The organism is Paenibacillus sp. 1001270B_150601_E10 (genome assembly GCF_015558675.1).
Classification (GTDB): Bacteria; Bacillota; Bacilli; order Paenibacillales; family Paenibacillaceae; genus Paenibacillus_B.
In genome coordinates this window covers 37337-95007 of record NZ_JADMOL010000013.1, presented here as the reverse complement: position 1 = coordinate 95007, position 57671 = coordinate 37337, and the positions used below count along the sequence as shown (strand labels likewise).

The following is a 57671-nucleotide window of genomic DNA, read 5'->3' as shown; positions in this document are numbered from 1 at the left end:
GGCAATCGCCTTGGCGATGTGGCACATGCGATTCAAGCCCACGCTGAAGCTGCAGGCTTCTCCGTCGTTCGTGAGTTTGTCGGCCACGGCATCGGCCAGGATATGCATGAAGATCCGCAAGTGCTGCACTATGGACCAGCAGGCAAAGGCACTCGCTTGAAGGAAGGCATGGTCATTACGATTGAGCCGATGCTGAATACAGGCGTATGGCAAAGCAAGCGTGACCCAGATGGCTGGACCGCGCGCACGAAGGATGGCGGATTGTCCGCTCAATACGAGCATACGCTCGCGATTACGGCGGATGGCCCGATGATCCTGACGAAGCTGGATCCTGCTTAAGATAAGCAATCGTTAACGACATGATGGGCGTTTCACATTTGCAATAATGTGAGACGCAGTAAACATACGAAAGAGCTGATTGACTGCAGTTGCAGCGATCAGCTCTTTTTTTGTTTTTTAAGCACGTGAGAACTAGAACTTTTTTATATTCAGCCCTTGAAATGATAATGGTAGGCTTACAGTTATACTTGTTTCATAACATTCCGGATAGAATCATCATCACAGAAGCTTATAAATATTTTTAATGTTTAAATATTTGAAGTTGAGACTTGTTTTATTTTGATTAAAAGCGTTTAATTAATAAAAGGATTAAATTTTTTTTGTTTTAATTTCAGCGAATTCCTTTGGTTTGTACAGGCAATTTCACCTTACACTACAAGTCATTCAGGAGGATTGATGATGATGTCAGAAGCAGCACAGATCGCAGTAGTTACTGGAGCAGGCAGTGGAATGGGACGTGTAACAAGCATTAAGCTTGCAAAAGAAGGGAAGAAGCTGGTTCTAGTTGACTTCAACGCACCAGCAGCAGAAGAAACACTCAACCTAATCAAGCAGGAGCATGGCGAGGGCATTGTCGTACAGGCGGATGTGTCGAAAAATGCGGATGTTGAACGCTATGTACAGGCAGCTCTTGATACCTATGGCCGCATTGATATTTTCTTTAACAACGCTGGGGTGATCTCTAAGCCGAATCTGCTGGCGGACACGCCTGAAGAAGAGTTTGATCGTGTAATTGCCGTTAACTTTAAAGGCGTATTCTTAGGCATGAAGCATGTCCTGAAGGTAATGGAGGAGCAAGGCAGTGGTGTTATCATTAATACAGCTTCAACAGCGGGTGTGAAACCAGAGCATAGTGTCAGTGTCTACTCCGCTTCCAAGCATGCAGTCGTCAGCTTGACGAAGTCCGCTGCGATGGAGTACTCCAGCAAGGGGATTCGCATCGTTGCAGTATGTCCTGGCGGTGTTCAAACGAATCTGGTGGCAGGCTTCCAGAAGTCGATCGAGGAGACGGGTCATGTGCCGGAGATTCAATACCCACGAATCGGCCGCATGGCGGAGGCAGAGGAAATTGCCAATGTCGTAGCCTTCTTGGCTTCTCCAGAAGCAAGCTACATGACAGGCTCTATTGTCGTCGTTGACGGCGGATTGACAGCTTAATCTTTTATTGGAATTTGCAGTGTTTATATGATCATTTTGAATCTATTCCGTTATATCGGACCTCACCTTTAAATAGTATGAAAGAACGCCTATCATTCTTCAGATTGAAGATGATAGGCGTTTTCGTTTGATTTGATGAAGCTGAGTTTAGTCGAGCTGACGGCGGCGCTCGCTGCTTGCGGCGGAGGGACATCTAGCCCTGCTTCACCAAATGATGGGAACTCGGGCACGGGAGCAAAGCAACTGGAAATGCCAAAGGAAATCGTCGGGATTGATCCTGGAGCAGGCATCATGCAGGCAACGGAGAAGGCCATTGAGGAATATGGCTTAACGAATATTAAGCTGATTGAGGGGTCGGGTGCAGCGATGACTGCGGCGCTTGATAAGGCGATCTCGAAGCAGCAGCCAATCATTATAACAGGATGGACTCCACATTGGAAGTTCGCCAAATATGATCTCAAATACTTAGAGGACCCCAAAAACGTATATGGGGGCAATGAACAGATTCACACGATTGCCCGTATAGGCTTAAAGGAAGAGCAGCCTGACGCCTATAAGATGCTGGATCAATTTGAATGGGAGCCCGCGGATATGGAGAGCATTATGGTTGCCATTCAAGAAGGAGCGGATCCGAAAGAAGCGGCAAAGCAATGGGTGGAGGAGCATGCTGACAAGGTCGACAAGTGGATTGAGGGTGCCAATCCCGTTAATGGAACAAAGCTGAAGCTTGGCTATGTGGCATGGGATTCCGAAATTGCGAGCACAAATGTCGTGGCGTATGTGCTTGAGAATAAGCTTCAGTACAAGGTGGAGATGCTTCAAGTCGAGGCAGGGCCGATGTGGACAGGAGTAGCAAATGGGGATGTGGATGCGATCGTTGCAGCTTGGCTGCCAACCACGCATAAAGACTACTATGACAAATTCAAGGATCAAATTGATGATCTTGGCGTAAATTTGAACGGCACAAAGATTGGCTTAGTCGTTCCTTCATACATGGACATCTCCTCGATTGAAGAGCTGAAGTAGAAAAGAGAGCATCAGGCATTGCTTTGCCTGATGCTCTTTATTACGCGTTTACTGCTTCCTGCGCTGGTCACGCATCTCCTTCTGCACCTTCCGCAGTGCCTTTTTGGAACCGCGCTCCATGTCGTGCTGGAATTTGCGCTCTTTGTAGCTGACGAACAGTGTATTCAGATCATAGCCCTCGGGATAAAGCTTGCTGGCTGGTACCTCTAGGCGAATCCGCTTAGCATTGACCTCAACGAACTTCCCTTGAACCATCACAGTCAGGTTGTTGAAACGGTCTCTTCCTGTATATACGATCGCAAAGTCGTCCTGATCGAGCAAACGAACGCGGTCGCCAATCGCGTACTCGATATCCTCTTCTTGCTGCTCTTCTTGTACCGTAATCTTTGGTTTTGTGATCTTGCTGTCATGAAGCCGCTCAAGCCGATATTCCTTCTCCTTCATGTAGCGTTTTGCGCGCTCTAGCACGTTGTCCTTCAGATTCATCCGCTTTGAAATCCATAAAGCGTTGCTCTCGCCGGATCTGCCAATAATCAGCTTGTATTGCGGTTCTAAGGACTCATGATGAAAAGCCATCGCCGCGTTCATAAAGTCGGGATGAAGCTCAGAGAACTGCTTGATCTCCCCATAGTGTGTGGTTGCAACCGTCATGCAGCCCATCAAGTAGAATTCTTCAAGGATCGCAATCGCAAGCGCCGCGCCTTCGTTAGGCTCAGTCCCACTGCCGATCTCATCAAAGAGCAGCAGTGTACGATGATTCGCTTGGTACATGATCTCCGATATGTTTTTCATATGGGAGGAGAAGGTACTCAGCGCATTCTCGATGCTTTGATTGTCTCCAATGTCTACAAAGATCTTCTCGAATACCGCTACTTCTGTTGCAGGATCCGCTGCAATATGGAGGCCCGACATGACTGCGAGCGTGATAAGTCCGATCGTCTTCAAGACAACGGTCTTGCCGCCTGCATTTGGTCCCGTAATAATCAAGCCGCGATAATGATCCCCAATTTCAAAATCTAGCGGAACAGCGCCTTTTGCAAGCAATGGATGCTTGCAGCGAGCAAGCTTGATGAATCCGTGTTGATTGATGCTTGGCTCGATGCCGTCAATGCTTCTGCTGTACTTTGCCTTAGCGAAGATCATGTCATACTGGCTAATAAGATCAATATTGACCGTCATCGGCTGAAGCTGCGCGTAGATTAAGTCGGACAGTTCGGCCAGAATCTGAAGCTCTTCGATCACCTCTTCTGCTTTCAGTCCAGCCAGCTCTGCATTATGCTTTGCGACGGAAGCGGGCTCGATGAATACCGTAGAGCCCTTCGACGACACTTCAATGATGGAGCCTGCCACTTGATTTTTATACGCAGCTTTAATCGGAATCGTAAACCGATCATTTTTCTTGCTGATGAAAAATTCTTGAATGTACTCCTTATTTGCACTGTTCTTCAGAAATTTCTGAAGATGCTCCTCGATCTTTGCCTCTGCGATGCCGATATGCTTGCGAATCCGCTTAAGTTCCTTGCTCGCATTCGAATCGACACGGTTGCCCTTAATCGCGTCATGAATCCGATCCTCAATATCTGGGAATTCGCTCATCGAATAGGCATAGGCGCTCAGCTTCGGGGCATAGAATTCCTTTTCAATCATAAAGCGCTTGATCTTGCGGCAGCCTCTTAAGAAGTCCGCAATGGCGACCAATTCAGATGGATCCAGCACCATGCCCTTATCGAGCTTCTCCATCATGTGCGCGATGTTTGATATGCCAAGCAGCGGTACATGGCTCTCGGTATCGATAATCCGTCTAGCCTCGGTGGTTTCATTTAAGCGAAGCTGTACCGTTTTTAAATTTGTACTTGGCTGCAGCTTATCAAGGAGCTGTTTGCCCAAGCTGCTGACGCAGAATGACTTAACGATTTCCATTAATTCGTTGTACTGCAATTTATCATACGTATTTGTATTCATGGTTTGATTCTCCTCACGATTAGATGATCATGATGAAGATCCCTACATCATAGAATTCCAATGGGTTGTGTTTGTATAAACGCAAAAAAGCTGCGGGTCATCAAGAACCCACAGCTTTGTGTACATGGTAGCGTCTAAGAAAATGCAGTGAAATAGACCAAGAGTCTATGCGCAGAGAAGGTTCTTGGTTCCTTCTTGCGCGGACCGCATTTGTCGTTCGAGCGATGCTTAGCATGTAGCGTAGGTATCTTCATAGGTAACTCAAATAACACCATAATATAGGGCTTGATAAAAATGGATGAAGCCTGGCTGTGCGGCCTCAAATCCGCCTATACTATAGAATTATTCGTTTGCAGTTGTGCCTATTTGGAACCTACTACACTCATACAACACCTCGAAATATTGTGATTTCCATTGAAATCATATGATGAGGGTATCGTACACGATTTGAGCAGAGAAGTAAAGAGGCAGGTGACTGGAGATTTATTCCCGAAGCTCCATTAGGTCATCGATTAAATACTTTTGATCCTGCTCATGAGGTACCGCTTTTGCGTACTGTTCGGCTTTGATCATGTGCTCCGTCTGCTCTTGTGTCCGTCCCAGCAGCTTATAGGATCGTGCCATCGCCTAATGGGCATAGCCTGTATCGAAAGCGCCTAACGCATAAGTCAGGCATAGCTCAAAGCACCGCTTCGCGTAATATAGAGCTGATTCCCCGTTGCCGATTACAGCATAAGCACGGCTCAGCTGCCAGTCGCCGCGAGCAGCGTTCAGTTCCGTACCAACGACGCCCCAATGATAGCGGGAAGCATGCGCAGCATGGATCATTTCATCCACCTCAGCCTCAGTTCGGTTCTCCTTCAGCATTAGATCCCATACACGGTTAAAAAGCTGCTTGGCACAGCTCAAATGATGACTTTCTTCTATGTTCTTTATACCCTGATATCGCAATGCGGATGACATTAGAATTCGCAACCCCCTCATGTTCGCTTAAGTGTGATTATACCCAGTTAACGGGACATGCACCAGAATCCAATAATAGCTCTAGTTGATCATGTTTCTATGGTTCTTTGGTGGAATGCGATCTCGAGTAGATAAGAACAAAGAGAAGCTGCAGCGTCAGAGTCGTGGGGCAAAATATTCATAGAGGAGGGCGCCCCCTTTGCTCTATGTATGGTGAGAAAGCGTGCTCATGTTGATACTTGAATTTTAACTAAAAGTGTACCATAATAATACCTGACGGTCGTCAGGGGGGTGGTAGGGTGACAGCTGAGCAGATACGCAGGTCTGCGCTTAAGCAATTCGCACGTTTGGGGTACCATGGGGCCTCTTTGTCTCAGATCGCAGCTGAAGTAGGCATTCGTAAGCAATCGATAGCAACGTATTATTCGTCCAAAGAGAGCTTGTACTTGGCCGTATGTAAAGATGCGTTCCAAGAATACTTGGCGTTTATGGAGCAAGTGCAGCAGCATGCGGATCTGAAAAAGAGCGAAGACAAGCTGCTGTGGGTCTTGAAGCAAAATATTCAGTACAGACTAGAGCACGCTGATTTCACTGCTTTTTTGAATCACCTGATTCACTTTCCTCCAGATTTCTTGAGAGCGCATATCATAAGCAAGATTCAGTGGATGGAAGAGCAATCAGCTGTGATATACCGTGAGCTTTTCTTGGAGGGGATGGCAAACGGCGAGATAAGCATGCATCCCGTGGAGGAACTGCTTGCGGCCTACTATTGCATAATTGACGGGATGTCCGTCCAGATGAAGCTGTACGAGAGAGAGCAATTGGATAGAAAGCTAGCCTCCATATGGGGCATTTTCTGGAAAGGGCTTAAGACATCGCGATAAAGGAGCAATCATCATGATCAAGACGATAAAGGCAACGACGGAGGTAGAACGGCAGGCAGCCTTTGCGATCCGTAAAGAAGTGTTTGTTGAAGAGCAAGGAGTTCCGCTTGCGGATGAATTCGATCAATACGATCAAGCCAACGACAATGGAGCAGATCACATCTTGGTCTATATCGATGAAGCTCCTGTTGGAACTGGGCGCCTTAGAGTGGTCGAAGGGATGGCCAAGCTTGAGCGAATATGCATTCTTAAGAGCCAGCGCAAGCACGGAATCGGCCGCGTCATCATCAGTGCGCTTGAGCAGCTTTCGATGGATAAAGGGCTCTCTAAAGCCAAGCTGCATGGTCAAAAACAAGCGGAAGGCTTCTATCAGAAGCTGGGCTATTATACCGCATCGGATGTGTTTATGGAGGACGGCATCGAACATGTCCTCATGATGAAAGAGCTGAGCTAAAGAAAAGAAACATGAGCTTAGCTACACCACAAGTTATGAAGGCAGAACGCAGTCTTATGCTTCATACCGTCACAAGGACAAACAGCACGTACCCCCTAATATGCGGGTGCGTGCTGTTTGTTATCGTATGATTACGGGCTCCGAAGCACACTCTCGATCCGCTCTAGTGCCCAATCCAGCTCTTCTTTTGTAATAACAAGCGGTGGTGCAAGTCGTATGGTATGCTCATGAGTCTCCTTCGCCAGCAGTCCTAGCTCCTTCAGTTGCTCGCAGTAAGGCCTTGCCTCTGTTGTCAGCTCTATACCGATAAATAAGCCGCGACCTCGAATTTCACGTATAACAGAAGACGGGATCGAACGAAGCCTGGTTATGAGATAGCCTCCAAGCTCTAGGGAGCGCTCGACCAACCGTTCTTCCTCTAATACCTGCAGAGCAGCGATGGCTACAGCTGCGCCAAGCGGGTTGCCGCCAAAGGTTGAGCCATGGGAGCCGGGAGTAAATCGCCCAAGCACCTCATCGTTCGCGGCAACTGCAGACACCGGCATAACGCCTCCCCCTAAGGCTTTTCCAAGAATGTATACATCGGGGATCACATGTTCCCAGTCGGAAGCAAACATTCTCCCTGTTCGTCCAAGCCCCGTTTGGATCTCATCTGTGATAAGCAGTACACGGTTGTCTTTACACAGCTGGGCCGCTTGCTTTAAAAATCCAGCTGGTGGCAAGACAATGCCAGCCTCTCCTTGAATCGGCTCGATAAGCAAAGCGGCTGTATGCGGATTGATGGCTTCTGCCAATGCATGGATATCCCCATAGGGGATCATTCGGAAGCCAGGGGTGAAAGGTCCGAAGCCCTGCTTATAGGATTCTAACGCGGAAAAGGATGTGATCGTTACCGTGCGTCCATGGAAGTTCCCGTCGCACACGATGATTTCGGCTTGATCCGTCGGGATGCCCTTCACGTCATAGCCCCATCTGCGGGCAGCCTTGATTGTGGTTTCTACGGCTTCTGCGCCTGTATTCATGGGCAGCACACGGTTCTTGCCGGTCAGCTCTGCAACGCGATTATAGAAGTTTCCGAGCTGATCATGATAGAAGGCGCGCGAAGTCAGGGTGACACGTCCGGCCTGTTCCATGAGGGCTTGAATAATCTTGGGATGCCGGTGTCCATGATTCATGGCGGAATAGGCGCTCAGCATGTCCATGTAGCGATTCCCTTCGGGGTCTTCGACCCAGACGCCTTCGGCGCGGGAAATAACGATTGGGAGGGGGACATAGTTGTGGACCCCGTATTGCTGCTCAAGTGCGATTAACGACTGACTATCGGTCATGCTGACCCTCCTTTACAGAATGCGCTTTCCTAGCAATGAACAAATCAGCTCATTGGCAAGCTTCACGGTTTGCTTGTTGTGATCAAGCAGTGGATTGACTTCAACGAGCTCAGCAGAGGTGAGGATCTTTGCTTCATGCATAGCCTCTAGGGCAAAGTGAGCTTCTCTATACGTGACGCCACCTCTTACGGTTGTGCCTGTGCCTGGGGCTTCATAAGGATCTATGCTGTCGATGTCAAAGCTAAGATGGACACCGTCCGTACCTTCGCTGACGATCCGAAGTGCTTTTTTCATAACCGCAGGCATGCCGTATCGGTCGATCTCATGCATTGTAAAACAGTGTATTCCGGTTTGCTTGATATATTCACGCTCGCCTTGATCCAGTTGACGAGCGCCAATGATGACAACCTTGGATGGATCCAGCGGATAACAGTCTTTACGGATATCTGTTAACAAGGAATGGCCGCGATTCAGGCTTACTGCAAGCGACATGCCATGAATATTGCCTGATGGGCTCGTATCCGGCGTGTTTAGATCGCCGTGCGCATCGAACCAGATGACACCAAGCCGGCGATAATGCATCGAAAGACCAGCAAGCGATCCAATCGCAATGCTGTGGTCTCCTCCGAGAATGAGCGGGAACGTTGGCTGTTCAACGATAGCGGCAACCTTATCGCGAAGAGCTGTGGTCACTTGAACGATGGGCTCCAGATGCTTGAGCTTCGGATGAGCAGACCGCGTTAAGGGAGCGCCCTTAGGGATAGGAATGCTTCCTTCGTCGATGACAGGAAGGTGGAGCTGAGACAGCTGACGAACTAAGCCTGCCTGCATAAGTGCTTCCGGCCCAAGCTCTGCTCCAGGACGGGCGCCGCCAAGACCGAACGGGACACGAAGCAGTGTGATCAAGGATGTGTTCATAGGACCGACTCCTCTTTCGTTACCTTGGTTTTATCTTCCATGTGGTTGTTATATGTGTATGCATCCACTGGGCGCAAAGGTGAGTCGAATGATCATGTTCATCAAATTTCATTTTGACATGTAGACTGTGAGCCGTCGGCTGCTGGCATAAAAAAGCTGCCTCAAAGCATCGAATGCTTGAAGACAGCTTGAATATAGGGCTGGAGCGCTATACGTTAGCAACTTTTGTAAAGATCGTATAGCCAGGCAGTGGAATACCGAAGTAATCCCTTGCATTGTTGTAACAGATATCCTGTATGATGCTTCCTAAATGCTCATAATCAGCAGGCACCTCGCCTTGTTCGACCCAGTCGCCAATCATGTTGCATAGGATTCGTCTGAAATATTCATGTCTAGTATAGGAAAGAAAGCTTCTGGAATCCGTCAGCATGCCGACAAAGTTAGACAAGAGGCCGATATTGGCTAACGAGGACATCTGCTTGAGCATGCCATCCTTCGTATCATTGAACCACCAGCCGGAGCCGAATTGAATCTTGCCTCTGACGCCAGGAGCTTGGAAGTTGCCTGCAGTAGAGGCTAGCACATCATTGTCGTTGCTGTTTAAGCCGTACAGAATCGTCTTCGGCAGCATATCCTCTTGCTGAAGTGCATCCAAGTAGCGATTCAAGGCGAGAGGAGATGTCATTTTGCCGATGGAATCAAAGCCTGTATCAGGTCCAAGCTGATTGAACATCTGCGTGTTGTTGTTGCGTATTGGTCCAAGGTGAAGCTGCATGGTCCAATTCAATTGCCCGTACAGCTTGCCCAAGAAGATCAAGGTGCTTGTCTTGAACTTGGCTTCCTCCTGCTCCGTAACTGGATTCCCTGCAGCGCCTTTGAGGAAGATCGCCGATACTTCTTCTTCAGAAGCGGGAGCGTAAGGGAGTGCGCCAAGCCCATGGTCAGACAAGCGGCAGCCGACTTCGTGAAAGTAAGCTGCCCTAGCTTCTAGAGCTTGAAGGAATTCTGAATAAGTGTGGATCTCCATTCCTGCAGACTGTTCTAACGCTTGAAGGAAGGGAACGAAGGCTGGCTTATTGATCTCGAGCCCTTTGTCTGGGCGGAAAGTCGGCAGCACCTTCGTCAAAAGACCAGATAAACCGGCAATCGCCTTGTGATATTCCAGCGTATCGGTTGGATCATCGGTTGTACACACGCATAAGACGCTGGAGCTGTTAAGGAGCTCGTGCACCGAGAAGTTGTCCTGCTGAATGATTGCATTGCAATGCTCCCACGCCTTTTCTGCGTTTTTCTCACTTAAAGGCTCATGGAAGTTGAAATAAGTGCGCAGCTCAAGATGTGTCCAGTGGTAGAGAGGGTTACCGATCGCATAAGGGACAGTAGCAGCCCATGCAAAGAATTTCTCCTTGTCTGTGGCATCTCCTGTAATATACCGCTCTTCGACGCCACGGCTTCTCATGGCACGCCATTTATAATGATCGCCTCCGAGCCATAGCTCCGTGATATTCTTGAACCTTTTATTCTCTGCAATTTCTTTAGGGGAGAGATGACAGTGATAATCGAAGATTGGCATGCTGGACGCATATTGATGATACAATAATACAGCGCTTTCAGAATGCAGCAGAAAGTTCTCGTTCATAAATGTTTTCATGTGCGGTTCTCCTCGCTTAATCTCTTAATTGGATGGCAAAGACTTCACATGTAAAACAGTATTCTGCATGGAAAGGACAATTCCTGTAACCCACAATCAAATAATCTGAAAAAACAGCTTTACTTTTTCGATAAGACGAGGTACAATATTTCTTGTCCCTTCAAAAAGGAAATGACAACATGCGGTAGTGGTGGAATGGCAGACACGCTATCTTGAGGGGGTAGTGGGCGTACGCCCGTGGAGGTTCGAGTCCTCTCTACCGCACCATATACGATAATGACAATCCTTACTTCGGTAAGGATTTTTTGCGTTTTAGAGGCTTGATTTATGCTTCGTGCTTCGTGCTATAAATGAAGAAATAAATAGGCGATCCTCTCCCATTGGGAGTCAGGATCGCCTTATTGGCGTACTTTTTGATTATCCTAGCGCGTGCAGGACGAAGTTCAGCAGGAACAACGCTGCAATCACATACAGGGGAAGGCCAACTTGCTTCCATTTGCCTGTTGCGGCCTTTAGGATCGGATACATAATGAACCCGAATGCAATGCCATCTACGATGCTAGATGTAAGCGGGATGGCTGCAATAACGAGAAATGCCGGGAATCCTTCTGTGAAATCCGCAAACGGGATTTTGGTCACGCTCTCCATCATCAGTCCGCCCACAAGAATCAGGATGGGTGCTATGGCCGTATCGGGAATCATCTTAATAACAGGAATGAAGAAAAGCGATAGCAAGAACAACATGCCTGTCGTCACCGATGTGAGTCCCGTCTTGCCTCCAGCAGAGATGCCTGCGGTGGTCTCAACGGCTGGAATTGCAGGACTGCTTCCTACGAAGCCGGATACGATCACAGATACCGAGCTTGCTCTTAACGAACGCTTGAACTTCTCAGGCTGGTTCAGCATATGAAGCTGACCATGGATAAGTCCGATGTTCTCAAAGACAATCACAAGCACAAGGGAGAAGGTCGCGACCCAGAAAACAGCAGATGTCGCGCCTTGAAAGGACATAGCGCCAATCGCACCTACAGCGTCAGCCCAAGAGATGCTCGAAGCGCCTGTACTATCGCCAAGCTGACCTGCTAGCATCGAGAGAACGGTCCCGAATACGATACCGATCAGGAGATTGCCTGGAACCTTACGCACAAAGAGTATGATCGTCACGATGAGCGTAATGGCAGTGAGAATGACATGGATGTCGCCGAAGTGCCCGATTCCTACGAGGGTCGTCTTGCTCGCGATAATGAGCCCGCCCTTTTGCATGCCGATGAAGGCGATGAACAAACCAATCCCTGCCGTAATGGCCTCCTTCAATGAGGTCGGGATCGCTTGTTGGATGACCGAAGCAAGCTTCGTGAATGCGATAAGCATGAACAAAATGCCTGATACGAATACAGCCGCCAAGGCTTCCTGCCAGCTTAGCCCCATGCCGTGCACAATCGTGTACGTAAAGAGGGCGTTGACACCCATACCAGGTGCAATTACAATCGGACTGTTTGCCCATAGTCCCATAATGAGTGAGCCTGCAAAAGCGGTAAGCGCTGTTGCAATAATCCCTGCCTCAAAGGGAATGCCGGCATCGGCCAATATCGATGCATTTACGACGACAATATAGACCAGTGTTATAAAAGTGATGAAGCCTGCGAGAAGTTCCGATTTTACACGGGTATCGTGTTCTTTTAATCCAAAAATCCGATGTTTCATCCTATGCAAACCTTTTTTATACAGCCCCTCATCCCACCCATATAGCTTGATTCAAGCTACAATGAAGTCATTATAGCAGACCTTCCTCGTCCTGTATCTGAGAAACTTTGGTGAACATGTAAGCCATTGTGCAAAAGAAGTGAATAATCTCTCTCCCTCTTCCCATCAAAACAAGCTATAATACATGAAATGACATAAAAAAAGGGATATTTTGGAGGTGAAATATGACTCTCTTCACTCAATTGCTTCGTGCATTCTTAATAAGTATGCTTGCGATGCTAGCTGTCATTCTCATTGTTCTGTTTCCAAGACAAGTCGAAGTTGTCATGACTGAAACGCAGGTCCTGACGGACTATCAGTTTAGCTTTCAAGCATACGGACAGCAGATTGCTTCCTTTTTCAGTGAACTTTTCTGGCATGGCAGTCTTGGGAGCAATCGGTATCAATTTCCGGTCATTGATGACGTCCTGAACGTTATGGGTAATAGCCTGCTTGTCATCATAACAGCTCTTGTAAGCAGCTTCTTCTTCGGTGTGCTGAAGGGCATTATTGATTATAAGCTGGACAAGACGCGCTGGAGATTCTTTGGCAGCTTCGGTACATGGCTTATGCAGTCATTCCCGGATTTCTTGCTTATTTTGCTGCTGCAGTGGGTATTTATACACTATTTTCCGAATATCCGTATTTTCTCAGCTGAGCCATGGTATTCCTTTTTGATCCCGGCGCTGTTCGTGATGATCTATCCGATGCTCTACATCTCACGTATTACCCAAGTGTCAATCAGCAACCAGGAAGGCATGCTGTATCTGGTTGTGGCAAAGTCTAAGGGACTTCCCAAGTGGATGCTGTTCTATAAGCATGTGTTCAGCAACTGTTGGGGAACGATCTTGACTCATTTGCCTTCGCTTATGTTATACATCTTGTCTAATTTGCTTATTGTTGAATATTTCTTAAACTACCCAGGGGCGGCTAACCGCTTGTTTATCGCGATTGATTACAGTGTCCACTTCGGAACAGGGGGCAACTATGAGGCGACGACGATCATCGGAATTGCTTTTTGCTTCTGCTTGCTAGTGCTGCTGGTTCAATGGATCAGCATCATTGCCCGGAGTCGTTATGAAGTAAAATAAAAGGGAGAGAGTGTTTCATGAAGAACGTCCCATTATTCGTTGGCATCGGAATGATAAGTATACTCGTTGTGCTTATGCTGTTCGGCCCGTATCTGCCTTTTGTGGACAATGAGCTTGTGGAAGTCAAGCACCGCTGGTCAGAGAATAAGCGCTTGGAACTGCCTCCTTATCCGCCGTCAAAGCATAATTGGCTTGGCAGTGATAAGAATGGGGTGGATCTGCTTAGCAAGATTGTCATGGGGGCGAAGGAGACGCTGCTCATTGTTCTAAGTATCTCTTTGCTTCGCTATGCGGTAGGAGTGCCGCTCGGGTTATTGGCAAGACATAAAAAGGGCGTAAGCCATCTCATTGTAAATAGTCTGAATCAGGTGTTTTCCTTTATCCCGACGATACTTGCCGCAATTCTGCTGCTTAGTTTCCCTCCTATTCAGAACTCGCAGCACCGCTTATTCTTCGCGGTTGGGATTCTAGCCTTTATTGAAGTCGGACGTGTTGCGCAGGTGATGGCAGAGCGGGCCAATCAGATCGGGAAGGAAGAATATATTGAAGCAGGAAACGCGCTAGGCCTCAGTCCAAGACGGATGGCAAGGAGCTATTACTTGCCAGCCTTGGCGCCTGAGGTTATCGTGAACTTTTGTATTGATCTAGGCAAAGCCATGCTGCTGATTGGACAGCTTGGTGTTCTTCAGATCTTTTTGCAGCACGTATGGGTTGAGGTTAACTTCTTTACGCCGAAATACTTAAACACCAGCTTGAACTGGTCGGCTCTGCTTGCTGAACATCGAAAAGAAGTGCTTTCCTCCAGGTTTGGATTTGTGTTCTATCCTGCAGCCTTTATTGCCTTCAGCATTCTCGCCTTCAATCTGCTGGGAGAAGGGCTAAGACGGCGTTTGAAGCAGGGAAACCACATTGCAGGCTGAGAGCAGCATGTGCATAAATCTAACGGGTATGCATAGGTATAGGGGAATCAAGTAATTATTCTTTTCACTTTTTGAAATGCAGAAAAAATAAATTATTGCTACATCAGGTAAATCTTTGTAGACTTATGTATAACGTTGTAGCAAAGGAGAGCTATGTCATGCATTACAATATTGGGATGAAGAGCCAGCTGGATACGCGGGAATTGCTGTTGCTCGAGCAAGAAGTGAAGGATCGCGGCAAGAATATGGTCATTGCTTACGTACTGTGGTATTTCCTTGGCATGTTCGGCGGGCACCGTTTTTATATGGGCCGCACAGGCTCAGCTGTGGCTCAGCTTATTTTGACGCTGACAATGATAGGAGCTATCGTTACGTTTATCTGGTGGATTGTAGATGCCTTTACGCTGCATACATCGGTAAAAGAATACAACCATGAAGTTGAGAATCAAGTGATGCATGCGCTGTTTATGTCACGTCCTATGGGACCAGGGCCGGGTGTATTTTAAACGATGCTGAGCAGGCATGATTTATCGACGAAAGAGCTCCTGCTGCTTCAATCGGAATTAAGAAGCCATGAGAAGTCCGCAGGCGTAGCCTATTTGCTGCTTATAGGCGGGCATTTAGGTGCCCATCGCTTTTATTTGAAACGTACCGGAACTGCCATTGTTCAATTGATTCTGTTTCTCATTGCAGTTGTCATGTATGCTGCATTGGTGATCTTTGTGGAGACAGATCTTGATGTGTTGACTGGCTTGAGCGTTATCGGTCTAATTCTCTCTTCCCTGGCTTTGACGATCTGGATCATCGTGGACCTGTTCTTGATCTCGAAGATGGTGAGGGAGTACAATGCGAAGGTTGAGCAGGATCTGCTTATGCAGATCAAAGGGTTCCCTCAGAACATGCCAACATTTTAATGAGGCTGGCTGCTGAGGAGTGGAAGGGTACATATTTGTTAGAATACTGTAAGAAAAGGCTATTCTTCTATCTAGGAGGATGGCCTTATTTTACAATGAAGGAGGAGTCGATATAGGATGAAGGTAGGCATGGTTGGAATAGGAGATATCGCGAGAAAGGCTTACCTGCCCATACTCGGGACACGTTCAGATATTGAGCTTTCCATTGCAAGCCGGAATGAATCGGTTATCCATCAAGTGGGAGAACAGTACCATATTAACAACCGTTTTACTACCTTGCAGGAATTGATCGCTTCTCAGATCGATGTTGCCTTTGTTCACAGCGCCACAGCTGTTCATGCAGAGATGCTCCGGGAATTGATTGAGGCCGGCATAACCGTATTTGTGGACAAGCCTATTGCTTATCATTTGCATGAGGCCGAAGAGCTTCTCCAATTGGCCAGAGCAAAGCAAGTAGGCATTATGGTCGGCTTCAATCGCCGCTTTGCTCCTATGTATCGAAGCATGAGAGAGGGGACATCCCGTCCTGAGACGATACTCATGCAGAAAAATCGAACCGCGCCGGTATCCAATCTTCGTTCGACCGTCATGGACGACTTCATTCATGTCGTGGACACGCTGGTGTCCTTCATTGGGGAACCTCGCGGCTTCGAGGTGCAAGGGAACCTGGAAGAGGGAAACGTGCACTATCTCGTACTCCATCTGCATGGCGAGCAGTCTACGGCAATCGGAATCATGAATCGGCATACCGGTGTCACCGAGGAACGGCTTGAGGTAATGAGTGAGGGCAAGAAGCAGGTGGTTCATAATCTAGTTCAGACGATCCTTTATGAGAATGACACCGAAGTGCATCAAGGCTTTGGGGATTGGACAACGACGCTTTATCGTCGCGGCTTTGTGGATATGCTGGATCATTTTTTCAACTGCGTGCAGCATCAAGTTCCGTTTGAAACGAGCGGAGATCAGGCATTATGGACCCATCGAATCTGTGAGGATATCATTGCATCGCTGGAGTCGAGAAACGTTTGAATGGAGTACGCGTCCTCTGATAAGAAAACGGAAAGATTGGAAGAGGAATGATAAAGGAAAGGGTGTTGAGAACGATGGACAGCGGGACCGCTATCATTCGATGCGACTGGGCAAATCGAAGTCCGCTAGAGCAGCACTATCATGATCACGAATGGGGAGTGCCGGTCTATGATGACCGCAAGCTCTTCAAGCAGCTCATTCTTGAAGGGAAGCAGGCGGGATTAAGCTGGGCTACCATTCTATCCAAGATGGACACGCTCTGCGAGGCATTCGATAATTTTGATCCTGAGGTGATCATTCATTATGATGATAAGAAGGTTGAAGAGCTTCTAAGCAATGATGGAATCATAAAAAATCGCCTCAAAGTAAATGCGGTCATACATAATGCGCATATCTATTTTAAAATTGTGGAGCAGTATGGATCACTGAATGAATTTATCTGGCGGTATGTAGATCATAAGCCGATTATTAATCATTGGACGACGATAAAAGAAGTCCCAGCCAGCACGCCGCTATCGGATCAAATCAGCAAGGATCTCAAGAAGATCGGCTTTAAATTTGTAGGCACCACGACTATTTATGCCTTTATGCAGTCGATCGGCATGGTTAACGATCATTTGGTGAGCTGCGCCTGTTATCAGCGTGCGTAATAAAGCTCTAGGGAATGCAGGATCAAATACAAAACAGGCATGACGCCATGAGTGGAGAATACCATGGCGTCATGCCTGTTGTTGTTATACGGCTTTGTTATGTGCACTTATGCTTGAGGCGCACGGCGGAAACGCTGTACGCTTGCCTTTATCAGAATAAGTACGCCGTACCATATCATCGCGTTAAGTAAGAAGTAATCGACCTTAATGAAGCTTACTCTCAGGTTCGTCCAGTTAAGCAGCTCGTACGCGTGGTGAATGGAGCCTGACAATGGGCCATCATAAATAATAAACGGAATAGGGAATCCAATGTTATATAGGCTCATTGGAAGTGCCAAAGTTAGAAAAGGGAGAACGAGGCTTAGCAACAAGACGGCTTTGCTGAAATAGCGATTCATCGAGAAAACCCTCCCAGTAAAAGGTTATAATATGGATGAAATGTGTCTTCCAATTTATTATTTCGCTTAATCGTCACAATTGCAAGAGGTTTTTAAGAAATATTTGGTTGATTGTTCAGATTGGATATATTCAAATCTGCATGAAAGCCTCCCTTCTGCTTCATACTAAGCCAGTTACTAGCAATCGGGGGTTGAATGACGATGGGATGGAACTGGCTGTTTGCTGTGCTCTTGCTGCTGCCAGCGCAGGAGTATCAATTGGACACCTTAACGATCGAGCATCAGGGCGAGGTCGTTGCACACCTTACGGATAAGGAATACATCTATCCTTTGCCAAGTATTCCTCTTGTTAACGATGAGAAGCTGGCTAAGCTGATGGATGATATCGAAAAGAAGATTGAACGCAAGCCCGTTAACGCCAGCTTGAACGGAGCAGGACAGATTGTGCCGGAGAAGCCAGGAGTGAGATTGAATCGCGAGGCCTTTAAGGAGGATTTTTACCGATATATATATGAGCACCACACACCAGCATTAGAAGTTCCTCTCGTTCAGGTATATCCACGGGTAGATAGTGAAATGCTGTCCTCAATCAAGAGCAAGCTCATTGGCGCTTACGTCACGTACTATAATAGCCGCAATAAGAATCGTTCAGAGAACATTGCGCTAGCTGCCAAAACCATTAACAACGTGGTGGTATTCCCCGGAGAACGCTTCTCCTTCAATCAGATTGTTGGAAAGCGAACCAAGGATAAGGGCTACAAGCGTGCCCCCGTCATTGTGCGGGGAGAGATGTTTGAGGATGTCGGCGGGGGGATCTGCCAAGTATCATCGACCTTATTCAATGCCGCAGACCGTGCCGGTCTTAAGATTGTGGAAAGGTACACGCACAGCCGAAGAGTGCCTTATGTTCCTTCAGGCAGAGACGCAACCGTCAGCTGGTATGGCCCCGACTTTGTGTTCCAGAATTCATACCATGAGCCTGTCCTTATTCGGGCCTTCGCGCAAGCCGGACAGATGAGCGTTTCGATCTATTCGTCGGAACTGATTGATCATAAGAAACGAGAGGTGCCTAGCGCCTCTAAGAAGCTGCCGGAAGAAGTTCGAGTTGAAGATATCAATGTAAACGGAAGATAGTCAAAGAGCCTCTTTAAGTCTCAGGGCGAGTATGTCGTCACCTCAGCTTAAGGGGCTTTTTTTGTATATTATTGCCTTTGTCAGTGTACGACAAAGGTGGTTTTAGCAAACTAGGACAATATAACGAGCGATAGACTAAATGAATTCATGAGCGCATCTTTTTATCATGTCCTCTAACTCCTGTTGATGCAGAAGCTGCTGATCCATCCGTGATAGATGCAGAGGAGGAACGAGTATGGATTCCAGATCCGTATCTCAGAACATCAATGAATAAAGCAATAGACCACATTGAGGACGCAGATTCCTATCAGCCAACGCGATCAGAATTAAGTCAAATCTAGGGGACATTCTATATCGCGCGAGAGTTTACTACTAACGCCTATGTGGAATATGTGAGCTTAGAGGGCATTCAGTATTTGACAGGGATAAGCGAACTTATTGTCAGTGGAGATCATAGAACAACATTGGCGAGCTGAAGATGGAGCTGATTGGCCAGCTTATACAGATGGAGTATTTAAGCTTGCAGAATAGCAAGATCAGCGATATTTCCTTTGATAATTCCTTAACGAACTTGAGAGGAATGGTTCTGCTCTTTAACGGTCGTTTTTGTATATAAAAAGCTAGATAGTGCGCCTGTACCGCCAGATGAACGTGAGGGCAGTGTTGTCTTGATGAAGACAGATGATACCAAACAGCTTTTGCTATCCGATGCGGTCTTCCGGTTGCTGGACGGAGACAGCAATCTTATCGCATCAGAGCTCGTCACAGACCAAGGGTGCCGGCTCAAGGTCAAGAACTTAGCAGTAGGAATTTTTCAATTCATTGAAACAAAAGCACCAGATGGTTATGAGCGAGATGAGCCCCGATCCCTTTTATAATCGAAGAGGGACAAACAACTCGCGTTACAGCAGTCAATAAGAAAGAGCAGACTGTGACACCTCCAACGGAAGGAACAGATCCCGGCGAAGAGACAACACCGCTAGCAGAGACGATTCCGCCGACTGAGGAAACGGATCCAGGTGAGGAGATTGTGCCTTTCCCTGAAGATCAGGGGGCAGGAGCTTCCGCAAACAGGGGAGAGACCCCGTCATGGTCAGACCCTGTTCGGTCTCTTGAGCATTTTATGTGCTATCTATTTGTTCACTCGGAAGAACAAACTGAAAAAATAATCAGCCTATTAGCATGAGGAATCGAATAACACTCACATGAGCAATCCTGTCATGCTGTTGCGAGATCGCGGCAGCTTGAAGGGTTGCTTTTTGTTTTATTAGGACATCGAGCAGAGCAGTACTCCATAGGAAAATAGAAAAAGCACATACAATTTCCTAACAATTTAAACTCATTAGTTTTTAAATATAGGACATAAGTTCCATATCTTTTCATTGCTATGCCAATTTCTAAAATGTTAGCCTTATCCAAATTCTTATATACTAAATAATACCTGATGACATAGGTAAGCATTCATTGGAATATTGGATTTGTTTAGCGGTTTAAAGTGTAATAGATGATACGACGTTTATTCAGTTTTAGAGTTTTTTAGACCGTGATCAATGCTAAACGCCTCAAAAGGATTAGATTTGATCTCCGAGTTGGCAACATAGGATCGGGGGAAAGCACATGAAAATACTAGAGAGACAAATCCAACTTCTTCACACCTTAATTGAATCTAGTACATGGATGAAGACAGATGAGCTTGCAGAGATGCTGAGCTGTTCTCCGAAGACCGTGCAGCATGATTTAAAAGTGCTGGCAGGCTGTTTGTCGGATGGATGGTCCGTCGTCACTAACCGTGGAAAGGGCGTTATGCTGAAACGGTCTAGCGAAGAAAACATTCTCATGATGGTTCAGCGCATTGAGCGGATGGGCGGAATGAGCCAGTTGATTCAGCTGCTTATTCAGCTCGAATCTGGCTGCTCCTTGCAGACGATAAGTGATTCGCTTTACTACAGCGTAAGCAAGGTGAGCAAGCTGCTGCGAGAACTTGAAGTGATTCTTAAGGATTACCAACTTAAATTAAAGAAGAAGCCGATAAAAATTGAAGGGGACGAGCTTCATTACCGTCAGTTTTTATTCGACTTCTGTCAAAGCGGATATGATGGTACTTGGCCATTCAAAACAGATAAAGAAGCCATAATGGAGCTTATAAGCAAGGTTGAAGAGGCTTACGGCTTCAAATATTTTGAAGAAGCTTATCTGCAGATTGCCACGATGTTCGGCGTGTGGTCTGAACGAGTCAGCCGACGCAAGACGCTGACCAGATTTCATTACCCGCAACTTCTTGAGAAGATTGAGATTAGCGCAAAGCCTGCGCTGGAATTGCTGAAGCCTTATGTTGAACAGCGCTGTATTCACTGCTCGGAGGCAGAGATGAACTACCTCGCTTCTGTTCTACTAGGCGCTAGAAGAACCGTTGAGGATGAGGAGAGGCTCTATCAATATATCGTTAGCCGTTGCGAGAGAGTTCAGCAATATGTGGTGTGCATACTTGAAGAAATGGATAAGCGACTTAGCTCGAATTTGGCGCACGATGCTACTATGATTCGAGACAGCATGATCTACGTATATTTTTCAATCGTAAGATGGATTACGGGGGTCCATTGTTTCTATTATCCTTATAAGACCTTTATTGAAAAGTCGTATCCCGATATTTTTGCTGCGATTGAAGAGGCGATTGAGCATTGTGTCGATCGGGACATTGAGCTTCGAAAGGATGATATTGCCGATCTCGTCATGTATGCCATTGCGTGCAATGTAGAGACACAGATTCGGGAACCTAAGACGTTCTTGTTGTTTTCGCCGGATCAAGGAGCGGCACGTTATATGCAAAAGAAGCTGAAGATGATTTTTGACAAAGAGCTAAACATTATCCCATGCGTGAATTATAAGGATGTTCATGAAAAGGCAAAAAAGAAGAAAATCGACGGCGTGCTGACAACAAGCATGAGCCATTTTCACGAGCATCTGTCGATGCCCTTTATCCAAATCAGTCCACTGCTTACAGATAGAGATATTCAGTCTATTCGGCAAGAACTATTAATATCATAGCTTGAAAAGGCTTTCTCATCTATTCTATCTAATCGGTTGTAAAAGGTAGAAACACACGAGTTCAGGCCTTCGCATTCCTATATACTGTAGGTACAACAGGACAGGAGGAGCGATAGAATGGAAACAATGCAAATCATGTGGAATCATACCGCGTATCAGCTAGAGCTTACACAGAACGGTCAAACGGAGTGGATTGTAAAGTACGAACATCAGATGATCGCAACCTTTTATCGTTCCCCCTATAGCTGGGGAATGGTGATGAAGCGTAAATGTCCGCTAAGGCAGGTGCTGATGCTGGCCCTTCAAGAGCTCAATGCGAGAGACTTTGAAGAAGAGGAGCTAGAGCTTAAAAATGGCACAGAGCGGATGAAGGTGATCGTGCGTACGATATCGGATAATGAGTATATTTTGATTCTGCCAACAGGTCGTGAGGTGCTTATCTTCTATAAAGGGGCACGATGGAGAGCGCGAGGGGCTGGATCTAGAGAATATTCGCCACTCACGGATTTGTTCATTCATTACTTAAAGAAGCTCGGGCTTCCTCATTCCAGTGCAGGGGATTCAAGCAAGGTAGGGTAAGATGCAAGTGTTTCCTGAGGTTAAGGCTGTCATAAGGGGATATTGTTATCATAATATGAGGGACAGACAACGCAAGACGCTATAGGATTTAGCGTCTTTTTTGTTTGTCTATATAAAAAGGAATGTCACAGCATATTGCCAACGAAAGAAAGTTTCGTGACGATTCGCATTAAATGATTGATTCAATCAAAAAAATGAACTATTATTTCATTATACAGGTAGAAAATGATTCCTACCGATTCCATCAAGGAGGCTATCATTCATGAGTTTAACGTATTCCGAGGTTAAGAAGCAGTACGAAGCCCTTCAGCAAACCTATGATTATATGCTTTCAAAGCGTGAAGCTATTGCCACGTTCTTTGCATCCAAAAACATTACATCCGCCATCTTTGCTGGCTGCGGTTCGAGCTATTGCTTAAGCCAATCTGCTGCCCTCTCGATGAAGATTCGCGGAGGTCTCTCGGCCACAGCGCTTGCTGGAGGCGACCTGATGCTGAATGCAGAGCGTTATCAAGCGTTGTTCCGCGATGCCGTGCTTGTTGCGCCTTCTCGCTCAGGCAGCACAAGCGAAGTGATTCATGCTGCGAATGCGATTCGCAAGAATCAGGACGTTCCGATTATTGCGATCTCCTGCGTAGCAGGCTCTGGTCTGTCCAAGCTGTCTGACCTTGCGCTGGAGCTGCCTTGGGCATTCGATCACAGCGTATGTCAGACGCGAACAGTGACGAACTTGTATCTGGCGAATCTGATGCTTGCTGCATTCGTAGGCCAGGATGAAGCGCTGCTTCAGGATCTGAAGCAGGCGATTGCGCTTGGCGATGCTTATATGGAGCGAGTAGAGGCATCTATTCGTGAAGCAGCATCCTTCGAGTGGAAGAGTGCTGTACTGCTCGCAGATGGCGAGCTGCAAGGTCTCGCAGGAGAAGGAGCAATCGCATTGACGGAGATTGCAAATGCTGATGCTCACGCCTACCATTTGCTTGATGTCCGTCATGGCCCAATGGTAACAGTGCGCAAGGATACATTGGTTATTGCAGTATTGACGAAGGATGGCAATGACTATCAGCAGGACTTGATGAAGGATATTAAGGCACGCGGAGCGAAGGTCGTAGCGTACGCTGCTGAAGAAAAACATATCCCATCGCAATATGTTGACCTCGCGGTTGTATCTGGCCAAGCGTTGGATGTTGCTGCACAAGGTCTTCCATTTATCTTTATTCCGCAAATTGCGGCTCTCGCCAAGGCAGAGCTGCTTGGCATCGATCCCGATCAGCCAGACGGACTCGTGTCCTGGGTGAAGCTGTAAGAGGAACGAAGCCCTGTTCATAAGGCTGCTGCAGCTCAGAAATGACGTTTGCAGCAGCTTTTTTCACTTGGATAGCAACTATCTGTTTCGTCCTAGACGAATTCTACTTGGCGAGAATGATGATCATTGCAAAGCTGAAATAAGAGGCGGGGAGTGTTGAGGGGAAATGAGCAAGAGCAGACCGAATATTGTTCTCATTACGAGCGATCAGCAGCATTGGAATACGATAGGTGCTTTTCATCCTGAGATCAAGACGCCAAATCTAGACCGGCTTGCCCGAGAAGGCACGACGTTCGGCAGAGCGTATTGCCCGAATCCAACCTGTACCCCAAGTCGGGCCTCTATAATTACAGGCCAATATCCAAGCCAGCATGGAGCATGGTCTCTTGGCACAAAGCTGTTGGAGGATCGGCACTGCGTAGGCGATGATTTTACAAAAGAGGGCTATCGCACCTGCTTAATCGGCAAAGCCCACTTCCAGCCCGTTCAAGGAACGGAGGATTATCCGTCCATAGAGTCGATACCGATGCTCCAGGACTTTGACCGCTGGCGCAGCTTCAACGGCCCTTACTATGGCTTTGAGCATGTGGAGCTGACAAGAAACCATACGAATGAATTTTTAGTGGGACAGCACTATGCGCTATGGATGGAGGAGAAGGGCTGTACGAACTGGCGGGATTACTTTTTGCCGCCAACGGGCACGATGGACCCTGCTCAGACTTATCATTGGCCGATCCCAGAGGAATATCATTACAATACGTGGATTACAGAGCGCTCGAACGCGATGCTGGAGCAGTATGCAGAGAAGAACGAGCCCTTCTTCCTATGGTCGAGCTTCTTTGACCCGCATCCTGAGTATCTTGTGCCAGAGCCTTGGGATACGATGTATGATCCTGACGAGCTTACGATTCCTTCTTTGACGCCGGGCGAGCATGACCATAACCCGCCTCACTATGGCAAGACACAGGAGGAATCGCCTGACTATGCGGATCTTCGAGAAAGTGGGTATGCCATCCACGGATATCACTCGCATCTGCGTTATGGATATGGCAAGCAGGGACCATTAACGGAAGCGGACCGGAAGAAGCTGGTGGCCGTCTACTATGGCATGATCAGCCTGATGGATAAGTACATTGGAAAAATACTGGATAAGCTGGATGAGCTTAAGCTGACGGAGAATACGATGGTTATATTCACATCGGATCATGGGCACTTCTTCGGGCAGCACGGCTTGCAGGCAAAGGGCGGCTTTCACTACGAGGACTTGATCCGCATTCCATTCCAGGTGAGATACCCGAACCATGTGCCGGCAGGTGTGACATCTGAAGCGATCCAATCGCTTGTTGACCTTGCCCCAACCATGCTGTCGTTCTGTGATATCCCGATCCCGCGAACAATGACGGGAGTTGACCAGCGCCAAGTATGGCTAGGGGACAAGACGGAGGCGAGATCGCATGCGATATGCGAATTTCATCATGAGCCGACGACGATTCATCAGAAAACCTATGTCGATGCCCGATATAAGCTGACGGTATATTATAACCAGACCTATGGGGAGTTGTTTGATCTCCAGGAGGATCCGCAGGAGCTTCATAATCGCTGGCATGATCCTGAATACGCTCCTCTGAAGCAGGAACTGCTGCTGCGCTACATCTGGGCAGAGCTTGGCAAAGAGATGATGCCGATGCCGCGCATTGCGAACGCTTAGACGTGAGCGTAGTGTGCTCGTCCTCGTGTTCATCCTAAGTACGGAAGTCTTAGGATGATGACGACATCGGAGTTTCGCCGTTTACAACGGGATGGTGCTTGCTGTATCCTTAGATAAAGCCGCATGATCCCGTTTATTTTCTAAGTTAAGCATTTTCTCCGCATACTGTTTCGGGGTGCATCCGTTAAAGCGCTTGAACAGCTCATAGAAGTGGGCCATATTGGATATCCCGACATCACTTGCAATCTCTTCAATGGTTGATTCCTTGGTAACAAGGAGCCGCTCCGCCATGGCGATTCTTTTTCGGTTTACGTAATCGATGAAGGACGTTCCCAAGTTCTTTTTAAACACTTTGGAAAAATAACTATAGCTCATGCCTGCAACAGAGGCGACATGACGCATATCTAGCGTCTCGCTCAGATGGGCTTCAATGTAAGCTAGGACGGGCTCCATCACCTTCGTATCAAGCTTCGGCAGAGCCGCTTCCATCTCATAATCATGACGATATAGAGTCAGAAGCAATTGCTGAACCCATGCACTAACCGCAAGCTCGTACCCGCGCTGCTGGATCATGACTTCCTCATGGATTTTTGTAATCAATGCCCCCACTTCAAGCCTCGTCTCCTGTCTCGCCAGAATGCGGTTCATCCGGCTCAAAGGCTCGCTTAGTTCTGCAAAATGCCCATAATACATCATCGTAGCGGGATTGAAATACGGCTTAAGATCGAGATGAAGAACAATATATTTGAGAGGAGTGTTTCCCTGCATATTGGTTCGATGGAGCTCGGAAGAGCCGAACAGCACAATATCCTGAGGCTTCAGGATATAGGTAGCATCAGGTGTCATCGCGATCTGTTCCCCCTCTTCAATGAGAATGAGTTCAATTTCAGGATGATAGTGCCAAGACATTTGATGATGCTGAAAAGATTTCTCCTGGATAAAACGCCATACTTTCAAACAAAGAGCTTGGTTCTGATAAATAATTGGCTCTTGATAGATGATGGGCTGATCCACTGGCTTCATTGCGCAAGACACCTCGTTTTCCTCTATTATCCAAGACAAAAATGAATATAAACTGCACAAATCTCCGCATTTACGGAATGATAACTGAATTATATCATGAGGGTAAGTTATTCGAACCAGCCAAAAGAAAAATGATGACAAAAATAGATATAAGAGAGGTGCAGAAATGAAGGTAGCAGTCATTGGATGCGGAAGTATGGGTAATGTTCATGTAAGCGCATTCCATCGGATGCCGGATGTTGAATTGACCGCAGTATGCGATATTATCGAGGAGCGTGCATGGTTCGCAGCTAAGCGAACGGGAGCGAAGGCTTTTACCTCTTTTGAGGACATGCTGGAGCAAGCAGAATTTGATGTGATCAGTATTGTGGTGCCAAGCTATCTGCACAAGGAGTTTGCTGTAAAGGCAGCGCGTGCCGGCAAGCATGTCATTAGCGAGAAGCCGGCCTCGTTAACGATTGCTGATACGAAGGAAATGATCGCTGCTTGTGAAGAGAATCAGGTACGCTTCTTCGTCGGACATGTCGTACGCTTCTTCCCGGATTATATTCAGCTTAAGCAGGTCGTTGAACAAGGTAAACTAGGCCCTCTCGGGGTGATTCATGCGAAGCGAGGCGGATCTCATCCAGGAGGAGCTTCCAAATGGTTTAGCGATCCAGAGAAGAGCGGCGGGATTATCTTTGATCTCATGATTCATGATATTGATTATCTTCGCTGGACAGTAGGAGAAGTGGAATCGGTATATGCGATGCAGTATGTAACCGAGGAGCTGGAAACGGCGTTTGTAACACTTGAGTTCCAAAATGGCGCAGTCGCGAGTCTGGAAGCGATCTGGGGATATCCTGGCGCATTCCATACCGAGATTGAGCTTGCAGGAAGCAAGGGCGTCGCTCGCAACCGGAGTAAGGACACCTCATCCTTGTCTGTCGTCCAAGCAGCCAAGCCAGGCAGCAATCGGCCTGTGGTAGAGATTCCTGAAAGCCCAGGTCTTCACAGCCCTTATGATTTGGAGCTTGCTCACTTTATTTCGTGCATTCGTACAGGGCAGCAAGCAATCGTCACTGGACAGGATGCGCTTGCGGCTATCACGATCGCCTCATACGCAGTTCAATCTGCCAAGTCCGGTAAAGTCGTCAAGCTTGCAGACGCAGAGAAGGGGGCGTAAGACATGAAGACAACATTAAAAGTAGGTTTCATTAGCTTCGCTCACGGTCATGCCTTCTCCTATCTGGAAGGCATGCGGAAGCTTCCGCAGGTTCAGATCGTTGGCATTGCAGATGAGGTGAAGAGCCGTGTCGAGCGTGTAGTGGAACGATACGATATTCCTTACTATGAGGATTATAAGGAACTGCTTCTGACCGATATCGATGCTGTCGTGATTTGTTCCGAGAATGCGTATCATTATGAGATGACGCTTGCCGCCGCTGAAGCAGGCAAGCACGTCCTGTGCGAGAAGCCGCTTGGGATCTCCGTGCCTGAGATGGAGGAGATGATCCAGGTATGTCAAGACAAGGGCGTGCAGCTTATGACAGCATTCCCATGCCGCTCGCTGATGTCGGTGATCCGTGCCAAGGAAGCGGTGAATCGTGGTGAGATTGGCGAAATTATTGCGATCAAGGGCACGAACAGAGGCTCTAATCCAGGAGGCTGGTTCGTCGATCCGGCATTGTCAGGAGGCGGTGCTCTGTTGGATCACACCGTGCATGTAATGGATCTGATGCACTGGTTTACGAAGTCTCAAGTCCAAGAAGTATATGCCTATGCGGGGACACGCTTCAATGAAGAGCTTCAGGTAGACGACGCAGGCATGATTCATGTGAAGTTTGAGAACGGGGTATTTGGCGTGCTGGATACCAGTTGGTCGAGACCGAAGTCCTTCCCGACTTGGGGAGATGTGACGATGGAGATCATCGGTACGAAAGGCGTTATCCATGTCGATGCGTTCGCGCAAAAGAATGAGATCTTTAGCGATGAAGACGGCAAGGGAAGCTGGGAATTCTGGGGAGACAATATGGATGATCTGATGGTGGCTTCCTTCGTTGATGCCATTCTTGCTGGCAAGCCCGTGCCAATCACTGGCGAAGACGGCTTGCGTGCAGCCTCGGTTGCACTTGCAGGCTACCGTTCCAGAGAAGCGAAGCAGCCTGTAGCGCTATATGCTGATCGCGCTGCACAAAGATAATCCTTTTTATGTTCCGCAATCCAATGATTTACATGAACATGAATCATCGGGGATGGATCATAACTTTGTCGATGTTCCTTTCCGTCAAGGTTATGAACGTAGCGATAACGAATATCCTTGAGAATGGCAAAAAATAGAGTTAGTATATTCATCAAGCATGCATCATAAAGATTAATGGCCTGAGCACGCTGTCCTTCTTCGTAAGACAGCGTGCTTAGGCCTTCTTTGTATCAGACGAACCAAGATCATATAGAAGAGGTGGATGATGAAGGAGTTAAGCACTGCTGATGTCGAATCGCTTGTTCAAGCGAAGGTTCAGGTAAAGCCGCTTTCGTTATCGTACATCGGAGGCGGCTTCTACGGGCGTGTATTCCTAGTGAAGCTAGCAGAGCCGCCCTATGAGGTCGTTGTTAAATGCTATCTGCAAGAAGGTCTGCACCGAAAGGAACAGGCTCAATTGGCGCTTCTTGCAAAGCATGGGACGCTCCCGATGCCGTGCGTATATGAGGTGCATGATAAAAATGCACAAATTCCGTTTGATGCTCTCATTATGGAATATATGGGTGGCGTCAATGCAGGAGGAGTGAGGGAGTGGCCGACGGAGAGCAAGCTTAGGGTTGCGAATGATATCGTGGATAATTTGATTGCTTACCATCAGGTGGTGAATCCGGCAGGGTTCGGTGAGATTGGGGAGGCGCATTTTGAAAAGGATTGGCGGGTTTACTATAAACGGCAGGTCGAAGTCACGGTATATAAAGCTCGCATCATGGTTGAAACGGGAAAGCTGCCTCAACAGGTATACCAGATTGCGGTTCGTGCATATGAGCAGTACGAGGAGATTTTCAGCATTCCTGTGGAACAGGCGTGCCTGATTCATGGGGACTATAACACCTGGAATATTCTCCTTCATCCGGATCTAACCTCAGTGGCTGCTGCGATCGACCCTTATAAATGCAGCTATGCGGACCCTGAGCTTGACCTTTATCAGTTGAATCAAGCGAATGGGAAGGAGCTTGGGCTTCTGGAGCTCTATCGGGCTAAGCGCAAGCTGAGCCCAAATGCGGAAGTAAAGATGGCCTTGTATCGAATGTTTACGGAGATCATGCACTACTATGATGCTGCTGCGGTAGGAACAGAACCTGTCCTATTAGCGGAAGCGGAGCAGCTTGCGGAAGAGATGGAAAGATGGAGTCTAATAAACAAAGGGCAGTAGCTGAATATTATCGCTCTCTTTTTTAGATAGAATCGAGCAAGATTAGCCTGTTATTCCGCAGAAATACACACTTGCGGTAAAAATGTAACAGACAAAAGCGTTGAAATTCGGTATGCTATTTTACATAGAGACGTGAACGATTTCACGATAGAGAATACGACAACTTGAGAACAGGAGAAGAGGGAGCTTACTGCAACATGAGTCGTTTTTTACTTAACGTTAAGTCAGGCGCAATGAACAGCTTTCTAGCCATCTTGGCTGCCATCAATCTTTACGTTCTGCTCATTATATCCTCTGCTACATGGGGGACGGGGCATCAAGGAATCGGAGGACCATTTATGATTATTATGGGACTCCTGATTGCACCTGTGATTTCCTTTATATTTGTTCCATTTGTTCATCGCGGATTCGAGCTTATGGTTCAAAAGGAAAAGAATGCTTTGCTCATTGTGTTCATGCTTGTTATGCTTTTGCTGCTTGTTTTTGATGTTTATACGTTTGCTTATTACGGTACACCGTGGTTTGATGAGTTTGCCGATCAATTCTGCAGCCTGATTCTCGGGAAATGAGCAGGACTTGTAACATGAGCATAAAAGAAGATCGGAACAATAAATAGACCTCTAAGCAGACAAGTTGTCATGACTAAGAGGTCTATTTGTTATTTAAATGATCTTCTTGAACATCTCAATGACTTCTTCTTTCGTTGGGATAAAGGGATTCCCCGGCGCACAAGCATCCTTCATGGAGTTCTCGGCGAGCAAATCAAGGTCTACTTCCGTTACTCCAATCTCGGACAGCTTGCTAGGAATGCCTACTTCTTTAGACAAGCGCTTTATGGCTTCAATAACGTAAGCTGCGCATTCCTCATCGGTCTTACCTTGATCATCAAGGCCAATTGTCTTTGCGATTGGACGGAAGCGATGGGGAACATGCTTCGCGTTCTCCTCTTCCACGATCGGCAGCAGCATGGCGTTGCATACGCCGTGCGGCAGGTCGTAGACGCCGCCAAGCTGATGGGCCATCGCATGGACGTAGCCTAGACCTGCATTGTTGAAGGCCATGCCGCCAAGGAATACGGCATATACCATTTGCTCGCGTGCTTCAATATCCTGTCCATCTTTAACCGCTCGGGGCAGATAATCAAAAATGATCTTTACTGCCGCAAGAGCAACCGCATCGGTAACGGGATAAGCCCCAGGTGTAACCAAAGCCTCAATCACGTGGGTGAGCGCATCCATTCCGGTCGCGGCCGTCAAGTCAGCAGGCTTGCCGAGCATAAGCTCAGGGTCATTGACGCTCATGGTTGCGAGACTGTTTTTATCGACCATAACCATCTTAACCTTGCGTTCCTCGTCGGTTATGACGTAGTTGATTGTCACCTCAGCCGATGTGCCTGCGGTGGTATTAACCGCGATAATCGGAAGGGAGCGATGCTTCGTCATGTGCACGCCTTCATACTGCTTGATATGTCCCCCGTTCGTTGCAAGGATGCCAATCCCTTTGGCCGCATCCTGAGGAGAACCTCCGCCGATAGAGATGAGGAAGTCGCATTCCTCTCGCCGCAGTACCTGAACGCCGTCATGCACATTGGCACAGGTTGGATTCGGCTTCACGTCGTCGTATACGACATAGGGAAGGTGAGCCGCCTCTAGAACGTCCAATACCTTCTTCGCAATGCCGCTTTTCATTAGAAACTTATCGGTAACGACGAGCGCTTTCTTTAAGCCTAGCTCTTGGATATAAGGGGCAATATCCTTTACACATCCACGACCCATAAGATTGACAGATGGTACATAAAAGACCTTCGTGCTCATGAAACATCCTCCTCTGCATGTTAACAGCTGATGGTAGTGAAATATTGATAATATGGTGCTGATACTACTATGTTATCAAATTCACAAAGTTAGTCAACATAAACAAATGTAAATAATATTTGTTTTTCTTTGTTTATGTTTGTTTTGTGAATAAAATTGTGGTGCTGCTTTTATATAAATAGGAAAAGGGATAATTAAACTTTATGTCGAACATTTCCCGGGAAAAGAAAACGTGAGTGCTTGAGAGGTTGTATTTGATGCTGGATGATACTAACCAAGAGCCTATTGAGCGCTGTGCTCATTTCGAGTGCAGTATGACAAAGGGGATTTAGAGCTCCACAGGCTGCTAAGATACAAAAAAAGTAGCAGGCCCATATCGTAGGGGCTGCTACCTGAAATTTATATATGCTGCTTACATAAGGACATTTCGTTATGCGGCTTGCGTCTCTTCATCATTGTGTTCCTTTGGCTTCTCACCTAAGCCGTTGAAGATCAGGTTCATGACGATCGCAGTGAATGTACCGGCTACAATGCCATTGCCAGTCAGAATCTGTACCTGAGCCGGAAGCTGAGCGAACAATTCAGGAACGGTCGTTACACCAAGGCCCATCCCTACAGAGCAGGCAATGATAAATAGATTCTCATGGCGGTTCAGGTCAACCTGCGAACCGAGTGTGCGAAGCCCTGATGATACCACCATCCCGAACATGGCAACCATCGCACCGCCAAGCACGGAGCTTGGAATCAGCGTTGCAAATGCAGCGATCTTCGGAATGAACCCAAGAACGATCAGAATGCCGCCGGCAACGACGATCACATCGCGTGTCTTGACGCGAGTCATCTGAAGCAGGCCGACGTTCTGGGAATAGGTGGTGTACGGGAAGGAGTTGAATACCCCGCCAAGCACGATAGCAAGCCCTTCTGCTCGGTAACCTCTAGCTAGATCCTTTGATGTTACTTTGCGATCCAAGATATTGCCAAGCGCCATAAATACGCCTGTAGATTCCGCTACACTGACGATAGATACGATAATCATCGTAAGAATCGGAGTCAATGCGAATTCCGGCGTGCCGAAATAGAATGGCTTAATGCCATGGAAGAAAGAAGCTTCGCTTACTTTGTTTATATCTACAAGTCCAAAGAAGTATGCGGCACATGTGCCTATAATGAGTCCAACTAGAATGGATACGGAACGCAAGAAGCCTGTTGAGAATCGATTCATAATAATGATAAAGATCAAAACCCCAAAGCCAAGGACAAGATTCTCAATGCTGCCGAATTGATCAGACCCTGCACCGCCTGCTAGATCGTTAAACGCAACAGGAATAAGCGTAACCCCGATAATTGTCACGACAGATCCCGTTACAATTGGAGGGAAGAGTCGAATCAGCTTGCCGAACAAGCCGCTGCATAAGACGACAAACAAACCAGAAGCTATGATCGCGCCATAAATGAAAGACACCCCAAAATCAGGATCTGTACCAATTGCGATCATCGGCGTTACCGCTTGGAATGCACAGCCAAGCACAACAGGCATGCCGATTCCGAACCATTTATTCTTCCATACTTGAAGCAAAGTGGCGACACCGCACATCATAAGGTCAATGGCGACAAGGTATGTGAGCTGTTCTTGGGTGAAGTCTAAGGCACCACCTACGATCAAAGGAACAATAACCGCTCCGGCATACATCGCAAGCACATGCTGAAGACCTAGCGAGAAGGTCTTAAAAGGGTGACGATTCCGTTGAAAAACGGGTTCATCGTGTGGCATAACAACAATTCCTCCTTGGGATGTTTAATACAAGAATGGCAAGGCGATCTTAACGCTTGTTCATTCTATTCCACGAACTCAGCCTGTCCATTGTCTAAAGAGGCGATGCGCGCAAGGGACTCTACGCGGTAGCCTGCATCCACAAGCTTGCTGCGTCCAGGCTGGAACGACTTTTCGATCACGATTCCGATTCCGACAACGGTAGCTCCGGCCTGCTCACAGATACGTGCCAGACCAAATGCAGCTTCACCGTTTGCAAGGAAGTCGTCAATGACGAGCACTTGATCTTCAGGATTCAAAAATTTACGAGACACTGTAACATCGTTTGTTACTTGCTTCGTAAAAGAATGAACCTTTTCGACAAAGAGATTCTCTGTCAGGGTCAAAGACTTCTGCTTGCGAGCAAATACGAGCGGAACATTCAGTTCAAGCGCCGCCATTAAGCCCGGAGCAATACCAGAAGATTCAATCGTGAGAACCTTTGTAATCTTCTTGTCTTGGAATCTGCGTGCAAATTCCTTGCCCATCTCCATCATGAGCACAGGATCCATCTGATGATTCAGGAAGGAGTCTACCTTTAACACATTGTTGCTCAATACGATTCCTTCCGTTCTAATCTTGTCCTTTAGCAGTTGCATACATGCGTACCCCCTTGAAGTTATAAGAGCCTATTCGTTTACTCGAATGCTTAAAAAGCTGAAGATTGCAAGAAAAGCCCGAAAAAAGCGTATCTCTATCAACTAGGATACCCTCTTTACCGGGCTGTAGAAGCTTCCTCTGCAAATGTTAGGAAAACCACAATAGAGACGTGTCAATGATCGTAGAAACACGTCTTGCAAGGAGTGACTTTCTTTCAATCTTCAGATTCTTCGCTCCCGTAGTCCGATCATTTACGGTGATCAGGTAGAGACGAGCAAGCCAATTCCTGCCCCTATACGAGATGACGTATGATGAGAGATGCCTCTCTTGTGGATGTTTACAAATGATAAACAGAATGTTACCAGTATACTTCAAAGCTTAGTGAGAAGGAAGAGGGCATTTCAGACAATCAAGAGAAAAGTTGTCGAATGATAGCGAAAATTCTCGTACACGAAGCAAATTCCTATGATACAATCGTAAATTAGGGTTGAATATTCGGTTCTAGATCATGAAGCGAATATCTTCCTTATATGATGGAGGTATCTAAGGTATGACCAATCCAGCAACACACTCACGCCTTCCTTTAGAGGCGGGCTTTAGGTCGATGCAGCTTCGATTGATCTGTATCTATGTATTTATCATTTATGGACCTGCTGCAGTGTTCAGCTCGTTCTTTCCGCTGTATTATCGGGAGATTGGATATACTGATGCGATGTATGGACTTCAGAATGCACTTCTTCCGATCATTGGCATGATCGCGAACGCCTTATTCGGAATGATTAGCGATAAGCTGTCACGTATGAAGCCTATCCTTCTTACGCTGATGGCGCTGATGATGGTGAGCATTTATTTTATTTTCCATGTTTCTAATGTGTGGCTCGTGATGGGCCTCGTCTTTCTATTTCAATTCCTGTGGGTGCCTGTCAATTCACTTACAGACAGTATGGCGATGCTTGCAGCGCGGCGCCTTGATGCTGCATACGCCACGATTCGCGGATGTGGCGCAGCGGGCTTTGCCGTTGCTGCCGTGATCATTGGCTGGGTGCTTGATCTCCTCCCAGGACGAACGACGATGGGCTGGGTAGCCATTATCCTCGTCGCCTTGACATGGATTGCGCTGCTTCCCGTACGAGACCCGAGAGAGCCGCACTACATGCCTGGTGATGAGCAAGGTGGACCCTCAGCATCTGCGGAGAAGCCAAAGGTCAAGATGAACGAGCTGCTTCAGTACGTGCGAACGCCGAGATTTCTATGGTTTATTGCTGCACTCGTACTGTACCAAATGACCTTTGCCTTCAATGATCAATATTTCACGTATCTCATTCACGAATTAAATGGAAGTCAGTTCTATGTCGGGATGGGCTGGATGCTCCCCGCTGCGATTGAGATTGGCATCTTTATGTACTTTGGACGTATCCGCCAGCGCTTCCGGCCGCTGCCGATGCTTGCGATCTCTGCAGTCATCCTTATGCTGCGTTCCTTCGTCATCGCATGGACGGATGCCTTGTGGCTTGTGATGGTGATGCAGGCCATTCAGGGAATCGCGATCGCTTTTTACTTTACGTTCTTGGCTGACTATATGATGGAACTGATTCCCGATCGATTCCGTGCAAGCGGACAAGCGCTGCTGTTCATGATGATCAGCCTTGGGGCAACGATGACGGGAAGCTTGATTGGTGCCTACATCTATGCCGAGCTAGGCATCAAGACGCTTTACGGTGCATCAGGCATCCTGTTAATCTTAGCGACAGCAGGATTTCTATGGACGGAGCAGGTGGATCGAAGATTTAGTCGAATACATTCATAACGTTGTGTATTTACTCCAGAGGAGGCAATGGACATGAAGCTTCGTCAAGGCTACAAACTAATTGTGATGGGGGATTCCATAACCGACTGTGATCGCGCAAGACCTGTAGGAGAGGGGCTCTATCATGGCTTGGGAAATGGCTACGTGAACCTGCTGCAGTCGTTGATTCGCTGTGAATATCCTTCCTTTATCATTCAATTGCTGAATATGGGGATCGGCGGTAACACCATTCGCGATCTTGCGGCACGATGGCAGCAGGATGTGCTGGATCATCAGCCTGATGGAGTTATCATCGCGATCGGGATCAATGATGTCTGGCGAAAATATGATAATCCGATGAATCAAGCACTTGCGGTGCTGGAAGAAGAATATGAGCGCACGATGAATGAACTGATCGATTCGTCGCAAGCGCTTGGAGCCGATGTCATGCTGCTCACGCCGTTCTTTATCGAGCCGAATAAGGAAGAGCCGATGCGTGCGGATATGGATCGCTACGGGGCAATCGTACAAGCTGTTGGAAGAGAGCGGGACCTGCCTGTTGTGGATCTGCAGGAAACCATGGACCGATTCTTGGCGTACACTCATCCTACGACGCTGGCATTCGATCGTGTCCATCCGAATCAGACTGGGCATATGGCGATCGCTAAGGCTGTTCTTGAGATGATCAAGCAGCAGAATGTGTAGCATGTTAACGCTGCTAAGCACATAGTTGTACCAAGCAAGAAATACACCATATGCGTTCTCTTCAGTATCAGAAGAGGACGCTTTTTTATGAGCTCAATAATAGTAGAAGTAGAAGCAAGGCAGCTATTTTTGTGGAACCATATATACGGCAATAGTCGCCAACCCCGGTTATAAACATTTTTTTAGTTAAAAAGAAATAAATACTAGAAGCTCCGTCATAAACATAAGAGATGGCAAGTGAAACTTATGGTGACGGAGGACAAGCCCAGTGATCTGGACAACAGACGAGCTCTTATTCTTACTCGGAATGATGCTATTTATCGGAGTTGTAGGGGCAAAGATGACGAACAAGCTCAATGTGCCCTCGCTGGTCGTATTCATCATGCTAGGCATGGGGCTTAGCCAGTTCATGTATTTTGACAATGCTCACTGGACACAGTTGTTTGGGATTCTCGCTTTGATCATCATATTATTTGAAGGCGGCATGCATACAAGCTGGAAAAGGATGAAGCTGACCTTAAAACCTGCGCTCTCGCTTTCCACCGTTGGCGTGGCAGTAACTGCCGTTGTGGTTGGTGTATGCGCCAAGTTCATCTTGAATCTGGAATGGCTGGAGGGGCTTTTGGTTGGGGCGATTGTAGGCTCTACGGATGCGGCAGCAATCTTTTCTGTTATTGGCGGCAAAGCGATCCACCGTCAGTTGAAGACGACGCTTGAGGTAGAATCGGGCTCGAACGATCCGATGGCCGTCTTTTTGACCCTATTATTAATTGGGCTTATGGAGGCGCCTGAATCTGTTTCATGGCTTTACATGCTCAGCTTTTTTGTATGGCAAATGGGAGCGGGACTGCTGCTGGGGCTATTTTTCGGCCTAACCTCCGCGCGGCTATTGAATCGAATCCAGCTAAGCAACGTTGGTTTATATCCCGTACTGGCCGTGAGCTTGGGCATCCTCACTTATAGTATTGCGGCTCTTATGGAATGCAGCGGCTTTTTAGCCGTCTATGTCATGGCAATCATGCTGGGCAATGCCGATCTTACGTATCGCTACTCGATTGTCCGCTTCAATGAGGGCTTTTCCTGGATGATGCAGATTATGATGTTTGTGCTTCTAGGCCTGCTTGTATTTCCAGGCCAACTGGTGCTGGTAACCTGGCAAGCGCTTCTGCTTTCCTTTATCCTCATGTTTATCGCAAGGCCGATCGGGGTTTGGCTCAGCTTGTTGTTCTCCAGATTCAATACAAGAGAGAAGGTTCTAATCTCATGGGCAGGATTAAAAGGAGCCGTTCCGATCATCCTTGCCACGTTTCCTTTAACGGCAAATGTGGAGCACGGCATGCTGTTCTTCAATGTAGTCTTCTTCGTCGTACTGAGCTCAGCCCTACTGCAAGGGGCGACTGTATCCTGGGTGGCTGACAAGCTTGGCTTGTCCCAAGGCAATATGATGGAGGATGACGACTATATCGGAAGAATACAGGAGCCAAGATCGGTAAGCGAATCGAATTTGAATGTGATCAGTCTAAAGGTATGGCCCCGATCACAGGTCGAATATCGAAGGCTGGCAGAGATCAGGCTGCCTGGTAATACCTCCATTATGGCCATCATGAGAGAGATGAAGGAGGTTCCAGTCTACGGAGAAAGCATGCTTCATGCAGGAGATGTTGTATACTTGCTTGCTGCGAAGGAGCATGTGAATATCCTTCAACGCATGTTTGTGCGTCAGCAGCGTATCAAAAAGTAGCATTTTGGACGAAAAACGATGCGGCGTTGCTCTTCATCATCTATCAAAAATCGATAAGGATGCAAATAGACATGATTCAAAAAGACGTGAATTATGTCATTTTGTGTCTTTTTATGTCATTTATAAAGGAATCGTTAAGAAAATGAAAAAAATATTGGAAAAATCTTTTGAAACTAGTTCATTTGACCGATATTATGTATATAAGGTGGATAAGAGAACAGGAGTGAATCAGATTGAACTACAACTATACACCTATACATAAGCTGTTTAAGCATGTGAGCTATCACCCAGGGCGATACCTGCACGTCGTCGATGTGACGTGTCGTACCGTTGATTTTGATTACTCAGAGAAGGAGAGGGTTGATCAGCTCGTAATCGGTTCTGAGGAGCCATTGGATGAAGCTGCCCTAAGGAATTTGTGCCGGGAGAAGCTAATGGAGGAACATCCCGACTTTCAATTCTATAGAGAGGTTGAGGTCGAGTCACTGGATGTTGTGGAAGCGTTTGATCGTGAATTGAGCTAAGGCATACTTATGCAGCTATTGTGTATAGAGATAGCCTACACAGCAAGTAGATTATGCAGGATAAACATACATAGAGTGATCCGGGAGAAAAGGAGATGACCCGAATGAAGAATGTTTTCCCGTCGAAAGCATCTTGGAAGGCACGTTTGAATTTGGATCTGTTTAAGCATCCCTTTAAGTCAATTGGTGTTAAGCTGTTCATCATCTTTGTCGTAAGCATACTTGTATTTGTTGTAACCGTAGGTATTATCTCATACACGGTATCTAAACAGGCTATTGAACGGAAGGTATCTGAAGCAAGCTACCAGACGATGATTCAAGGCGCCGAGAAGATCAATATGAGAATAGACCAGTATTTGACTATGAGCATGCAAGTCATGTTCGATCCGAACCTGGTGAACTATTTGAAAAAAGGACTTACGCTGCAAGATTACACGTATACGATGATTGAGAACCAGAACAACATCAAGTCTTCTTTGCAGAACTATACGATCAGCAATGATCTTTTGCAGGAGATTTATTTGGTTCCATTGGATACGAAGCGAGAGACATATAACTCCAACGGCTATCAAGTAAAGACTGAGGACATTATTAAGAATGACTGGTTCCAGAAAATTATTGATGCCAAAGGCGGAGTTGTATGGCTCGAGACAATGCCTGAGGGACTAGCGAATACCAAGCAGCCAACCTTTGGCCTTGCAAGGGAAATGAGAGATTCCGGTACAGGCAAAGCGGACTATGTGATTATTATGGAGCTTAGTTTGAAGGCGCTCTCGGAATCGATCGAAAGCCTGCAGCTGGGCGAAGGTTCACAGCTTCGCGTCATTAATCCTGAAGGTCGCATCATGTATGCGGAAGACGCAGCAGAGTATACGAAGCAGGCTCCAGAATGGCTCGTGCCGAAGAAGGGCGAGAATGAGAAGGAGTGGACAGGCAGCTCCTTTGTGAAGGCAGATAAGGGCGAGCAGATGCTGACGGTATACCATGAGATCAAGACGAATGGCTGGCTCTTAATTGGAGAGATTCCGGTTAGGGAGCTCGTTAAGGATGCAAATACGATTCTTATCGTGACGTTAATTTGTGTACTCGCAGCTACGCTTATTGCCCTTGTTATTGGCTGGTTCGTTATGCGCATGATATCGAAGCCACTGCAATCGTTGCGTGAGCTGATGCATGAAGGATCACAAGGGAATCTCGGCGTTCGCGCCAAGTCGACTTCAGAAGATGAGATCGGCGCGCTGTCCAAAGCCTTCAATACGATGATGGAACAAATTACAGGACTCGTGAAACAAACAGAGGAAAATGCAAGTGCCGTGCTTTCTACTGCACAAGCGCTCTCAGAAGCGTCTCGCAGTACGGCTGTCTCAGCCCGTGAGATTGCGGTCGCAACAGAGGAGATTGCGAAGGGGGCAACGAGCCTTGCTGTTGAGGCTGAACGCGGTCATGATCTTACCTATAATATGGCTGCCCAGATGAAGAGCGTGGTAGAGGCCAACGGCGGGATGGAACAATCCGTTCAGGATGTCGAAAGCGCTAGCAGCAACGGGGTGTCCAACATGAATGCCTTGATGCAGCGCACAGGCACTACCGAAGAGATGATGCGTTCACTTGCGCATAAAGTCAATGAGCTTGGCGGCAGCACGAAATCCATTCGTCAGATTATCGTCGTGCTGAACAATATGTCGAAGCAAACAAACATCTTGTCTCTGAATGCTACGATTGAAGCAGCAAGAGCTGGGGCTGCCGGCAAAGGCTTTATGGTGGTAGCAGACGAGATTCGCAAACTTGCCGATGAGACGCATACGTCCTTGGATACGGTCGCTTCCATTACGGATCAGATCGAGAAGGAAATTCACGAGACCGTACAAGCGCTGTCCTCTGCTTTCCCTATTTTTGAGCAGCAGACAGAAGCGGTGCGGGATACAGACCAGATCTTCAGTCAGGTCCAACAGAAGATGGAGGGCATGGTCAGCAATCTTGATCATGTAACTACGAATATCCAACGCCTGAATGAAGCGCAATCGACGCTGATCGAGGCGATGAGCAATGTAAGTGCTGTTGCCGAAGAAGCGTCTGCGACATCTGAGGAAGTTGCTTCCTTGAGTGGAGAGCAGCTGAATATCTCCAGTCATCTCGTGGAATTGTCTCAGCAGCTTGAAGAGGTATCGTCTAGCTTGAAGGCTTCCTTAAGCAAATTCAAAGTATAAAATATTATAGTTGAAGATAGAAAAGGTGCCTGTCGAATCAGCTTGATGCTGAGCGGCAGGCTTTTTTTATGTAAATAAAGAGGGCCGTTGTTAGTCATGTCACGTCTTCATTCAGCCCAGTTCCCCTAGCGATAAGAATAACTAAGTATCGTATTCTTACGCTTCATGACAATATTGAAAGGTAGATGAAAGCATAATCCAACGATAACACAGTTCGCTTCTTCTATAATGAACTCAAATGAAACCGAGGGAGTGGAATCAAGCATGGAAATGCTTAGTGTACGTCATGTCGTGAAGACTTACGAGGGTAAAGTAGCGACGCCTGTGCTGAAGGGTATCGACCTTTCGGTAGAGCAGGGTGAATTTGTAGGCATTATGGGTCCTTCAGGAAGCGGCAAGACGACCTTTCTAAATACAGTAGCAACAATCGACAGTCCAACCTCTGGCGAGGTATTCATCAACGGCGTAAATCCTCATCAATTAAAAAAAGAAAAGCTCGCCTCCTTCCGTAGAAGAGAGCTAGGCTTTGTATTCCAATACTTTAATCTGCTTCACACCTTGACCGTGGAAGAGAACATTATGCTTCCTCTGACATTGGAAGGGGTTAGTGTCAAAAAGATGAAGCGGGATGCCAACGAGCTAGCGGAGCGGCTTGGCATCGGGGAAATCATGAAGAAGCGTACGTATGAGATCTCCGGTGGACAGATGCAGCGCGCAGCTATTGCTAGAGCGATCATTCATCGTCCAAAGCTTATTTTAGCTGACGAGCCGACAGGTAATCTGGATTCGAAAGCCTCACGCGACGTGATGGAGACGCTGGAGAGCATTAACCGCAATGACGGGGCAACGATGATGATGGTGACACATGATGCCTTTGCTGCCAGCTACTGCAATCGTGTCATTTTTATCAAGGACGGAACGTTGTATAAGGAAATTCGACCAGCCTCCAATCGGCAGGTGTTCTTCCAGCAAATTATGGAGGTTCTCGCTCTGATGGGCGGTGACCAAAGCGAATATAGTCCAGGAAGAGTGTAAAAGAGATTGTCAGAATAGGAGGTGTAATCGGTGAATTTTCGACAGCTAGCCTTTAATAATGTGTTTCGGAACAAAAGGACGTATGCTGCTTACTTTTTGAGCAGTGCTTTCTCCGTCATGATCTTTTTTGTATACTCCATCATTGCCTATCACCCGGATATGAAGGGTGGGCTCATTCACCAGGTAGCGGTTACCGCGATGAGTGCTGCGCAGTGGATTGTATATGTGTTTTCCTTTTTCTTCATTTTGTATTCGGTAAGTGCATTTCTTAAGACAAGACAGCATGAATTCGGTGTATTTATTATTCAAGGGATGTCTCATCGTCAGCTTAATCGCTTGATTTTCCTGGAGAATCTGCTGATTGGATTTGTCTCGATCCTCACAGGGGTAGGCGCAGGACTGCTGTTCGCTAAGCTTGGTCTTCTGATCGGAGGCAATATGATGGATGTGAAGCTTCCGTATTATATTGCGCCGAAGGCTGTACTACTTACAGTGGTATCCTTCTCGATCTTATTCATTGTAATCTCTATCATGACGCAATTCATGGTAAATAAGAAGAAGGTTATTCAATTATTGCAAGGCACGAACAAGCCTAAGACAGAGCCCAAGGCCTCCGTATGGCTATCTGTGCTGGCGGCACTTCTGCTTGGAGCAGGCTATACGCTCGCAGCTACTGCCAATGCAGCTACAATTGGCATACTGATGTTCCCCGTCATCATTATAACGATTACAGGAACGTACTTCTTATTTACACAGCTTAGTGTATTCATCATCAACATGCTGAAACGTAATCAAGGGTTGTTCCTGCACCGTACAAATATTATTACAATCTCAGATCTTGCATATCGCATGAAGGATAATGCGCGCATGTTCTTCATGGTGTGTATTGTGTCAACGGTAGCCTTCTGTGCAGTAGGTACGCTTGCTTCATTCGGCGTGATGGATAAGGAAATGGAGCTTAATATGCCGTTTGCGATCGGCTACTCGGCCGCGAATCAGCATACAGAGGCGAATCTGCAATTGGACAGCCTTGAGTCCCAGTTGAAAGAGAAAAATATTGACTATTCGAAAGTAACGACGCCTTTCTTAATTGATCAAAGCAAGCAATCTGGCAGTGACGTTAAGATAGTGAGTGTATCGGAGTATAACAAAATGGCGAAGCTCTTGAACATGGAGACGTTAAATCTTCAAGGGGAGCATGCGAAGCTGCTTACCGATAATATTGCTTCCAAGCATTATGAAGTAAGCACTAATCAAAGCATTACGCTTCAGAAGAGTGGGATCACGGTTGTATCGGATGGACGGGCTGACGGCCCTGTATTCAACTCTGGCATGATGTATAATGGCGTCGTGGTATCGGATGAGTTATATGCCAAAATAGCTGGACATGCTGAGCCATGGACACTCATTGGATACAAGACAGACAGCTGGAAAGAGACCAAGCACATTGGGGATGATATACAGGAGAAGCTAAGTCAAGAACTCGATGCTTATTATGCTGATCGTGATCATGGCAAAGCGCCATTATTTGATTTCACCTCTCTTGAAAGCTCGTTCTCTGAAATGAAACAGATGTACAGCATCATGCTGTTCTCAGCCTTGCTTGTAGGTGCTGTGTTCTTCATCGCAGCAGGAAGCTTCTTATACTTCCGCTTATTTACTGATTTGGAGCAAGACAAGGAGCATTATCGCGCTATTGGCAAGATTGGCCTAAAGGATTCTGAGCTTAAAAAGATCGCAACGACGCAGCTGCTGCTCTTGTTCTTTGTGCCTATTCTGGTGGCGATCATTCATAGTATCTTTGCCTTTATGGCGCTGCAGAACCTTATAAATCTATCCATTGCTGGCCAAACGTTCAAGGTGCTGGCAGGATTTACGGTGGCGCAGATTCTATACTTCCTGCTGATTCGTTGGCGCTACTTGAGCCATCTGAGAGAAGCCGTTCGCTAAGTGGAATAACAGATCTGCAAAGATTCATTAGCACTTCATATAGTTTCATCAGTGAAAGTGAAAAAGGGATATTGCAACTCTGGAAATATTATGATATATTACATTCAAATCAATATTATTCGTACGGAAGCACCGTCACGAAGCCTATGAAGGTCATAGGCTTTTGTGGCGGTTTTTTGTGTTTTCATTCTTAGGAGGTTGAGTCAAGCATGCATCAGGTTCAGCAATGCTGGGTGATTGGACTGCCGGATAAAGGACTGCTGGAACGAATTCGAGATTACTGGAGACATAGTGTTTATGCCGATCGCGTGCATTTGAGAGTGTTCTCACAGATGGACACGTTGAGACATTACGTTGGCTTGCAGACTGAGGTACAACTTCTCATTATTGATCCGGACTGGAGAAATGAAGTAGAAACGAGCCTGATCACGAATGATGATCAAGGTTTGACTATTGTCGAGCTGGATGAGTCTAGCGGAAGAAACCAGCATCTGCCCTCAAGCGGTGCTGCGTATGCCGTGACACCGTATCAGCCTTTATCCCAGCTCTTTGAACAGCTATGGGTTCTAGGATTGTCCATTGCTCGCATCTCTGAAGATCCTATTCGTGCCCATACAAGTCCTAACGATGCCTCTGTCTGGACAATCAGCTCTGGGGGAGGCGGAGCTGGGAAGACAACCATTGCTTCTCATCTTACCCATTACGCTCAAGAAAAGGGACTGAGGGTATTTTATTGGAATTTGGACTGGATCCATGAGTGGGGTTCTCCTCCATTACCTACGGCGATGAGCGGGGAGGCTCGAACCAGTGAGGGAAGCTTCTCGAAGCTTATTTATTGGCTGTCTCGAAAGGACCCCTCTGAAGCGATCGAGCCTGATCCCTATTTATTTCCTATGGGAAGCCTACCAGTAGAGACATTTGATTGGAGAATTCGCAGGAATGAATGGAATGAGCTGGACGGGCCGACCATTACCAAAGTGCTGAATTGGCTGAAGAGCATCGGCAGATATGATTTGATCGTCGTGGATACGTCTCCAGGGCATGCTCTTGCAGATGCAGCTGTGAGCAATAGTGATCAGGTCGTCTGGGTGGTTACAGATGATTGCTCGCAGATAGGCAAGAGCGAGCTATGCTGGAAGCAATGGGGACAAGATGGGCAAGGATTAGGCGCTAGCACGATGAGTCGCTTGCAGGTCATTATAAATCGTTATATGGGCTCCATGCTGAATTCCTTTACACGTCCCACTACGGTTCATGCCTATTTCCCCTATATACCCCAATGGAAGCAGAGGCATCGGATGGATCAAGGATACGGTTCAGAGGTGTTCCAAGCTGCCTTTCGGGATTGGATGCAAGCTGCTGCACCATGGATGCATGAACGTTACTAATGATCTGCTCTTGCTGAGCAAACATCATAGTTCCATTTATCATGTTGGAAATACGACTTTCAGTACTTCGTTATCAGGAGCGTTATGAACATGAGGAAGATACAGGAACAACCACATCAAGCTGAGAGAAGCTCAGATCATGCATGGATGACAGGTCAGGAAGCGCTGGATCTGAACGAGTTAAGCATTCGTATTCGTCATCAAGTGAGAGGACAGCTGGAGTGGGACCAAAGTGTAAGCGATGAAGAACTCGAGAGCAGAATTGAACAGAACTTGTTTAATTCTCCTGAAGTGAACTACATGACTGCTTCTGAGATGAAGCAGGTTGTTAAGCGTGTGTATCATTCCTTCCGAGGACTCGATGTTCTGCAGCCTCTTGTGGATGATCCTACAGTTACGGAGATTATGATTAATGGCCCCCACGAGATTTTTATAGAGCGGAAGGGACGAATGATCCAAAGCGATATTCAATTTGAAAGCAATGAGAAGCTGGAGGATGTCATTCAAGCCATTGTAGGGCAAGTGAACCGAGTTGTAAATGAATCTACGCCGATCGTGGATGCGAGACTTGCTGACGGCTCTCGCGTGCACGTTGTTTTGCCTCCGATTGCTTTGAAGGGAGCGACCGTTACGATTCGTAAGTTTCCGGAACGGCCAATGACGATGGATGACTTGGTGGCGTGGGGAGCTATTCCTGAGGAGGCTGCCTCTATGCTTAAGCAGCTTATAAAGGCCAAATACAACATTTTTATCAGCGGAGGTACAGGCTCAGGAAAGACAACATTCCTGAATGCCTTGTCTCAATATATCCCCCCAGATGAACGGGTGATTACGATTGAAGATGCTGCAGAGCTTCAGATCGTCACGGTACCGAATCTAGTTTCGCTTGAGACGAGAAACGCAAATACCGAAGGCAAAGGAGCTATACCGATTCGTGACCTGATTCGAGCTTCGCTCAGAATGCGTCCTAACCGCATAGTTGTTGGGGAGGTACGTGGGGCAGAGGCGTTGGATATGCTTCAGGCGATGAATACAGGCCACGATGGCAGTCTTTCCACAGGTCATGCGAACGGAGCCCGGGACATGATGAGTCGACTGGAGACGATGGTGCTCAGTGGTGCTAATCTTCCCCTGCCCGTAGTCAGACAACAGATTGCATCAGCGCTCGATATTGTCGTGCATCTTGCTCGGATACGCGATGGGTCTCGCAAAGTAATCGAGATTGCTGAAGTAAAGGGGATGGAGGGAGGTGAGATTGAGCTGTCACCTTTATTCCAATTCGAAGAAGAAGGTGAAGAGGATGGCCGAGTGCTTGGTCAGCTGAGACCCCAACATCGAATATTCCATCGATGGAAGCTAAAGATGGCAGGGATAAATCTCTTGGATGAGGCGGAGGTACAGTAGATGGCAGCAAGGCGGGAAGTGAGCATGAGTAAGTTGATAGGTTGGAACAAGAAGGGAAAGAAGGCAGCCTCAACAGATAGAAAAGGCAAGGCGTCCAATATCAACGATCAAGGCTTACCCCATTACACGGAGTATCAATTATCGAAGAAAGAGTATCTCTTTGCACTTTGTGTTGGAGTGCTTGTGACTTCCATGATTGGAATGCTGTTTTATAAGCATTGGCTAGGCGTCATTGTAATTGGCTGCCTTGGATTATACTATCCCCGCATTCGAAGACAGGCGCTGCTCGATCGAAAGCGGTCCCAGCTGTCCATGCAGTTTAAGCAAGCTCTTTATTCGCTGAGCTCCTCATTATCAGCAGGGCGTTCTATCGAGAATGCCTTTAAGGAAGCGATTCAGGACCTGACGCTGCTCTATCCCGGAGTCGATGCAGATATGATACGTGAGCTTCGAATTATTAAATTTCGTATGGAGAATGGGGAGCCGATGGAACGAGCAATTATGGACTTTAGCTTGCGTGCAAAGCAGGAGGACATCGCTAACTTTGCTGACGTTATCGTTACCTGTAAGCGTATGGGGGGAGATCTGATCGAGGTGGTGCGAAGAACATCCTCTGTTATCGGAGAGAAGATGGATATCATGCAGGAGATTGAGGTGCTTGTTGCACAGAAAAGGCTGGAGATGAAAGCCATGATGGCAGCTCCCTTCGTATTTCTAAGCTTTCTAAATCTCAGTGCACCGGACTTTTTGATGCCTTTATATGAAGGGGTTGGAAGGGCGATCGCCACTGTATCTTTGCTGCTGCTGTTTCTAGGTGTATGGATGATTAGCCGAATGATGAATATCCGGGTGTGAGGAAGGAGGGGGAATATGCTTCCAAGCTGGATATGGATTGCTGTATTTGCTGCTGGTCTGCTGATCCTTTGGCTGAACAATAAGCGCTTGTATCCGCATTACGAAGAGCTTCTCGCCCAAGCTCCCGAGCTAAGTAAGATTAGCAAGTGGCTGCCGTGGATGCTGTCTGTTATGCGAAGATTTCAGCCAACGCTTGATACTCATCCTATGTTTATGGGCCTAAGGCAAGCAATCTTTCAATTCTACGGTCCTCATGAATATCATAATCGCTTCCGCCTTATCACTGCTGAGCTTGGCTTTTATCTGTATGGGGGGCTTCTGATTGGACCCTTGCTTGCGGCAATCACGGATGGAAGCCTAATGAATATGATCGGCGGACTCGTATTAGGAATTATCCTGCCGCTAGCAAAATGGAAGGATGTCTTGAATCGTGCGGAGCGCAAGCGTCAGGATCTTCAGTTGGAGCTTCCTGAACTTCTAAGCAAGCTTACCCTGTTAGTTCAAGCAGGAGAGACCGTACCCCGAGCATTGCAGACCTGTCTGGATCGTAAACGAGGGGAACTCCATCATCCTTTGTATGTCGAACTGGATCGCATGCTGAAGGATGTTGCGAATGGATATGCCTTCCCTCAAGCAATGGAGCAATTTGCAAAGCGGTGCGCGATTCAAGAAGCCGCGATGTTCTCTACGACCTTGTTAATTAATCAGAAGCGCGGTGGACAATCCTTTGTCCTTGCGATGGAGGATTTGGGAAGGCAGCTTTGGGAGAAGCGAAAGGCTGTCGCTCGAATGCGTGGTGAAGAAGCATCGACGAAGCTTATTTTCCCGATGATGCTAATGTTTATCGTACTGCTGGCTCTTGTCGGCGGTCCCGCGCTCTTGATGATGAAGTAAATATCATGATTTGAATAAGGAGAGGATCGGAATGTTGAATATGGTTAGCACACAAGCGAAGAATCTTTGGAAGGATGAGGACGGCCTGGGGACAGTAGAGCTTGTCGTCATTATTGCAATCATTGTTGTTATTGCTTTGCTGTTCAGAAAGCAAATTGAAGGATTTATTCTTGATCTTTTCAATCAGACCAAATCCAAATCCAATGAAATCTTCAAATAAAGTAAAGAAGCTGTAGTGCGATGAAAAAGACAACCATTCGTTATGTCTGCAAGAAGAGTAGGGGGAGGATGAGCAGGCTTTGGAAAAGGGCTTTGCGTGAGGACGGCACCCTCATGATCGAAGCTTCGCTCGTTCTTCCGATTATTTTGTACAGTACAATCGCAATCGTCTTTTTTGGAATGTACATGTATCTCATGGTGATGACCAACCATGCAGCAGCGCTTGCTTCTGATCGAGGTGCGGTCGTATGGGATAACAGTCACAAGGACCCGAAGACAGGGCAATTTCCGGCGTTTGAGAAAGATCCGCTCTATTGGAGGCTTTTTCAAGACAAAATGCTGGATCGAGTATTCGGTGGCGGCTTCGCAGGTGGTGGTGGATACACGATTCAGCTTCCTGCACCGCATGCTTCCGACAGTTTGCCAGAGAAGAAGATGTCAATGGGAGCCGAGTTTCTTCCTCATTCCTACTTTGGTGAAGTATCCTTCGGGAATGCAGTGATTGAGCGAACGTTAACAGCTACTGTGAAGCAGGAGGCATTCGGACAAAGCTTTGAACGTATGACGGGGTTTGGAATCAAGCTAGAGGGAACATCAGTGAGTGCAATTGTAGAACCAGTAGAATTCATTCGTACCGTAGAGCTTGCACGATACATGACGACGAAGATTCAAGCGATGAATCATCTGGGAGCTAGTCCGAAGCAGGCGGGACAGCTCGTGACGGAGGCAGCTAAGCCATAGAAAGGATAAGGAGAAGACATATGATCAAGAAACCGACTACATCTAGTAAGCACCGGACACTTTTTCAAAAGAGGGGTTCGCTTCGAAAAAGTGACCGGGGAGCGGTCTCCATATTTCTCATCTTCGTTACGATGGTTGTCTTTGCCGTGATGGCAGTTATGATCGATTATGCTCGTATTGCAGCATTCGAGTGGCGAACGGAAGCCGCGGCACAGACCTCCATTCGCTCTGTAATGTCTGCTTATGAGCCTGCACTCCAGGAACGATATGGTCTGTTTGCCTATGGGCAGACGGACCCAGCTCTTATTGCCGAGGCCGTATTAAGTGATCACTCACCTCGAATCTCTGATGAATTCGCCTGGGTCAATATGGAGGTTGGCGAGCATTCCTCTTCTGTTACTCGTCCGCTTGGGCGGTTGGAGCAATTCGATCAGCAGGTAATGGAGGATATGAAGTATAAAGCACCTGTACAGATCGCTTACGAGCTTATCGGCAAGATGAAGCCGGTCTCGGGAGCGATGGAGGAAGCAGCCAAGACGACAGAGCTTCTTAACAAAGTGCGTAAAGACTTTGATAAGCGGAATAAGGAGCTGGATCACGCTCTGCGCTTTCAAAAGCAGGCTCGGGATGAGGCGGTAGGCACTGATATCAAACGAAGCATTACAGAGGATATCCGCTTTTTATTCATGGATGATTCCGTTGGTTCTATCTCGACTGCAGCGGATATTGCAACACAATATGCCGATTACGTTCGGATGATCCGTGAAGATGCTGGTCTTGAGGAAGAGGATAAGATCCATAGCAGCACCATACGACAATATGAATCGGACGCTCGCAATACGGCGGATACCATGCGAAGAACAATAATGAAAGCACAAAGCAGGCACTTCACCCATCTGGATAGATCTATTCAAGCGGTGAAAGAGGCGCGTGCGATTAACCAGCAGATGAAGATAACCATTCAACAGGTTAGAGCCTCACATCCAAGTGAAGGCTACAACCAAGTAGGCCAATCTTCAATTGGAGAGACGGGGCAGTCATCTACTGCCGACGAGTTGAAAAAGATTAATGAATCCGTAGATTCGCTCGTGCTTCCAGATTCATTCTTTATCGATTACGAGAATGAGCTGCAGAAGCAAAAGACTAGCTTTGCTCAGCTGGATAGTGATGTGGGCTCTTTTCAATCTGTAGTTGGCAGTTCCCTGGGGGGTGGAGGTTCTGCTTCGGGATTAAGAAGTTCGGTAACAAGCATGTGGAGATTGTGGGAGCAATACGAGCGTGACTATGTGAAGCTTCCCCGCAACATCATAAGTGATCGAGAGCAGGAGATAGGGAAGCTTAAAGCTTCGGATGATGAACGTAGAAGGCTTGAAAAAGAAGCGAACGAGAGCTTGAACCAAGCCACCAGCTTGTTGTCCACGCTTGCGAATATGGACAATGCGGTAGCCTCGCATCGTGACGCCTACCAAGACGTAAGAACGAAAGCAGATGCGATAAAAGCGTTCAATCAGAAGCCTCTTCCTGAGGGGGAATACGGAGGCAGCTTGAATCGTGATCCATCTGACGCTGCTGAAGAATCGATGAAGGACATGAATCAGCTCTACACAGGATTAGGTGAATTTATGATAGGTGCACGAGAGCGACTCTATCGAAATGAGTATGCTTTCAACTACTTCACCAGCTACGATCCAACGAAGCTGCAAGGACTGTTTAAATCAAAAAATCCAACAGAAGAGCTTATTCAATCTCTTAGTATACATAATCAAGAACTTGAGTATATCATGTATGGTTTTCATGATCCCGTTATGAATCTATCAGCTGCTTATGGTGAAATATTCGGAATGCGGCTAGCCATTCGAACGATGGAGGGCTTTGTTCAATGTGCTGGAGGGGGACATCCTTTAATAATTCTAGCTTGTGCTGTAGCAAAGGGAGTGAGTATGGCGTTAAGCGATATGCTGCAATTAGTCACAACCAATGCGGTGCCTTTGTCTATGTATACACCGAATATCCGACTTTCTTACAGTGACTTTTTGCGTCTATTCATGATGATGCATGGCTCGAAGGATGACATGGTGATACGAATGCTTGCCCTGATTCATTACAATACGGGAATAGACCCCATAAAGCAGGGAACTTACGGCGAACTCCAGCTTCATACTAGAATGAAGCTTTGGTTCCTGCCGGGCTTGATGCAGATGCTTGGTCAGACAGGGGCATTGGGAGGAGATGTGAAGGATGGATACTATGAGACATCACGAGTCTCCGCTTATACATATTAAGGGAAAGAAGAATTGGAAGAGAACAGAAGGCAGCATTGTTGTAGAGGCTTCCATCCTGCTACCCATGATCCTGCTGTTATTTCTATTCTTTGTATACCTTATTCAAGCGGCTGTGATATCTACGGCACTTCAATCCGCTGCTTCCAATGCAGTAAAGCAGGTGGCCACTCATCTGTATCCTGTTCAAAAGTTAGTAGAGAATGCCCCACCCATTACGGAGGTCGGCCCGATCGGCACAGTATTATCCCGTCCTCCAGCAATGTTGATGCGTCTTACGGCCAAGGAATTTGTTCAGCAGTTCGGCGCTGATCTGCCAGAGCCTGTATCTGGTTGGGTTCAGGATGCAGGAACTTGGATAGGAGATCAAGCCGAGTCTCTAGGAGAACAGGCTCAAGCTGCGGTGGGGCAGGTTATTTTCAAGCCACTTCTTGAACGATACGGCATTCAGCATATTTTAGACACGGATAAGATTCGAGTAACCCATCTTAAGCTGCCGGATCTAAAAGAGAAGGCAGAGCCTTTTGTAGCACTTCAAGTCGAATATGATTTGCCAATGAGAGTTCCGATTCTCATGAAGAAGATGACGCTAACTGCGAGAGCTTCTGAACGTGCATGGATTGGAGATGGTCCTCCGCCAGAGACGCAGTCTGACGGAACAGATAAGGACAAGCCTGCTCCTCAAATTGTAAGTATCGAGCCTAATCCCCTTCGCCCTGGTCACCGGGCTAAGTTGATGGCTAAGGCTCAGCCTAATGAACAGGTAAAGTTGATTGTATACTACAAAAGCGGCGAAAGTGTTGCAAAGGGACTGGTATGGAAGCAGGCGGACGCTGACGGGAATGTATCATGGGATTGGCATGTATCGGGTTCCACTACGGAAGGTTCATGGAGGCTTCAGGTCATTACAGATAGTGGAGCAACTACAGATATGAGCTTTAATGTGGAATAGATATGAATTGAAGGCAGGATGGTGAGTAAAGGGAGAGGGGGGATCTAATGTTGGCAGAAGCTGCAGCCGCCGTATTGATAGGTACGGCAAGCATTACAGATATCAAAAGTCGCAGAATTCCCAATGTGTTGACGATCACTTGTGCTAATTTGGGATTGCTCTATTACTTAATTTCCGCTGGCTTATCTGGATTACTATTTAGTGGAATTGGACTAACATGTGGCTTCGTTGTTCTCCTGTTATTATATCTATTTAAGGTCGTAGGTGCCGGAGATGTAAAGTTGTTTGCAGCATTAGGTGCATGGGTAGGGGCTGCAACTGTATGGAGTATCTTTGTTTATTCGATATTGTTTGGTGGTTTTATTGGTCTTGCACTCCTGTTATTTCATTATCGATCCTTCGGGAAGAAGTTTGTTCAGATGATTCTAGTTACCATTGGGCTTCGTAATATTATCGTGTTTCGCGAGCATATGAAGCGGCCGACTACATTTCCGTTTATGGTAGCTGTACTTCCTGCTGCATTATTTGTGTATTTTACAGGAATGCAATAAAGGTCTATAGAAAGGTGGGTTCACGTGTACGGATATGAGGCAGATTTCGCCCATGAGGGACAAATCGTAATGAAGCTGCGTCGTGATCCTGCTCTTCGTTCCAATGATATGGACATTCACTCCCTGAAAATGATTCAGCGAAATCGGATTCCCCATATCTTGCATGCGGATATGCAAGAACTCGACTATGATGTGACCTTGGTTTACGAAATAAGCGGTAAACGCATGCTGCAGCAGCTTATTCGAAGCGAGCAATTAACCGAATTGCAATATTACGAGTGGATGCTTCAGCTACTACGACTACTATCGAGTTGTCGGGAGTATATGCTGAATCCGAATCATCTGCTGCTGCATGAGCAGTTTATGTTTGTTGAAGGTGGCACACAGCAGGGGGTGCTGTACGTTCCATACATCCCTACACATGAAGCTCTTCATGCCAAAGCAGCAATAGAAGGACTGCGCAGGTTGGCCGTTCAGCTGTCGAGCATTGTTCAGCAGTGGACGAACGATGGATTCCAGCAACTCTTGCGAAAGCTCCACGATGATAGTCAATCCATTGAACAAATCCAGCAGTTTGTGCAAGCAATGCTTGTCCAAGCTCCTCCTGTTCAGCAGCATGGTATTGCTGGCATGTATGATAACGAGATAGCGGCATCCTCCTTTAGTGAAGGAGGGCAGTTGTCCCGATCAGAGCGAGAGTATTCGCAGCACGCCATTCCAGACAGGAGGCATCAATTCGGCACGAAGACTGAGCAGCAAAGGCTTCTGGATAAGGAGCTGTTCTCACAAGCTGGGTCGGCAGCATCTCATGTATCTCACTCTGCTCCCAATAGAAGCCGTGAAGTAGACTGGGGCTTTGATGACGAGGAGGAAGAAGAGGAAGCTGTTACCCAGTCTCCTCTTATCGGTGCAGGGATTGCCTTGCTGCTTGGAGCATTAGGTTGGAAGTTTGGCTATATGACAACTGCCAATACGGTCAGTATGCTTCTTAGCTTAGTTGTGACGCTAATTGGCGTGCTTTTAGGCTTTGCATGGTGGAGAGGCTGGTTCCATAGCATGTTCAACCGGTCCAAGGGATCCGCTGCAGTACATAAACGCTCAAAACATTCCAAAAATGATCCTTTGCTGCCAGACTTCGCTTCGATCGAGCTTACTTCGCAGTTGAAAAGAGAAGCTGCTGAAAAGAACGGCTTTTCTTATCCTTCGAATGTTAATAAGGACTCAAAGGCGGCTGTAGGAATGTCGCGTGATGCTGTTCAAACCAAACAAGAGCTAGGGGGAAGGAATGGCTTAGGCGTTCTTCATACGAATCCCTCTTCTTATTCGGCCTCTAATGATTATCAGAACAGGAGCGTACCAGGAGCATCTTCTTCTCCTTATAGAGCTAGAGAAGAGACAGTTTCTAATGCATGGGGAGATGCCCGTCAAGAGAGTCGGCCTGCTAATGCTGTTGAACAGCATTATTCTCATTTAGCCGCACATACCTCGGTGCTAAATAGCGGACCACAGGATGCGACGGTGCTTCTAACTTCAAATCAGACTGGGAATCATCAAGCAAAGGCCGGAAAGCTTCGTATCCAGAGATTAGCGAAAGATGGCGTTACGGTGGCAGAGGAGAAGACAGCAGGCGAGTGGCCGTTTGTCCTGGGAAGGGCAGAGCAGGGGGTGCATTATTTGCTGATGGAGACGGGAGTCTCCAAACTGCATTGTGAACTGATGAAAGATACAGAAGGATACACCATTCAGGATCTTGGATCGAAGAATGGAACAGAGCTCAATGGAGAATTGCTTATTCCATATAAGACTTATCAGGTTGAGGATGGTGCTAGAATCAAGCTGGGACATACGATACTCGTCTTGCATCACATCTAGGTTATACTTTTCACCAAGTATTAGTGTCGTTGTTTATATATTTTTTATCCTTTGTATTACGTCTATTTCTACTCTTATTCCTTACTATTCTTTTGGCTGCTTTATTCTTAGCCGTGTCCTTATTATCACCCTGTCCCTTACTTTTATCTCGATTATAAAACGAATAAATAAGCATCCATGACGGCATCGAAGGCAGCTCGAGACCAGCATGGATGCTTATTTATTTGGTGGAGTATTATCATAACGAATTGAATCCTAATCAATAGCTTCCATCAAATCTGTCTATACCTTTGAACGCATTAAGGTTCTTCTGCATTCAGCCCATGGGCTTGTGAATGAGCCTCGGCATGCCTGATCGCTTGAATAGCACGCTCGGCTGTTCCGAATTGAAACGCAAAGCCATGCTCCAATGCTTTGGCTGGATATACATGCTGACCTTCTAGCAACAGAGAGGACATTTCTCCAAACATGAACCTTAGGCTCCAAGAAGGTACGGGCATCCAGTATGGTCTGCGATATTCTTTTGCTAATACACGTCCGAACTCTCCATTACTCAAGGACTCAGGAGCTGCTGCATTTACAACGCCTTCGATGCTTGATTCATGAATGATGAAGCGGATCAAACGAATCATATCATCAAGATGGATCCAAGAGAAGGGTTGAGAACCGCTGCCGATCGGACCGCCGACTCCAAGCTTAAAGGGGAGTGCCATCTGAGGAAATACGCCTTGGCGAGCTGCTAGCACTGGAGCGATACGGAGCTTGACGGTTCTTAAAGCAGGAATCTGATCCGCACTTTCCTCCCACTTTCGCACAACGTCTGCCAAGAAGTCATTTCCTTGACGAGTGCTGGTTTCATCGAATATTCCCGTAGCGGAACTTCCATAGATGGAGATGCCAGAAGCATTGATCAAGAGTGGAAATGGTTTGCCTCTCCTGTCTGCCCATTCTGCTAACCTTCTAGCGGATAATGTACGAGAAGCTGTTATACGGTTTTTGGCTTGTATCGTCCATCGTTGATTAATCGTCTCTCCAGCTAAGTTTACGATAACATCAAAGTCGAGATCGTTATTCTGCTGGAAGTCTGTCCAACGTGTATAGGTCACACGCTGCGTCTTCGTAGACGGATGATCGGCAGGGGAACGAGTTATGACGGTTGCCTGATGACCGTCTTGAAGCCAGTCTTGAATCAGGGCGCGTCCAATAAGCCCCGTCCCCCCTGTTATAAGCATGTGCATAACTGTACCCCCTAATCATTTGTAACAAAGCTATAAGTCTATGGGTGATCGTTTGGTTATCCTATATCATTAACCTCATTACGCATCAATTGAAAATAGTAATCATTCCCAAGATGTACGGCCAATTGCGACGAATGACGAAGATAGTAAAGGTACTTTAATAGAACGAATCTTCCCATTCATCCTGTTTGCGATTGCTCTCCACTCGTATAAACCTTCATTACAGGTTTATAAAGTCTATGTTGATGAATACTATAAGTATATTTGCAGTTACTGCAGAAGATGCTTGAAGCGGCTGTAATCGATCTGGTGTCGCTTTAATGTTTTCTCCAAGTAGGCGTGATCGCGCTTCGGCGTCGCTTTAATATATCCTTCAATAACATGGTCTTGCGTAACTTCAGAAGCCCCGCTTTCCACAGCAATCTGACCGATCTTGGCGGCTATGCTGTGTGCAGCAATATCGCGGAAGGCCTTGGGTACGGGCTGAACAAGCACTTGAAGAAATGCTTTGGAATCATCCGTCCATAAATGCCGGCTCTTCTCAACCCAGTAGTTCTGCCAATCAAGCTTCGATTTGCCGTCATTCATCGGCAGGACCTTGAGGAATTTGCGGAACATGAAGAAGCCGCCTATAGCCATAAAGCCAAGCATAACCATGCCCCAAAAGGCTATAGAGTTCATAAACCAGTTCGGAGGTCCGTCTCCGGCTAGCGGGAAAAATGAAAATGGGATCATATGCGTTCACCTCAGCCATTTACCTTAATTTGCTAATCCATACATCTTGAATTATACCGCATTCCTAGATTTATTTCGATATTCCTAGTAAAATAAAGAAATGACTTGAAAGGAGCTGTAATATGCTTAAAATCGGATCACATGTATCATTTTCTGACAAAGGATTGTTGTCTGCAGCAACAGAAGCGGCTACCTATAGCTCCAGCTCGTTTATGATCTATACGGGTGCGCCGCAAAATACGCGCCGCAAGCCTATTGACACACTATATATTAAGGAAGGCAAGGAATTGATGGCGAAAAACGGCGTTGAAGAGATCGTTGTTCACGCCCCGTACATTATCAATCTCGGTTCCTACAAATCGAATACGTTCGAACTTGCCGTCAGCTTCCTTCAAGAGGAGATTCATCGTACGCATCACATTGGCGTGAAGCAAATTGTGCTTCATCCGGGCGCCTATACGGATAAAGATGCGGAGTATGGCATTAACCGTATTGCTGAAGGCTTGAATGAAGTGCTCCGCAATACGAATGAAACTGAAGTGCAGATTGCTCTGGAGACGATGGCTGGCAAAGGCACCGAGGTTGGACGAAACTTCGAAGAGATTGCTGCAATATTTGATAAAGTAGAGTTTAACGATCGTCTTTCCGTTTGTCTCGATACCTGCCATATTCATGATGCTGGCTATGATATTGTCAATGATTTGGACGGAGTATTGAAGAACTTTGATCAAACGATCGGCTTGGATCGTATCG

The 57671-nt window shown here is 47.0% G+C and carries 54 protein-coding genes, 1 tRNA gene and 1 riboswitch (1 of these 56 cut by a window edge); of the genes, 41 read left to right on the top strand and 14 right to left on the bottom strand.

Features of this window, described 5'->3' with window-relative positions; genetic code table 11:
- From map to I2H74_RS21155, 3 genes are all read left to right on the top strand, one after another.
- A protein-coding gene (gene map / locus I2H74_RS21165) for a type I methionyl aminopeptidase (protein ID WP_195576231.1) crosses the window boundary here: on the top strand, window positions 1-339 show its end. It extends 417 nt beyond the left edge of the window; only the last 339 of its 756 coding nucleotides appear in the window; the start codon falls outside the window, past its left edge; it ends in the stop codon at window positions 337-339.
- Between the two features lie 402 nt (window positions 340-741).
- Window positions 742-1497 carry an SDR family NAD(P)-dependent oxidoreductase gene (locus I2H74_RS21160; protein WP_195576242.1) on the top strand — a complete coding sequence of 252 codons (756 nt, stop codon included), beginning with the start codon at window positions 742-744 and terminating at the stop codon, window positions 1495-1497.
- A 135-nt stretch (window positions 1498-1632) separates the two neighbouring features.
- Window positions 1633-2523 (top strand): glycine betaine ABC transporter substrate-binding protein, encoded by an 891-nt coding sequence (locus I2H74_RS21155; RefSeq protein ID WP_195576230.1) that lies wholly within the window; start codon window positions 1633-1635, stop codon window positions 2521-2523.
- 48 nt (window positions 2524-2571) lie between these two features.
- On the opposite strand, the gene I2H74_RS21150 is transcribed toward I2H74_RS21155, so the two are convergent.
- The 3 genes from I2H74_RS21150 to I2H74_RS21140 form a co-directional block, all read right to left on the bottom strand.
- A complete protein-coding gene (locus I2H74_RS21150) occupies window positions 2572-4485 on the bottom strand; it encodes an endonuclease MutS2 (protein WP_195576229.1) in 1914 nt (637 codons plus the stop codon).
- Window positions 4486-4968: 483 nt separating this feature from the next.
- Window positions 4969-5109 carry a hypothetical protein gene (locus I2H74_RS21145; RefSeq protein WP_195576228.1) on the bottom strand — a complete coding sequence of 47 codons (141 nt, stop codon included), beginning with the start codon at window positions 5107-5109 and terminating at the stop codon, window positions 4969-4971.
- 3 nt (window positions 5110-5112) lie between these two features.
- Complete coding sequence (locus tag I2H74_RS21140) at window positions 5113-5448, bottom strand: hypothetical protein (protein WP_195576227.1); 336 nt, start codon at window positions 5446-5448, stop codon at window positions 5113-5115.
- A 299-nt stretch (window positions 5449-5747) separates the two neighbouring features.
- Between I2H74_RS21140 and I2H74_RS21135 the strand changes: the two genes are divergently transcribed.
- Window positions 5748-6332 carry a TetR/AcrR family transcriptional regulator gene (locus tag I2H74_RS21135; protein WP_195576226.1) on the top strand — a complete coding sequence of 195 codons (585 nt, stop codon included), beginning with the start codon at window positions 5748-5750 and terminating at the stop codon, window positions 6330-6332.
- Window positions 6333-6342: 10 nt separating this feature from the next.
- Window positions 6343-6786: a GNAT family N-acetyltransferase gene (locus tag I2H74_RS21130; protein ID WP_420707474.1), complete on the top strand. Its 444-nt coding sequence runs from the start codon at window positions 6343-6345 to the stop codon at window positions 6784-6786.
- Window positions 6787-6917: 131 nt separating this feature from the next.
- Here the strand turns inward: I2H74_RS21130 and I2H74_RS21125 are convergent, their stop codons facing one another.
- From I2H74_RS21125 to uxaC, 3 genes are all read right to left on the bottom strand, one after another.
- Window positions 6918-8114, bottom strand: a complete 1197-nt coding sequence (locus I2H74_RS21125) for an ornithine--oxo-acid transaminase (protein ID WP_195576224.1) — start codon at window positions 8112-8114, stop codon at window positions 6918-6920.
- A 12-nt stretch (window positions 8115-8126) separates the two neighbouring features.
- Window positions 8127-9032 carry an arginase gene (gene rocF / locus I2H74_RS21120; protein ID WP_195576223.1) on the bottom strand — a complete coding sequence of 302 codons (906 nt, stop codon included), beginning with the start codon at window positions 9030-9032 and terminating at the stop codon, window positions 8127-8129.
- A gap of 208 nt (window positions 9033-9240) precedes the next feature.
- Window positions 9241-10683 carry a glucuronate isomerase gene (gene uxaC, locus I2H74_RS21115; protein WP_195576222.1) on the bottom strand — a complete coding sequence of 481 codons (1443 nt, stop codon included), beginning with the start codon at window positions 10681-10683 and terminating at the stop codon, window positions 9241-9243.
- Between the two features lie 181 nt (window positions 10684-10864).
- Between uxaC and I2H74_RS21110 the strand changes: the two genes are divergently transcribed.
- A tRNA-Leu gene (locus I2H74_RS21110) sits at window positions 10865-10950 on the top strand.
- Window positions 10951-11100: 150 nt separating this feature from the next.
- Here I2H74_RS21110 and I2H74_RS21105 read toward each other — a convergent pair.
- Entirely contained in the window at window positions 11101-12396 is a 1296-nt protein-coding gene (locus I2H74_RS21105; protein ID WP_420707473.1) for an NCS2 family permease, read from the bottom strand.
- A 215-nt stretch (window positions 12397-12611) separates the two neighbouring features.
- Here I2H74_RS21105 and I2H74_RS21100 point away from each other — a divergent pair, with 215 nt between their 5' ends.
- The 6 genes from I2H74_RS21100 (at window position 12612) to I2H74_RS21075 (ending at window position 17030) form a co-directional block, all read left to right on the top strand.
- Window positions 12612-13517 carry an ABC transporter permease subunit gene (locus tag I2H74_RS21100; RefSeq protein WP_195576220.1) on the top strand — a complete coding sequence of 302 codons (906 nt, stop codon included), beginning with the start codon at window positions 12612-12614 and terminating at the stop codon, window positions 13515-13517.
- 17 nt (window positions 13518-13534) lie between these two features.
- Window positions 13535-14437, top strand: a complete 903-nt coding sequence (locus I2H74_RS21095) for an ABC transporter permease (RefSeq protein ID WP_195576219.1) — start codon at window positions 13535-13537, stop codon at window positions 14435-14437.
- A gap of 158 nt (window positions 14438-14595) precedes the next feature.
- Window positions 14596-14943, top strand: a complete 348-nt coding sequence (locus I2H74_RS21090; RefSeq protein ID WP_195576218.1) for a TM2 domain-containing protein — start codon at window positions 14596-14598, stop codon at window positions 14941-14943.
- Window positions 14944-14946: 3 nt separating this feature from the next.
- Window positions 14947-15351, top strand: a complete 405-nt coding sequence (locus I2H74_RS21085) for a TM2 domain-containing protein (protein ID WP_195576217.1) — start codon at window positions 14947-14949, stop codon at window positions 15349-15351.
- A gap of 117 nt (window positions 15352-15468) precedes the next feature.
- Window positions 15469-16380, top strand: coding sequence for a Gfo/Idh/MocA family protein (locus I2H74_RS21080; protein ID WP_195576216.1), 912 nt, complete (start codon window positions 15469-15471; stop codon window positions 16378-16380).
- A 74-nt stretch (window positions 16381-16454) separates the two neighbouring features.
- On the top strand, window positions 16455-17030 hold the full coding sequence (locus tag I2H74_RS21075) for a DNA-3-methyladenine glycosylase I (RefSeq protein WP_195576241.1): 576 nt from the start codon (window positions 16455-16457) through the stop codon (window positions 17028-17030).
- 107 nt (window positions 17031-17137) lie between these two features.
- Here I2H74_RS21075 and I2H74_RS21070 read toward each other — a convergent pair whose 3' ends face one another.
- On the bottom strand, window positions 17138-17428 hold the full coding sequence (locus I2H74_RS21070; RefSeq protein WP_195576215.1) for a hypothetical protein: 291 nt from the start codon (window positions 17426-17428) through the stop codon (window positions 17138-17140).
- 201 nt (window positions 17429-17629) lie between these two features.
- Between I2H74_RS21070 and I2H74_RS21065 the strand changes: the two genes are divergently transcribed.
- The 7 genes from I2H74_RS21065 (at window position 17630) to I2H74_RS21035 (ending at window position 25200) form a co-directional block, all read left to right on the top strand.
- The gene (locus tag I2H74_RS21065) at window positions 17630-18562 is read left to right on the top strand and encodes a VanW family protein (RefSeq protein ID WP_195576240.1); all 933 of its coding nucleotides are present in this window, start codon (window positions 17630-17632) and stop codon (window positions 18560-18562) included.
- A 668-nt stretch (window positions 18563-19230) separates the two neighbouring features.
- Window positions 19231-19440 (top strand): SpaA isopeptide-forming pilin-related protein, encoded by a 210-nt coding sequence (locus tag I2H74_RS21060; RefSeq protein ID WP_195576214.1) that lies wholly within the window; start codon window positions 19231-19233, stop codon window positions 19438-19440.
- Window positions 19441-19581: 141 nt separating this feature from the next.
- Window positions 19582-19731, top strand: coding sequence for an LPXTG cell wall anchor domain-containing protein (locus I2H74_RS25340; RefSeq protein ID WP_195576213.1), 150 nt, complete (start codon window positions 19582-19584; stop codon window positions 19729-19731).
- 448 nt (window positions 19732-20179) lie between these two features.
- The gene (locus I2H74_RS21050) at window positions 20180-21607 is read left to right on the top strand and encodes a BglG family transcription antiterminator (protein ID WP_195576212.1); all 1428 of its coding nucleotides are present in this window, start codon (window positions 20180-20182) and stop codon (window positions 21605-21607) included.
- 117 nt (window positions 21608-21724) lie between these two features.
- On the top strand, window positions 21725-22186 hold the full coding sequence (locus tag I2H74_RS21045) for a hypothetical protein (protein ID WP_195576211.1): 462 nt from the start codon (window positions 21725-21727) through the stop codon (window positions 22184-22186).
- Window positions 22187-22448: 262 nt separating this feature from the next.
- Window positions 22449-23492 carry an SIS domain-containing protein gene (locus tag I2H74_RS21040; RefSeq protein WP_195576210.1) on the top strand — a complete coding sequence of 348 codons (1044 nt, stop codon included), beginning with the start codon at window positions 22449-22451 and terminating at the stop codon, window positions 23490-23492.
- A gap of 166 nt (window positions 23493-23658) precedes the next feature.
- Entirely contained in the window at window positions 23659-25200 is a 1542-nt protein-coding gene (locus I2H74_RS21035; protein ID WP_195576209.1) for a sulfatase, read from the top strand.
- 81 nt (window positions 25201-25281) lie between these two features.
- Here the strand turns inward: I2H74_RS21035 and I2H74_RS21030 are convergent, their stop codons facing one another.
- Window positions 25282-26223: an AraC family transcriptional regulator gene (locus tag I2H74_RS21030; RefSeq protein ID WP_195576208.1), complete on the bottom strand. Its 942-nt coding sequence runs from the start codon at window positions 26221-26223 to the stop codon at window positions 25282-25284.
- Window positions 26224-26389: 166 nt separating this feature from the next.
- On the opposite strand from I2H74_RS21030, the gene I2H74_RS21025 reads away from it, so the two are divergent.
- The 4 genes from I2H74_RS21025 to I2H74_RS21010 all read left to right on the top strand — a co-directional run bounded on the left by I2H74_RS21025 (window position 26390) and on the right by I2H74_RS21010 (window position 30187).
- Window positions 26390-27388 (top strand): Gfo/Idh/MocA family protein, encoded by a 999-nt coding sequence (locus I2H74_RS21025; RefSeq protein ID WP_195576207.1) that lies wholly within the window; start codon window positions 26390-26392, stop codon window positions 27386-27388.
- A gap of 3 nt (window positions 27389-27391) precedes the next feature.
- Entirely contained in the window at window positions 27392-28405 is a 1014-nt protein-coding gene (locus tag I2H74_RS21020) for a Gfo/Idh/MocA family protein (RefSeq protein WP_195576206.1), read from the top strand.
- A gap of 262 nt (window positions 28406-28667) precedes the next feature.
- Window positions 28668-29618, top strand: a complete 951-nt coding sequence (locus I2H74_RS21015; protein WP_195576205.1) for a phosphotransferase — start codon at window positions 28668-28670, stop codon at window positions 29616-29618.
- Between the two features lie 197 nt (window positions 29619-29815).
- Window positions 29816-30187 (top strand): hypothetical protein, encoded by a 372-nt coding sequence (locus I2H74_RS21010; protein WP_195576204.1) that lies wholly within the window; start codon window positions 29816-29818, stop codon window positions 30185-30187.
- A 93-nt stretch (window positions 30188-30280) separates the two neighbouring features.
- Here I2H74_RS21010 and I2H74_RS21005 read toward each other — a convergent pair whose 3' ends face one another.
- The 3 genes from I2H74_RS21005 to I2H74_RS20995 form a co-directional block, all read right to left on the bottom strand.
- On the bottom strand, window positions 30281-31432 hold the full coding sequence (locus I2H74_RS21005) for an iron-containing alcohol dehydrogenase (protein WP_195576203.1): 1152 nt from the start codon (window positions 31430-31432) through the stop codon (window positions 30281-30283).
- 430 nt (window positions 31433-31862) lie between these two features.
- A complete protein-coding gene (locus tag I2H74_RS21000) occupies window positions 31863-33203 on the bottom strand; it encodes a nucleobase:cation symporter-2 family protein (protein WP_195576202.1) in 1341 nt (446 codons plus the stop codon).
- 65 nt (window positions 33204-33268) lie between these two features.
- On the bottom strand, window positions 33269-33841 hold the full coding sequence (locus I2H74_RS20995; RefSeq protein ID WP_195576201.1) for a xanthine phosphoribosyltransferase: 573 nt from the start codon (window positions 33839-33841) through the stop codon (window positions 33269-33271).
- A 220-nt stretch (window positions 33842-34061) separates the two neighbouring features.
- Window positions 34062-34162, bottom strand: a riboswitch (purine riboswitch).
- A gap of 230 nt (window positions 34163-34392) precedes the next feature.
- On the opposite strand from I2H74_RS20995, the gene I2H74_RS20990 reads away from it, so the two are divergent.
- From I2H74_RS20990 to I2H74_RS20910, 17 genes are all read left to right on the top strand, one after another.
- Window positions 34393-35649 carry an MFS transporter gene (locus I2H74_RS20990; protein WP_229106909.1) on the top strand — a complete coding sequence of 419 codons (1257 nt, stop codon included), beginning with the start codon at window positions 34393-34395 and terminating at the stop codon, window positions 35647-35649.
- 33 nt (window positions 35650-35682) lie between these two features.
- Window positions 35683-36333 carry an SGNH/GDSL hydrolase family protein gene (locus I2H74_RS20985; protein ID WP_195576200.1) on the top strand — a complete coding sequence of 217 codons (651 nt, stop codon included), beginning with the start codon at window positions 35683-35685 and terminating at the stop codon, window positions 36331-36333.
- 268 nt (window positions 36334-36601) lie between these two features.
- Window positions 36602-38074, top strand: coding sequence for a potassium/proton antiporter (locus I2H74_RS20980; protein ID WP_195576199.1), 1473 nt, complete (start codon window positions 36602-36604; stop codon window positions 38072-38074).
- 233 nt (window positions 38075-38307) lie between these two features.
- Window positions 38308-38598 (top strand): hypothetical protein, encoded by a 291-nt coding sequence (locus I2H74_RS20975; protein WP_195576198.1) that lies wholly within the window; start codon window positions 38308-38310, stop codon window positions 38596-38598.
- 104 nt (window positions 38599-38702) lie between these two features.
- Window positions 38703-40805: a methyl-accepting chemotaxis protein gene (locus I2H74_RS20970; protein ID WP_195576197.1), complete on the top strand. Its 2103-nt coding sequence runs from the start codon at window positions 38703-38705 to the stop codon at window positions 40803-40805.
- A gap of 270 nt (window positions 40806-41075) precedes the next feature.
- Entirely contained in the window at window positions 41076-41840 is a 765-nt protein-coding gene (locus I2H74_RS20965; protein ID WP_324254126.1) for an ABC transporter ATP-binding protein, read from the top strand.
- Between the two features lie 30 nt (window positions 41841-41870).
- On the top strand, window positions 41871-43790 hold the full coding sequence (locus tag I2H74_RS20960; RefSeq protein WP_195576195.1) for an FtsX-like permease family protein: 1920 nt from the start codon (window positions 41871-41873) through the stop codon (window positions 43788-43790).
- Window positions 43791-43999: 209 nt separating this feature from the next.
- Window positions 44000-45178 (top strand): tyrosine-protein kinase family protein, encoded by a 1179-nt coding sequence (locus tag I2H74_RS20955; RefSeq protein ID WP_195576194.1) that lies wholly within the window; start codon window positions 44000-44002, stop codon window positions 45176-45178.
- A 147-nt stretch (window positions 45179-45325) separates the two neighbouring features.
- The gene (locus I2H74_RS20950) at window positions 45326-46582 is read left to right on the top strand and encodes a CpaF family protein (protein ID WP_195576238.1); all 1257 of its coding nucleotides are present in this window, start codon (window positions 45326-45328) and stop codon (window positions 46580-46582) included.
- A 24-nt stretch (window positions 46583-46606) separates the two neighbouring features.
- Window positions 46607-47437: a type II secretion system F family protein gene (locus I2H74_RS20945; protein ID WP_195576193.1), complete on the top strand. Its 831-nt coding sequence runs from the start codon at window positions 46607-46609 to the stop codon at window positions 47435-47437.
- A 15-nt stretch (window positions 47438-47452) separates the two neighbouring features.
- On the top strand, window positions 47453-48331 hold the full coding sequence (locus I2H74_RS20940) for a type II secretion system F family protein (RefSeq protein WP_195576192.1): 879 nt from the start codon (window positions 47453-47455) through the stop codon (window positions 48329-48331).
- Between the two features lie 31 nt (window positions 48332-48362).
- On the top strand, window positions 48363-48551 hold the full coding sequence (locus I2H74_RS20935; RefSeq protein ID WP_229106908.1) for a Flp1 family type IVb pilin: 189 nt from the start codon (window positions 48363-48365) through the stop codon (window positions 48549-48551).
- Window positions 48552-48619: 68 nt separating this feature from the next.
- Window positions 48620-49291 carry a TadE/TadG family type IV pilus assembly protein gene (locus I2H74_RS20930; protein ID WP_195576191.1) on the top strand — a complete coding sequence of 224 codons (672 nt, stop codon included), beginning with the start codon at window positions 48620-48622 and terminating at the stop codon, window positions 49289-49291.
- Between the two features lie 20 nt (window positions 49292-49311).
- Window positions 49312-51573 carry a TadE/TadG family type IV pilus assembly protein gene (locus I2H74_RS20925; RefSeq protein ID WP_195576190.1) on the top strand — a complete coding sequence of 754 codons (2262 nt, stop codon included), beginning with the start codon at window positions 49312-49314 and terminating at the stop codon, window positions 51571-51573.
- Window positions 51530-52522, top strand: a complete 993-nt coding sequence (locus tag I2H74_RS20920; protein ID WP_229106907.1) for an AAA family ATPase — start codon at window positions 51530-51532, stop codon at window positions 52520-52522. The genes I2H74_RS20925 and I2H74_RS20920 overlap by 44 nt, the downstream gene beginning before the upstream one ends.
- A 47-nt stretch (window positions 52523-52569) precedes the next feature.
- On the top strand, window positions 52570-53073 hold the full coding sequence (locus tag I2H74_RS20915; RefSeq protein ID WP_195576189.1) for an A24 family peptidase: 504 nt from the start codon (window positions 52570-52572) through the stop codon (window positions 53071-53073).
- 24 nt (window positions 53074-53097) lie between these two features.
- Window positions 53098-54945, top strand: a complete 1848-nt coding sequence (locus I2H74_RS20910; RefSeq protein WP_195576188.1) for a DUF6382 domain-containing protein — start codon at window positions 53098-53100, stop codon at window positions 54943-54945.
- A gap of 299 nt (window positions 54946-55244) precedes the next feature.
- Here I2H74_RS20910 and I2H74_RS20905 read toward each other — a convergent pair whose 3' ends face one another.
- Together I2H74_RS20905 and I2H74_RS20900 are read right to left on the bottom strand one after the other, a co-directional pair.
- Window positions 55245-56183: a TIGR01777 family oxidoreductase gene (locus I2H74_RS20905; RefSeq protein ID WP_195576187.1), complete on the bottom strand. Its 939-nt coding sequence runs from the start codon at window positions 56181-56183 to the stop codon at window positions 55245-55247.
- A gap of 270 nt (window positions 56184-56453) precedes the next feature.
- Window positions 56454-56918 carry a DUF2621 family protein gene (locus I2H74_RS20900; protein WP_195576186.1) on the bottom strand — a complete coding sequence of 155 codons (465 nt, stop codon included), beginning with the start codon at window positions 56916-56918 and terminating at the stop codon, window positions 56454-56456.
- A 122-nt stretch (window positions 56919-57040) separates the two neighbouring features.
- On the opposite strand from I2H74_RS20900, the gene I2H74_RS24850 reads away from it, so the two are divergent.
- The coding region (locus I2H74_RS24850; RefSeq protein ID WP_229106906.1) for a deoxyribonuclease IV at window positions 57041-57671 on the top strand (631 nt) is incomplete at its 3' end.

Coding starts and splice junctions, on each gene's coding strand:
- I2H74_RS21160 (WP_195576242.1), top strand. CDS start 742: ATGTCAGAAGCAGCACAGATCGCAGTAGTTACTGGAGCAGGCAGTGGA.
- I2H74_RS21155 (WP_195576230.1), top strand. CDS start 1,633: ATGAAGCTGAGTTTAGTCGAGCTGACGGCGGCGCTCGCTGCTTGCGGC.
- I2H74_RS21150 (WP_195576229.1), bottom strand. CDS start 4,485: ATGAATACAAATACGTATGATAAATTGCAGTACAACGAATTAATGGAA.
- I2H74_RS21145 (WP_195576228.1), bottom strand. CDS start 5,109: ATGGCACGATCCTATAAGCTGCTGGGACGGACACAAGAGCAGACGGAG.
- I2H74_RS21140 (WP_195576227.1), bottom strand. CDS start 5,448: ATGTCATCCGCATTGCGATATCAGGGTATAAAGAACATAGAAGAAAGT.
- I2H74_RS21125 (WP_195576224.1), bottom strand. CDS start 8,114: ATGACCGATAGTCAGTCGTTAATCGCACTTGAGCAGCAATACGGGGTC.
- rocF (WP_195576223.1), bottom strand. CDS start 9,032: ATGAACACATCCTTGATCACACTGCTTCGTGTCCCGTTCGGTCTTGGC.
- uxaC (WP_195576222.1), bottom strand. CDS start 10,683: ATGAAAACATTTATGAACGAGAACTTTCTGCTGCATTCTGAAAGCGCT.
- I2H74_RS21100 (WP_195576220.1), top strand. CDS start 12,612: ATGACTCTCTTCACTCAATTGCTTCGTGCATTCTTAATAAGTATGCTT.
- I2H74_RS21095 (WP_195576219.1), top strand. CDS start 13,535: ATGAAGAACGTCCCATTATTCGTTGGCATCGGAATGATAAGTATACTC.
- I2H74_RS21090 (WP_195576218.1), top strand. CDS start 14,596: ATGCATTACAATATTGGGATGAAGAGCCAGCTGGATACGCGGGAATTG.
- I2H74_RS21085 (WP_195576217.1), top strand. CDS start 14,947: ATGCTGAGCAGGCATGATTTATCGACGAAAGAGCTCCTGCTGCTTCAA.
- I2H74_RS21080 (WP_195576216.1), top strand. CDS start 15,469: ATGAAGGTAGGCATGGTTGGAATAGGAGATATCGCGAGAAAGGCTTAC.
- I2H74_RS21075 (WP_195576241.1), top strand. CDS start 16,455: ATGGACAGCGGGACCGCTATCATTCGATGCGACTGGGCAAATCGAAGT.
- I2H74_RS21070 (WP_195576215.1), bottom strand. CDS start 17,428: ATGAATCGCTATTTCAGCAAAGCCGTCTTGTTGCTAAGCCTCGTTCTC.
- I2H74_RS21065 (WP_195576240.1), top strand. CDS start 17,630: ATGGGATGGAACTGGCTGTTTGCTGTGCTCTTGCTGCTGCCAGCGCAG.
- I2H74_RS21050 (WP_195576212.1), top strand. CDS start 20,180: ATGAAAATACTAGAGAGACAAATCCAACTTCTTCACACCTTAATTGAA.
- I2H74_RS21045 (WP_195576211.1), top strand. CDS start 21,725: ATGGAAACAATGCAAATCATGTGGAATCATACCGCGTATCAGCTAGAG.
- I2H74_RS21040 (WP_195576210.1), top strand. CDS start 22,449: ATGAGTTTAACGTATTCCGAGGTTAAGAAGCAGTACGAAGCCCTTCAG.
- I2H74_RS21035 (WP_195576209.1), top strand. CDS start 23,659: ATGAGCAAGAGCAGACCGAATATTGTTCTCATTACGAGCGATCAGCAG.
- I2H74_RS21030 (WP_195576208.1), bottom strand. CDS start 26,223: ATGAAGCCAGTGGATCAGCCCATCATCTATCAAGAGCCAATTATTTAT.
- I2H74_RS21025 (WP_195576207.1), top strand. CDS start 26,390: ATGAAGGTAGCAGTCATTGGATGCGGAAGTATGGGTAATGTTCATGTA.
- I2H74_RS21020 (WP_195576206.1), top strand. CDS start 27,392: ATGAAGACAACATTAAAAGTAGGTTTCATTAGCTTCGCTCACGGTCAT.
- I2H74_RS21015 (WP_195576205.1), top strand. CDS start 28,668: ATGATGAAGGAGTTAAGCACTGCTGATGTCGAATCGCTTGTTCAAGCG.
- I2H74_RS21010 (WP_195576204.1), top strand. CDS start 29,816: ATGAGTCGTTTTTTACTTAACGTTAAGTCAGGCGCAATGAACAGCTTT.
- I2H74_RS21005 (WP_195576203.1), bottom strand. CDS start 31,432: ATGAGCACGAAGGTCTTTTATGTACCATCTGTCAATCTTATGGGTCGT.
- I2H74_RS21000 (WP_195576202.1), bottom strand. CDS start 33,203: ATGCCACACGATGAACCCGTTTTTCAACGGAATCGTCACCCTTTTAAG.
- I2H74_RS20995 (WP_195576201.1), bottom strand. CDS start 33,841: ATGCAACTGCTAAAGGACAAGATTAGAACGGAAGGAATCGTATTGAGC.
- I2H74_RS20990 (WP_229106909.1), top strand. CDS start 34,393: ATGACCAATCCAGCAACACACTCACGCCTTCCTTTAGAGGCGGGCTTT.
- I2H74_RS20985 (WP_195576200.1), top strand. CDS start 35,683: ATGAAGCTTCGTCAAGGCTACAAACTAATTGTGATGGGGGATTCCATA.
- I2H74_RS20970 (WP_195576197.1), top strand. CDS start 38,703: ATGAAGAATGTTTTCCCGTCGAAAGCATCTTGGAAGGCACGTTTGAAT.
- I2H74_RS20965 (WP_324254126.1), top strand. CDS start 41,076: ATGCTTAGTGTACGTCATGTCGTGAAGACTTACGAGGGTAAAGTAGCG.
- I2H74_RS20955 (WP_195576194.1), top strand. CDS start 44,000: ATGCATCAGGTTCAGCAATGCTGGGTGATTGGACTGCCGGATAAAGGA.
- I2H74_RS20950 (WP_195576238.1), top strand. CDS start 45,326: ATGACAGGTCAGGAAGCGCTGGATCTGAACGAGTTAAGCATTCGTATT.
- I2H74_RS20945 (WP_195576193.1), top strand. CDS start 46,607: ATGAGTAAGTTGATAGGTTGGAACAAGAAGGGAAAGAAGGCAGCCTCA.
- I2H74_RS20940 (WP_195576192.1), top strand. CDS start 47,453: ATGCTTCCAAGCTGGATATGGATTGCTGTATTTGCTGCTGGTCTGCTG.
- I2H74_RS20935 (WP_229106908.1), top strand. CDS start 48,363: ATGTTGAATATGGTTAGCACACAAGCGAAGAATCTTTGGAAGGATGAG.
- I2H74_RS20930 (WP_195576191.1), top strand. CDS start 48,620: ATGAGCAGGCTTTGGAAAAGGGCTTTGCGTGAGGACGGCACCCTCATG.
- I2H74_RS20925 (WP_195576190.1), top strand. CDS start 49,312: ATGATCAAGAAACCGACTACATCTAGTAAGCACCGGACACTTTTTCAA.
- I2H74_RS20920 (WP_229106907.1), top strand. CDS start 51,530: ATGGATACTATGAGACATCACGAGTCTCCGCTTATACATATTAAGGGA.
- I2H74_RS20915 (WP_195576189.1), top strand. CDS start 52,570: ATGTTGGCAGAAGCTGCAGCCGCCGTATTGATAGGTACGGCAAGCATT.
- I2H74_RS20905 (WP_195576187.1), bottom strand. CDS start 56,183: ATGCACATGCTTATAACAGGGGGGACGGGGCTTATTGGACGCGCCCTG.
- I2H74_RS20900 (WP_195576186.1), bottom strand. CDS start 56,918: ATGATCCCATTTTCATTTTTCCCGCTAGCCGGAGACGGACCTCCGAAC.